This is a genomic window from Desulfoprunum sp. (assembly GCF_053613775.1).
This window is the reverse complement of the sequence record NZ_JBSHXH010000007.1, coordinates 25,001-81,353: the sequence shown is the minus strand read 5'-3', so window position 1 is coordinate 81,353 and position 56,353 is coordinate 25,001. Positions and strand designations below refer to the sequence as shown.

Annotated in this window: 55 protein-coding genes and 1 tRNA gene (2 of these 56 cut by a window edge); 31 read left to right on the top strand and 25 right to left on the bottom strand. The window is 61.9% G+C overall.

Going from position 1 to position 56,353, the window contains the following annotated elements; translation table 11 throughout:
- The 4 genes from ACWGKN_RS14520 to ACWGKN_RS14505 all read left to right on the top strand — a co-directional run.
- A protein-coding gene (locus ACWGKN_RS14520; protein WP_052160293.1) for a c-type heme family protein crosses the window boundary here: on the top strand, positions 1–1,089 show its 3' end. Its footprint begins 1,362 nt before the window's first position; only the last 1,089 of its 2,451 coding nucleotides appear in the window; its start codon lies off the left edge, out of view; the stop codon is at positions 1,087–1,089.
- Positions 1,089–2,552 carry a sigma-54-dependent transcriptional regulator gene (locus tag ACWGKN_RS14515; RefSeq protein ID WP_052160297.1) on the top strand — a complete coding sequence of 488 codons (1,464 nt, stop codon included), beginning with the start codon at positions 1,089–1,091 and terminating at the stop codon, positions 2,550–2,552. The genes ACWGKN_RS14520 and ACWGKN_RS14515 overlap by 1 nt, the downstream gene beginning before the upstream one ends.
- A gap of 119 nt (positions 2,553–2,671) precedes the next feature.
- Positions 2,672–4,444, top strand: coding sequence for a putative sulfate exporter family transporter (locus tag ACWGKN_RS14510; protein ID WP_035233154.1), 1,773 nt, complete (start codon positions 2,672–2,674; stop codon positions 4,442–4,444).
- Between the two features lie 15 nt (positions 4,445–4,459).
- The gene (locus ACWGKN_RS14505; protein ID WP_424256217.1) at positions 4,460–4,627 is read left to right on the top strand and encodes a hypothetical protein; all 168 of its coding nucleotides are present in this window, start codon (positions 4,460–4,462) and stop codon (positions 4,625–4,627) included.
- A 12-nt stretch (positions 4,628–4,639) separates the two neighbouring features.
- On the opposite strand, the gene ACWGKN_RS14500 is transcribed toward ACWGKN_RS14505, so the two are convergent.
- The 4 genes from ACWGKN_RS14500 to ACWGKN_RS14485 all read right to left on the bottom strand — a co-directional run bounded on the left by ACWGKN_RS14500 (position 4,640) and on the right by ACWGKN_RS14485 (position 9,620).
- Entirely contained in the window at positions 4,640–4,918 is a 279-nt protein-coding gene (locus ACWGKN_RS14500; RefSeq protein ID WP_035233155.1) for a hypothetical protein, read from the bottom strand.
- A gap of 175 nt (positions 4,919–5,093) precedes the next feature.
- The gene (lon, locus tag ACWGKN_RS14495; protein ID WP_035233157.1) at positions 5,094–7,418 is read right to left on the bottom strand and encodes an endopeptidase La; all 2,325 of its coding nucleotides are present in this window, start codon (positions 7,416–7,418) and stop codon (positions 5,094–5,096) included.
- Positions 7,419–7,617: 199 nt separating this feature from the next.
- Positions 7,618–8,166, bottom strand: a complete 549-nt coding sequence (locus tag ACWGKN_RS14490) for an HPF/RaiA family ribosome-associated protein (protein WP_452095518.1) — start codon at positions 8,164–8,166, stop codon at positions 7,618–7,620.
- 386 nt (positions 8,167–8,552) lie between these two features.
- A complete protein-coding gene (locus ACWGKN_RS14485; protein ID WP_035233159.1) occupies positions 8,553–9,620 on the bottom strand; it encodes a DUF362 domain-containing protein in 1,068 nt (355 codons plus the stop codon).
- A gap of 307 nt (positions 9,621–9,927) precedes the next feature.
- Between ACWGKN_RS14485 and ACWGKN_RS14480 the strand changes: the two genes are divergently transcribed.
- A complete protein-coding gene (locus tag ACWGKN_RS14480) occupies positions 9,928–10,533 on the top strand; it encodes a hypothetical protein (RefSeq protein ID WP_052160294.1) in 606 nt (201 codons plus the stop codon).
- A 70-nt stretch (positions 10,534–10,603) separates the two neighbouring features.
- Here ACWGKN_RS14480 and ACWGKN_RS14475 read toward each other — a convergent pair whose 3' ends face one another.
- From ACWGKN_RS14475 to ACWGKN_RS14455, 5 genes are all read right to left on the bottom strand, one after another.
- The gene (locus ACWGKN_RS14475; protein ID WP_424256215.1) at positions 10,604–10,990 is read right to left on the bottom strand and encodes a hypothetical protein; all 387 of its coding nucleotides are present in this window, start codon (positions 10,988–10,990) and stop codon (positions 10,604–10,606) included.
- A 272-nt stretch (positions 10,991–11,262) separates the two neighbouring features.
- On the bottom strand, positions 11,263–12,966 hold the full coding sequence (gene ade, locus ACWGKN_RS14470; RefSeq protein WP_452095517.1) for an adenine deaminase: 1,704 nt from the start codon (positions 12,964–12,966) through the stop codon (positions 11,263–11,265).
- 238 nt (positions 12,967–13,204) lie between these two features.
- Positions 13,205–14,926, bottom strand: a complete 1,722-nt coding sequence (locus ACWGKN_RS14465) for an acyl-CoA dehydrogenase family protein (RefSeq protein ID WP_452095516.1) — start codon at positions 14,924–14,926, stop codon at positions 13,205–13,207.
- 156 nt (positions 14,927–15,082) lie between these two features.
- A complete protein-coding gene (locus ACWGKN_RS14460; protein ID WP_452095515.1) occupies positions 15,083–16,333 on the bottom strand; it encodes a thiolase family protein in 1,251 nt (416 codons plus the stop codon).
- A 119-nt stretch (positions 16,334–16,452) separates the two neighbouring features.
- Positions 16,453–17,046, bottom strand: coding sequence for a TetR/AcrR family transcriptional regulator (locus ACWGKN_RS14455; protein WP_452095514.1), 594 nt, complete (start codon positions 17,044–17,046; stop codon positions 16,453–16,455).
- Between the two features lie 411 nt (positions 17,047–17,457).
- Here ACWGKN_RS14455 and ACWGKN_RS14450 point away from each other — a divergent pair, with 411 nt between their 5' ends.
- Positions 17,458–18,027: a C-GCAxxG-C-C family protein gene (locus tag ACWGKN_RS14450; RefSeq protein ID WP_052160216.1), complete on the top strand. Its 570-nt coding sequence runs from the start codon at positions 17,458–17,460 to the stop codon at positions 18,025–18,027.
- 204 nt (positions 18,028–18,231) lie between these two features.
- Here ACWGKN_RS14450 and ACWGKN_RS14445 read toward each other — a convergent pair whose 3' ends face one another.
- Complete coding sequence (locus ACWGKN_RS14445) at positions 18,232–18,627, bottom strand: hypothetical protein (RefSeq protein WP_035232015.1); 396 nt, start codon at positions 18,625–18,627, stop codon at positions 18,232–18,234.
- 61 nt (positions 18,628–18,688) lie between these two features.
- On the opposite strand from ACWGKN_RS14445, the gene ACWGKN_RS14440 reads away from it, so the two are divergent.
- Positions 18,689–19,264 (top strand): hypothetical protein, encoded by a 576-nt coding sequence (locus ACWGKN_RS14440; protein ID WP_452095513.1) that lies wholly within the window; start codon positions 18,689–18,691, stop codon positions 19,262–19,264.
- A gap of 245 nt (positions 19,265–19,509) precedes the next feature.
- A complete protein-coding gene (locus tag ACWGKN_RS14435; protein WP_424256209.1) occupies positions 19,510–20,205 on the top strand; it encodes a flagellar brake protein in 696 nt (231 codons plus the stop codon).
- Between the two features lie 58 nt (positions 20,206–20,263).
- On the opposite strand, the gene recD is transcribed toward ACWGKN_RS14435, so the two are convergent.
- The 4 genes from recD to ACWGKN_RS14415 all read right to left on the bottom strand — a co-directional run bounded on the left by recD (position 20,264) and on the right by ACWGKN_RS14415 (position 29,042).
- On the bottom strand, positions 20,264–21,925 hold the full coding sequence (gene recD / locus ACWGKN_RS14430; RefSeq protein WP_424256208.1) for an exodeoxyribonuclease V subunit alpha: 1,662 nt from the start codon (positions 21,923–21,925) through the stop codon (positions 20,264–20,266).
- Positions 21,922–25,479: a UvrD-helicase domain-containing protein gene (locus ACWGKN_RS14425; protein WP_452095512.1), complete on the bottom strand. Its 3,558-nt coding sequence runs from the start codon at positions 25,477–25,479 to the stop codon at positions 21,922–21,924. Before ACWGKN_RS14425 ends, recD begins: the two co-directional genes overlap by 4 nt.
- Positions 25,476–28,628, bottom strand: a complete 3,153-nt coding sequence (gene recC, locus ACWGKN_RS14420; RefSeq protein ID WP_452095511.1) for an exodeoxyribonuclease V subunit gamma — start codon at positions 28,626–28,628, stop codon at positions 25,476–25,478. Before recC ends, ACWGKN_RS14425 begins: the two co-directional genes overlap by 4 nt.
- A gap of 111 nt (positions 28,629–28,739) precedes the next feature.
- Positions 28,740–29,042, bottom strand: a complete 303-nt coding sequence (locus ACWGKN_RS14415) for a hypothetical protein (protein WP_035232024.1) — start codon at positions 29,040–29,042, stop codon at positions 28,740–28,742.
- Between ACWGKN_RS14415 and ACWGKN_RS14410 the strand changes: the two genes are divergently transcribed.
- Genes ACWGKN_RS14410 through ACWGKN_RS14400 form a run of 3 tightly spaced genes read left to right on the top strand, consistent with a single transcriptional unit; the run spans position 29,043 to position 31,621 of the window.
- A complete protein-coding gene (locus ACWGKN_RS14410; RefSeq protein WP_452095510.1) occupies positions 29,043–30,113 on the top strand; it encodes a hypothetical protein in 1,071 nt (356 codons plus the stop codon). It begins immediately after the preceding gene.
- A 52-nt stretch (positions 30,114–30,165) separates the two neighbouring features.
- Positions 30,166–30,825, top strand: coding sequence for an NUDIX hydrolase (locus tag ACWGKN_RS14405; protein ID WP_035232028.1), 660 nt, complete (start codon positions 30,166–30,168; stop codon positions 30,823–30,825).
- 10 nt (positions 30,826–30,835) lie between these two features.
- Positions 30,836–31,621: an NRDE family protein gene (locus tag ACWGKN_RS14400; protein ID WP_452095509.1), complete on the top strand. Its 786-nt coding sequence runs from the start codon at positions 30,836–30,838 to the stop codon at positions 31,619–31,621.
- A gap of 225 nt (positions 31,622–31,846) precedes the next feature.
- On the opposite strand, the gene ACWGKN_RS14395 is transcribed toward ACWGKN_RS14400, so the two are convergent.
- Positions 31,847–32,320 carry a universal stress protein gene (locus ACWGKN_RS14395; RefSeq protein WP_452095508.1) on the bottom strand — a complete coding sequence of 158 codons (474 nt, stop codon included), beginning with the start codon at positions 32,318–32,320 and terminating at the stop codon, positions 31,847–31,849.
- A 241-nt stretch (positions 32,321–32,561) separates the two neighbouring features.
- Here ACWGKN_RS14395 and ACWGKN_RS14390 point away from each other — a divergent pair, with 241 nt between their 5' ends.
- Positions 32,562–33,308: an MOSC domain-containing protein gene (locus tag ACWGKN_RS14390; RefSeq protein WP_424253140.1), complete on the top strand. Its 747-nt coding sequence runs from the start codon at positions 32,562–32,564 to the stop codon at positions 33,306–33,308.
- Between the two features lie 10 nt (positions 33,309–33,318).
- Here ACWGKN_RS14390 and ACWGKN_RS14385 read toward each other — a convergent pair whose 3' ends face one another.
- Both ACWGKN_RS14385 and ACWGKN_RS14380 read right to left on the bottom strand, forming a co-directional pair.
- The gene (locus ACWGKN_RS14385) at positions 33,319–34,392 is read right to left on the bottom strand and encodes an AMP-binding protein (protein WP_452095507.1); all 1,074 of its coding nucleotides are present in this window, start codon (positions 34,390–34,392) and stop codon (positions 33,319–33,321) included.
- Complete coding sequence (locus tag ACWGKN_RS14380) at positions 34,353–34,571, bottom strand: AMP-binding protein (protein ID WP_452095506.1); 219 nt, start codon at positions 34,569–34,571, stop codon at positions 34,353–34,355. Before ACWGKN_RS14380 ends, ACWGKN_RS14385 begins: the two co-directional genes overlap by 40 nt.
- Positions 34,572–34,614: 43 nt before the next feature.
- Between ACWGKN_RS14380 and ACWGKN_RS14375 the strand changes: the two genes are divergently transcribed.
- Positions 34,615–34,941, top strand: coding sequence for a hypothetical protein (locus ACWGKN_RS14375; protein ID WP_452095505.1), 327 nt, complete (start codon positions 34,615–34,617; stop codon positions 34,939–34,941).
- Here the strand turns inward: ACWGKN_RS14375 and ACWGKN_RS14370 are convergent.
- The 6 genes from ACWGKN_RS14370 to hisB all read right to left on the bottom strand — a co-directional run bounded on the left by ACWGKN_RS14370 (position 34,887) and on the right by hisB (position 40,018).
- Positions 34,887–35,573 (bottom strand): ubiquinone/menaquinone biosynthesis methyltransferase, encoded by a 687-nt coding sequence (locus tag ACWGKN_RS14370; protein WP_035232034.1) that lies wholly within the window; start codon positions 35,571–35,573, stop codon positions 34,887–34,889. The genes ACWGKN_RS14375 and ACWGKN_RS14370 overlap by 55 nt on opposite strands.
- Positions 35,574–35,616: 43 nt before the next feature.
- Positions 35,617–36,984 carry an asparagine--tRNA ligase gene (gene asnS, locus ACWGKN_RS14365; protein ID WP_052160222.1) on the bottom strand — a complete coding sequence of 456 codons (1,368 nt, stop codon included), beginning with the start codon at positions 36,982–36,984 and terminating at the stop codon, positions 35,617–35,619.
- Positions 36,985–36,990: 6 nt separating this feature from the next.
- Positions 36,991–37,893 (bottom strand): damage-control phosphatase ARMT1 family protein, encoded by a 903-nt coding sequence (locus ACWGKN_RS14360; RefSeq protein WP_452095504.1) that lies wholly within the window; start codon positions 37,891–37,893, stop codon positions 36,991–36,993.
- Positions 37,890–38,618 (bottom strand): tRNA lysidine(34) synthetase, encoded by a 729-nt coding sequence (locus ACWGKN_RS14355; RefSeq protein ID WP_035232036.1) that lies wholly within the window; start codon positions 38,616–38,618, stop codon positions 37,890–37,892. Before ACWGKN_RS14355 ends, ACWGKN_RS14360 begins: the two co-directional genes overlap by 4 nt.
- 98 nt (positions 38,619–38,716) lie before the next feature.
- Positions 38,717–39,364, bottom strand: a complete 648-nt coding sequence (locus tag ACWGKN_RS14350; RefSeq protein WP_052160224.1) for a hypothetical protein — start codon at positions 39,362–39,364, stop codon at positions 38,717–38,719.
- 54 nt (positions 39,365–39,418) lie between these two features.
- Entirely contained in the window at positions 39,419–40,018 is a 600-nt protein-coding gene (gene hisB, locus ACWGKN_RS14345; protein WP_035232038.1) for an imidazoleglycerol-phosphate dehydratase HisB, read from the bottom strand.
- A 263-nt stretch (positions 40,019–40,281) separates the two neighbouring features.
- On the opposite strand from hisB, the gene ACWGKN_RS14340 reads away from it, so the two are divergent.
- From ACWGKN_RS14340 to truA, 5 genes are all read left to right on the top strand, one after another.
- Positions 40,282–40,356: transfer RNA gene (locus tag ACWGKN_RS14340), tRNA-Gly, on the top strand.
- Between the two features lie 65 nt (positions 40,357–40,421).
- A complete protein-coding gene (rplM, locus tag ACWGKN_RS14335; protein ID WP_424253146.1) occupies positions 40,422–40,850 on the top strand; it encodes a 50S ribosomal protein L13 in 429 nt (142 codons plus the stop codon).
- A 16-nt stretch (positions 40,851–40,866) separates the two neighbouring features.
- Entirely contained in the window at positions 40,867–41,259 is a 393-nt protein-coding gene (gene rpsI / locus ACWGKN_RS14330) for a 30S ribosomal protein S9 (protein ID WP_035232044.1), read from the top strand.
- 217 nt (positions 41,260–41,476) lie between these two features.
- Complete coding sequence (gene argC, locus ACWGKN_RS14325) at positions 41,477–42,517, top strand: N-acetyl-gamma-glutamyl-phosphate reductase (protein WP_035232047.1); 1,041 nt, start codon at positions 41,477–41,479, stop codon at positions 42,515–42,517.
- Positions 42,518–42,555: 38 nt separating this feature from the next.
- Complete coding sequence (truA, locus tag ACWGKN_RS14320; protein ID WP_035232049.1) at positions 42,556–43,311, top strand: tRNA pseudouridine(38-40) synthase TruA; 756 nt, start codon at positions 42,556–42,558, stop codon at positions 43,309–43,311.
- 27 nt (positions 43,312–43,338) lie between these two features.
- Here the strand turns inward: truA and ACWGKN_RS14315 are convergent, their stop codons facing one another.
- A complete protein-coding gene (locus ACWGKN_RS14315; protein ID WP_035232051.1) occupies positions 43,339–44,325 on the bottom strand; it encodes a LysR substrate-binding domain-containing protein in 987 nt (328 codons plus the stop codon).
- Between the two features lie 323 nt (positions 44,326–44,648).
- Here ACWGKN_RS14315 and ACWGKN_RS14310 point away from each other — a divergent pair, with 323 nt between their 5' ends.
- The 13 genes from ACWGKN_RS14310 to ACWGKN_RS14250 are packed head-to-tail and all read left to right on the top strand — an operon-like array spanning position 44,649 to position 56,023.
- Positions 44,649–45,068 (top strand): NADH-quinone oxidoreductase subunit A, encoded by a 420-nt coding sequence (locus ACWGKN_RS14310; RefSeq protein ID WP_052160225.1) that lies wholly within the window; start codon positions 44,649–44,651, stop codon positions 45,066–45,068.
- The gene (locus ACWGKN_RS14305) at positions 45,038–45,535 is read left to right on the top strand and encodes an NADH-quinone oxidoreductase subunit B (protein WP_035232053.1); all 498 of its coding nucleotides are present in this window, start codon (positions 45,038–45,040) and stop codon (positions 45,533–45,535) included. Before ACWGKN_RS14310 ends, ACWGKN_RS14305 begins: the two co-directional genes overlap by 31 nt.
- A gap of 45 nt (positions 45,536–45,580) precedes the next feature.
- Positions 45,581–46,087 carry an NADH-quinone oxidoreductase subunit C gene (locus ACWGKN_RS14300; RefSeq protein ID WP_035232055.1) on the top strand — a complete coding sequence of 169 codons (507 nt, stop codon included), beginning with the start codon at positions 45,581–45,583 and terminating at the stop codon, positions 46,085–46,087.
- Positions 46,084–47,202 (top strand): NADH-quinone oxidoreductase subunit D, encoded by a 1,119-nt coding sequence (locus tag ACWGKN_RS14295; RefSeq protein ID WP_035232058.1) that lies wholly within the window; start codon positions 46,084–46,086, stop codon positions 47,200–47,202. Before ACWGKN_RS14300 ends, ACWGKN_RS14295 begins: the two co-directional genes overlap by 4 nt.
- A 10-nt stretch (positions 47,203–47,212) precedes the next feature.
- Positions 47,213–48,208 (top strand): NADH-quinone oxidoreductase subunit NuoH, encoded by a 996-nt coding sequence (gene nuoH, locus ACWGKN_RS14290; protein ID WP_035232060.1) that lies wholly within the window; start codon positions 47,213–47,215, stop codon positions 48,206–48,208.
- Between the two features lie 2 nt (positions 48,209–48,210).
- A complete protein-coding gene (locus ACWGKN_RS14285) occupies positions 48,211–48,651 on the top strand; it encodes a NuoI/complex I 23 kDa subunit family protein (RefSeq protein ID WP_424253154.1) in 441 nt (146 codons plus the stop codon).
- Complete coding sequence (locus tag ACWGKN_RS14280; RefSeq protein WP_052160226.1) at positions 48,648–49,172, top strand: NADH-quinone oxidoreductase subunit J family protein; 525 nt, start codon at positions 48,648–48,650, stop codon at positions 49,170–49,172. Before ACWGKN_RS14285 ends, ACWGKN_RS14280 begins: the two co-directional genes overlap by 4 nt.
- Complete coding sequence (gene nuoK, locus ACWGKN_RS14275; protein WP_035232064.1) at positions 49,172–49,498, top strand: NADH-quinone oxidoreductase subunit NuoK; 327 nt, start codon at positions 49,172–49,174, stop codon at positions 49,496–49,498. The genes ACWGKN_RS14280 and nuoK overlap by 1 nt, the downstream gene beginning before the upstream one ends.
- 17 nt (positions 49,499–49,515) lie before the next feature.
- The gene (locus ACWGKN_RS14270; protein WP_424253157.1) at positions 49,516–51,000 is read left to right on the top strand and encodes a monovalent cation/H+ antiporter subunit D family protein; all 1,485 of its coding nucleotides are present in this window, start codon (positions 49,516–49,518) and stop codon (positions 50,998–51,000) included.
- Positions 50,997–51,251: a hypothetical protein gene (locus ACWGKN_RS14265; RefSeq protein WP_035232066.1), complete on the top strand. Its 255-nt coding sequence runs from the start codon at positions 50,997–50,999 to the stop codon at positions 51,249–51,251. The genes ACWGKN_RS14270 and ACWGKN_RS14265 overlap by 4 nt, the downstream gene beginning before the upstream one ends.
- Positions 51,241–53,031 (top strand): Na(+)/H(+) antiporter subunit D, encoded by a 1,791-nt coding sequence (locus tag ACWGKN_RS14260; protein WP_452095503.1) that lies wholly within the window; start codon positions 51,241–51,243, stop codon positions 53,029–53,031. The genes ACWGKN_RS14265 and ACWGKN_RS14260 overlap by 11 nt, the downstream gene beginning before the upstream one ends.
- A 26-nt stretch (positions 53,032–53,057) precedes the next feature.
- On the top strand, positions 53,058–54,572 hold the full coding sequence (locus ACWGKN_RS14255; protein ID WP_035232070.1) for a complex I subunit 4 family protein: 1,515 nt from the start codon (positions 53,058–53,060) through the stop codon (positions 54,570–54,572).
- Between the two features lie 38 nt (positions 54,573–54,610).
- The gene (locus ACWGKN_RS14250) at positions 54,611–56,023 is read left to right on the top strand and encodes an NADH-quinone oxidoreductase subunit N (protein ID WP_035232072.1); all 1,413 of its coding nucleotides are present in this window, start codon (positions 54,611–54,613) and stop codon (positions 56,021–56,023) included.
- Between the two features lie 275 nt (positions 56,024–56,298).
- On the opposite strand, the gene ACWGKN_RS14245 is transcribed toward ACWGKN_RS14250, so the two are convergent.
- Positions 56,299–56,353, bottom strand: partial view of a hypothetical protein gene (locus tag ACWGKN_RS14245; RefSeq protein WP_452095502.1) — the final stretch only. Its footprint extends 125 nt past the window's final position; 55 of the gene's 180 nt are visible here — the last part of the coding sequence; its start codon lies beyond the right edge, outside the window — the gene reads right to left on this strand; it ends in the stop codon at positions 56,299–56,301.

Below are 56,353 nucleotides of genomic sequence, written 5' to 3'. Positions count from 1 at the left end.
CTGTTCCGCCAGATGAACATCCTCGCAACCATCGTCGAGGGCATCTCCGATCCCCTGGTGCTGATGGATTCCGGCTGCGCCGTGCTGACCGCCAACCAGGCGGCGAAACAGCTGACCATGGAACTGACCGGCGGCGAGCGGACCGACGGCAACGTCCTCTCCCTGTTCTTCGACATCAAGGATGCCCGGTGCCCGATCCGCGACACGATCGTCAACGGGACCGCCGATCTGCGTGAAATCAGCCTGCCGGGCGGCCGATCCTTCGCCCTGGCCCTCTATCCGGTCCACGGCCGGGACGGCGGTATCGACCAGGCGGTCGTCTACCTGCGGGAGACGACCATGGAGAAACGGATGCGGATGCAGGTCTGGCAATCCGAACGGATGGCGACGATCGGCAAGCTGACTGCCGGGCTGGCGCACGAGATCAACAATCCGCTTGGGGTTATTCTCTGTTACACCGGACTGTTGCGGCAGACAATGACCGATACGACCCAGGCCGCCGACCTCGAGATCATCGAACGGCATACGCGCCAGGCACAGCGGGTGCTGCAGGATCTGCTCAACTTCGCCCGCCCCAAGACCGCCGGCTCGGGCACCGCCGACGCCGGCGCCGTCGCCGCAGCGACGACCGAGGTTTTCTCGGTGCAGGCGGCGAAAAAAAAGGTGCGGCTGCAACTGGCTCGCCCGGATGGGCCATGCCCGGTGCACATGGGCGTCGGCGAACTGGAACAGGTGATCAGCAACCTGGTGCTCAATGCCCTCGATGCGGTCGAGGAGCAGACCGGCCTGATCCAGGTGCGGGTCTCCGCCGCCGACCAGACGATGGTCGCCATCGAGGTCGCCGACAACGGCCCGGGCGTGGCCGCTGCCGACATGCCGCATATCTTCGATCCGTTCTTCTCCACCAAGGAGATCGGGGCCGGAACCGGACTGGGACTGACCATTGTCTACGGCATGGTGACCGATGTCGGCGGCACGGTCGAGGTCGATCACTCACCCGAGCTGGGCGGGGCGCGCTTCACGGTGCGCCTGCCTGCCGCCGATCCAATCTCCGCAGAACCATCAACCGCCAAGGAGACGCCGCGATGATGACGTCCGTTCCAACACCGGCCGAAGCCGGCAGGCAGATCCCGCCGGGGATCCTCATCGTCGATGACGAGCAGGACTTCGGCCGCGGTCTGGCCCGGCTGGTGGCCGGCCATTTCGCCGACGTGCAGGTCGAGGCCGTCCCCGGCGGCAAGGCGGCACTGGGGATTCTGGCCGCACACAAGGTGCACCTGATGATCACCGACCTGAGGATGCCGGAGATGAACGGGATGCAGTTGCTGGCCGAGGCCCTCAAGCTCGACCCCGATCTCAGCATGGTGGTCCTCAGCGCCTACGGCACCATTGAAACCGCGGTGGAGGCACTGCACGCCGGGGCCTATGATTTTCTCACCAAACCGATCGAGCCGGAGCAGCTGTTCCGGGTGGTGGCCAAAGGACTCGAGCGGGCTCGCCTGCTGGAGGAGAACAACCGCCTCCGCCGGATCCTGTCCCGGCAGAATCCGCAGAGCGAGCTGATCGGCGAGGGGGCGGCGATGCGCAGGCTGCGGCAGACCATCGCCGCCGTCGCCCGGTCCGACTACACGGTGCTGATCCGGGGAGAATCCGGTACCGGCAAGGAGCTGGCGGCCCGCTTGATCCACCAGATCGGAACCAGGGCCGACAAGCCGTTTGTGGCCGTCAACTGCCCCTCGATTCCGGAAAATCTGCTGGAAAGCGAGCTTTTCGGCTACATCAGAGGCGCCTTCACCGGGGCCGACCGCGACCACCGGGGCCTGTTCTCCGCCGCCGACCGCGGCACCATCCATCTCGATGAGATCGGCGACATCAGCCCCACCGTCCAGACCAAACTGCTGCGCTGCCTGCAGAGCGGCGAGATCCGCCCGGTCGGCGCCAGCGACACGCAGACCGTCGATGTCCGGGTCATCGCCTCGACCAACCAGGACCTGGAGGCCTGCCTCAGCACCAAGCGCTTTCGCGAGGACCTGTACTATCGCCTCAATGTGCTGACCCTGACCATGCCGACGCTGCGGGAACGCCCCGAGGACGTCCCCCTGCTGGCGCGCTATTTTCTCCATCAGGCCTGCGACAGGATGGGCCTGGTCGACAAGAAAATGACGGCGGAGGTACTGCAGTGGCTGTCGGCCTGCCCCTGGCCGGGCAATGTTCGGGAATTGCAGAGTTTTGTCCGCCGGCTGACGGTGTTCTGTTCCGGCGAGCGGATCGACATGCAGCTGGTGCACACCGTGCTTGAGGGTGGACCCCGTACCGAAACCGTCCAGGGCCGCACAGGCCGCCCCAAATCAGCGCCGGTGGCCTACAAGGAGGCCAAGGCCGAGGTGGTCAACGCCTTCACCCAGGAATATATCCACGATCTGCTGACGCTGACCCGGGGCAATGTCACCGAGGCGGCGCGGATCTCGGGTCTGTCGCGGGTCGCCCTGCAGAAGATCCTGGCCCGGATGGGCGAAAACGCCGCCACGTTCCGCGCCGCCGGTCCGTCTTGACCAGGCATGCGGAGCAGGAGGGACAGGGCGATGGAGCAACGATCAGTCTACGGCGACAATCCGTGAAAACCATTGGGGATTTTCACGGCAATCCATAACAACCCTGAAAAGGAGAGCGTATGGCACAGGATATCACCCACAACACATCGGGAGAGGGAGGAGGCTGGATCAGCGAGGACTGGCTGGCGCTGATTCTCGGCCTCGTCATTTTCGGAATCAGTCTGTTCTCGTTCAAGGGGGTCGATCTGCTCGGCTGGGGGGCCAAGGCCGGCGTCTGGATCGAGCCGGGCAAGGCGATCACCGCGATCTCCAGCAAGTACCAGACCGTCGCCGGCGAGATCACCAGGATCGACGGCCAGAAGATCACGGTCAAGAAAAAGGACGGCAAGACGGCGACCGCCACGGTCGAGGGGGATGTCTCCCAGTACCAGGTCGGTCAGCAGTTCGAGAAGAAGGGCATGTCGTCGACCATGTCCCTGGTCCTCACCTACCTCTTCGCCCTGGCGATCATGACCATGGGTGCGGTCGCCCTCGGCGCCAACGTGCCGCGGTTCATGATCGGCTTCACCCTGGCCTTCTGGCTCAGCTACCTCTGCTGGTTCATGGGCCATTTCGCCTACATCGCCGCCACCAAGGAGCAGACGGTGAAATTCGGCATCCCCTGGGCGATGAGCATGAGCGGCGAGTTCGGCTTCATCCTCGCCCTGATCCTCGGCCTGATCATCGGCAACTTCTTCCCCGGACTGGCCAACCTGATGAAGGAGGCGGCCCGGCCGGAGCTGTACATCAAGACCGGTATCGTCATCATGGGCGCCGGCCTCGGCATCAAGGCCGCCGAGTCCTTCGGCCTGGCCTCGAACATCATGTTCCGGGGCTTCTGCGCCATCGTCGAGGCCTACCTGATCTACTGGGCGGTCGTCTACTACATCGCCCGCAAATATTTCAAGTTCAGCCGTGAGTGGTCGGCGCCGCTGGCCTCCGGCATCTCGATCTGCGGCGTTTCAGCCGCCATCGCCACCGGCGGCGCCATCCGCGCCCGGCCGATCGTGCCGATCATGGTCTCGTCGCTGGTCGTCATCTTCGTCGCCGTGGAGATGGTCATCCTGCCCTTCCTGGCCAAGTTCTTCCTGTGGACCGAACCGCTGGTCGCCGGCGCCTGGATGGGCCTGGCGGTCAAGTCCGACGGCGGCGCCATCGCCTCCGGCGCGATAACCGACGCCCTGATCCGGGCCCAGGCCCTGGATGCGGCCGGCATCAACTACGCCGAGGGCTGGATCACGATGACCGCCACCACGGTGAAGATGTTCATCGATATCTTCATCGGCGTCTGGGCCTTTCTGCTGGCCTACATCTGGTGCGCCAAGATCGACGTCAAGCCCGGCCAGAAAGTCGACGCCGCCGAGATCTGGCATCGCTTCCCGAAGTTCGTCATCGGCTACGTGCTGACCTTCGCCATCCTGGTGGCGATCTGCTGGCCGGCGGCCAAGATCATGGGTCCGGCCGAGAAGGAGCTGGCTGAACTGAAGGCCTCGCAGGTCTCCATCGAAACGAAGATGAAGGCGACCACCGACACCGCCGCCCTGGCCGGTCTGCAGCAGGATCTGGACGGGGTCATGGCCCAGCAGAAAACGGTGGGCGAAAAGACCAAGGAACCCAAGAGCTTCCTCGGCAAGGCCAAATCGGCCAGCAGCCAGGGCGATGTATTCAGGGGACTGTTCTTCCTCCTCTGCTTCTTTACCATCGGCCTGGTGTCCAATTTCAAGAAATTGATGGAGGAGGGACTCGGCAAGCTGGCGGCAGTCTACTGCATCAGCCTGTTCGGCTTCATCATCTGGGTCGGCCTCTTCATCTCGTGGCTCTTTTTCCATGGCGTCAAACCGCCAACCATCTAGCAAGGAGAAGTGGATATGGAACAGAAACAACAGCCCAAACTGGCTGAGGAAATGAAAAAAATGGAGTATGAACCGCTGCTGCCGGCGGAGTTGTCCCTGATAAAATGGAGTATCGGCATCGGCGTCGGTTCGCTGTTCATTCTCTACTTCCTGAGTAAATGGCTGTTCCCGGGCGGGCATTGATCGGGGTCGAGTTCACTCAAACCGCGAGGCCGAGATCCGCATGACCGCCAATGCCTGGCGGTATTCCGCGAGGCGCTGCTGCCAGATCGGCAGCGCCTCGACATCGTCCCGCCATCTCGCCATCTCCCGTTCATCGATGGCCAGATGCCCGCCGGCCGCCGCCGCTGCCTCCGGGTAGTCGCAGCCGAAATGCTGCCGCCGCTGCTTCAACTTCTTCTCGATCTTCTCCACCACCTGCTCGCAGTGCTTGACCTCGCGGGCTATGGATATCTCGTATTCATCGGTATGCATGATCGTGTATCCAACCTCTTGGGTACAATGATATACTGAAGCGACTCAGAACGGAGAGCTATCTCCGCGCCCGGACGTTACAATTCCCCTGTTGCCCCGCCGCCAAGCGCGCCCGGATCATGATTGAAGGCTCTCAACCGCGGTGTCGGCTGCGATCCGGCAGAGGGCGCCCCTCTCATTCTCCCGCCAGGCCGGGGATGACCGCGGCCAGGGCCTCCGTAATGCTGCTGACGAACACGAACTCCATGCCCGCCTTGACATACTCGGGCAGCCCCTGCAGGTCCTGCTGGTTGTCGGCGGGCAGGACGATGCGGTGGATCTCGGAGCGTCTGGCGGCCAGCACCTTTTCCTTGATGCCGCCCACCGGCAGGACCAGCCCGCTGAGGGTGATCTCACCCGTCATCGCGGTATCGCTGCGGGTCTCCAGGCCACTGTAGAGCGAGGCCAGCGCCGCCACCATCGTCACCCCGGCCGAGGGGCCGTCCTTGGGAATGGCGCCGGCCGGGACATGGATGTGCACGGCTCCCGGGGGGATCGCCAGCCGGTACTGTTCGCTGCGGGCATGGAGGAAACTGTTGGCCGCCATCGCCGATTCCTTCATCACCTCGCCGAGATGGCCGGTGAGGATGATGTTCTTCTCGTCGGGCAGGTTGATGGCCTCGACATAGAGCACGTCGCCCCCCGCCTCGGTCCAGGCCAGTCCGGTAGCCACGCCCGGCGGCAGCCGGCGGCGCAGTTTCTCGACGAAGAAGCGCTCGGGCCCCAGCATCTCCGGCAGATCCTCCCTGGCGATCGTCACCGGCTCGGTGATCGCCTCGGCAAACCGGATCGCCACCTTGCGGGCCAGCTTGCCGATCATCCGCTCCAGCTCGCGGACCCCGGCCTCCCGGGTATAGCGCTGGATCACGGTGGAGATGATCTCGTCGGGGACAGAGAACTGGTCCGCGGTCAGGCCGGCCTCCGACCGCCGCCTGGGGATGAGGTACTGCCTGGCAATCTCTTTTTTCTCCTCCTCCCCGTACCCCGAAATCTGCAGGATCTCCATCCGGTCGAGCAGGGGGCGGGGAATGGTGTCCACCGTATTGGCGGTGACGATGAAAAAGACCCGCGACAGGTCGAACGGCAGATCGACATAGTTGTCGCGGAAGGTGCTGTTCTGGGCCGGGTCGAGGATTTCCATCAGCGCCGCGGCCGGATCGCCGCGAAAATCCCGGCCGAGCTTGTCGACCTCGTCGAGCATGATCAGGGGGTTGCGCACCCCAGTGCGCCGCAGCGCCTGGATGATCCGTCCCGGCATGGCCCCGATATAGGTACGCCGATGGCCCCGCAGCTCCGCTTCATCCGACATCCCGCCGAGACTGAAGCGTTCGAATTTCCGCCCCAGCGACCGGGCGATCGACTGGCCCAGGGAGGTCTTCCCCACCCCGGGGGGCCCGACGAAGCAGATGATCGGCGATTTCGCTTCCGGGTTCAGCTTCATCACCGCCAGCTGCTCGATGATCCGCTCCTTGACATCCTTCAGGCTGTAGTGATCCTCATCCAGCACCGTGCGGGCGTTGCTCAGGTCGAGGTTGTCCTCGGACGCCGCATCCCAGGGGAGATCGAGCACGAGATCCATATGCGACCGGGCCACCTGATATTCAGGGGAGCTCATCGGGATCTGCTGCAGGCGGTGCAGTTCCTTCTCCACCTCGTCGTGAATGGCGGCGGGCATCCGGCAGTCCTCGAATTTCTGCTGCAACACGGCGAATTCGGTCTCCGCCGGACTGGATTCCCCCAGTTCCCTGCGAATGGCCTCCATCTGCTCGCGCAGGATGTACTCACGCTGGTTCTTCGAGATCTTTGACTGGGCCTTGTCGGATATATTCTTCCGCACCTCGAGGATCTGGATCTCGTGATGGAGGTGCTCTTCCAGCAGATGCATGGCCACGCTGAGACTCGAGGCCTCGAGCAGGGCCTGGTTGCGTTCCACGGGCAGGACCAGCATCTGCACCAGCGGATAGATGATATGGCTGAAATCGGCCCCGGGCCGCACGAGCTCCGGGATATTGAGATCGATGTTGGGGTGGGCGAGGCTGAAATACCGCTTGGCCAGATCCAGGGTCTCCCTGACCATCGCCTCGGTCACGATATCGCGGTCCTGGGACATCGGGATGGTGCGGACCCGGGCCACGAGGTGGGTCAACCGGGAAACGATATCGGTGATTTCGATGCGCTCGATCCCCTGCAGAAACACCTGGACCGTGTCGTCCGCACGAGCCAGAAGGCGGACGGTACTCGAGGTGCCGACGGCATAGAGGTTCTCCAGCCCGGGGTTATCATTCTGCGGGTCCCGCAACGCGAAGATCGCCAGGGTCTTGTCTTCCCGGCTGAGGGCATGATCGATCGCCGCCACGGAACGAGGATGGTCGGCGACATACGGGACGATGACATACGGGAAGACAATGGTATTTTTTACCGGCAGGACCGGCAGTTCATAGGTACGGCTCGAATCATCCATAATCCCTGCAAACCTCAATCAGTCGAATGTTTCGTATTGCTGCAGCTTCCGTGAGGGCAAGCCTCCTTCGATCATCCCACCACTACCCCCGGGACCCTGGCCAAACCCCCGCCAGCGACGTCGCCGCCGCCTCTCCATCCACGCCGCACCTGGCATCATCGGCCTCCCCCATCGCGAAGAGGGGGGAACTCGACTGCAATTACGCTATCCTCACGCTGCTTGCCTTGGGGCCTTTGTCGCCGTCTTCCTCGTGAAACTGGACCGCAGCGCCGACGCTCAGGGTGTCGAAATCGGCGTTGAGCACACTGTTGCGGTGAAAGTAGATCTCCCGGTCGTCGGGAGTGGTGATCAGGCCGTAATCTTCCATTGGATAGAGATGGGAGATCCTGCCGCAGGGCGTCTCCTCGTGGATCTTGACCTCGCCCTTGCGCCGGGATGTAAACTGGTCGATCTTGCGTTCAGCTGCGGCAAAGGCATCGCGCAGGGCCACATAGGGATCCTGGTGGGCCTGATTCCTGGCGTCCGGTTCCCGGTTGACCTCCAGCTTGCCCTCGGGCAAGGTGATATCGATGCGTAACTTGTACAGGCCACCCTTCTGGTGATGCAGCATCGGGGCCTCGACCACCACCCGGCAACTGATGATACCGGGATAATGCCGGTTCAGCTTGTCAACCCGTTTGCGGATTTCGGCATCAAGGGCCTCTGATTTGTCCGTGTTCCGAAATGTAATCTGTAACGGTACCTGCATGGATTACCTCATTAATTTTCCATGGTATTTATGTTCGATCACCGCCTCCGGCGCTTCCTCTTTTCTTCAGTTGTCGGCACCTCCGGCACCGCCCGCCGGTTCCGCCTCAAGGCAAATATAATAATCATTGGATTTTATGCCATTGCCGGAAAAACGGTCGGTCTCCGGCAACCATCTCCGACGGGAATGAAGCTCTATGACGGTGATATCACGGTTGATGGCCGATGATCAAATGGGGAGACCCCGGCAGGCGGCTGATCAGGAGGGAAGAGATGACATGAAGAGCGACTGGCAAACCGATGCGACGGCACGTGATGCAATGGGCTGGAGGCCGGGACGGCACCGGCCAGCCCCCGGGGAGCGCGGCTCGGCGCCGAGGGCGTTGCTCACATCCGGACCAGCGTATACTCCCGGCTGCCGAAACCAATCTCGCCGGCGTAATCGAGCTGGAACCGGTAGGGAATGTCGTACGCCAGCTGCGGCAGCGTTTTCCCGGCCCGTTCCTCCACCAGATCGAGCGATGCCGCATCCAGCGCCACCGCATCCCGGGACACCAGGATGCCGATATCCGGGACAATCTTCTTGAACGTGTGTCCCATGCAGTCACAGTCCTTGGAGATCCGGGTCAGGACGTTGACGAACAGGCTTTTCTCCGGGAACAGGGAGCAGATTCCCAGTGCATGCTCGACGATTTTCTTCTGCAGATCCTCGTAGGTCGCCCCCCAGTCGAATTTCACCGCATCGAAGCGGCACATCGCCAGGCATTCGCCGCAGCCGATGCACCTGCCGCTGTCGATCGCAGCTTTTTTGTCCTCAAGGACAATGGCCTCCTGCGGGCACCACCGGATGCAGGTGCCGCAACCGGTGCATTTCTTTTTGACGATCTTCGGCTTGGCCGTCGAATGCTGTGCCAGCTTGCCCTTGCGGCTGGCGCAGCCCATGCCGATGTTTTTCAGGGTGGCGCCGAAACCGGCGGCGAGATGGCCGGTGAAGTGGGAGACGACGACCAGGGCATTGCATTCGGCGAACAGGGCGGCGAGATGGACCGACGAATAGATCCTGCCCTCGATCGGGACGATGCATTCCTCGTCGCCGAACAGGCCGTCGGCCATGATGATCGGCAAGCCGGTCGCAGCCGGGGTGAAGCCCTGGCCGTGGGCATGGGCGATATGCCGGATGGCATCGCTCCGATTGCCTTTGTACAGGGTCGAGGTCTCGGTGAGAAACGGCATCCCGCCCCGGCTCCTGATAGCTTCTCCGAGCATCTTCAGGTAGAGCGGACGGACGTATCCCAGCTTTTTCGATTCGCCGAAATGGGTCTTGACGGCGGTGATATCCTGGTCGGCAATGCAGTCGAGCAGGTCTTCCGCCTCGATCAGAGCGTTGAGCCGGCTGCACAGCGATCGATCCGGTTCGTTTCTGGTTGCCTCGATCAAGCATACCTTTTCACTCATACAATCCCATTGGGGTTGGTGAACCGTCCATGCGCGGGACGGGAAAAATGGATTCCTGCCCCCCGTCGCCCGTCTTCAGAAAAAAACACTGGATCTCTGCTATTCGACAGACCTCAGGCCGAGATTTTTGGTATAAAGAGAAGGACCGCGTTGCGATGCCGACTCCAGTGTGTCAGCTGATCGGAATACCACTGCAGCCCGGTTGAAGTTCCACTGAAACAGCAACAGATCATCCCCTCTCCGGTATCCTCGGCATGTGAGATCCAGAGAGGCAGAAACCGTACCGAACCGGAGGCAACAACAGACCATGAATACCAGCATCCTGCAGCAGGCGCCAGACGAACCCGACCTCTCCAGCCGCTACCTCTTCTATCTCCATGGCCTGATCGTCGAAGAGGCAGGAATCCGCCCCAGGAGTGAAGAACACGGATACTATGAATACCAGCTGATCCTGGAGGAACTGGCCGGCAGGGGCTTCGTCGTCATCAGCGAGGCGCGGCCACAGGGAACCCGGATCAAGCCCTATGCCGAAAAGATCGCCGCCCAGATCAACGGGCTCCTCGCGCACGGGGTCGCACCAGCCAACATCACCGTCGCCGGGGCCTCCAAGGGCGGCATCATCACCGCCTACATCTCCACCATGCTCCAGAATAAGGAGATACATTTCGTCTTTCTGGCCGGCCTGTTCGAAAAATGCCTCCAGGATCCGGACCTGAAGCTGTATGGCCATGTCCTCTCGATCCATGACCGGGCCGAAAAACTGTCGATGACCCCGTCGCTGTATTTTCAGCGCTCACAGGGACTGGGGGAATTCAAGGAAATCGTCGTCGGTCTCGATCTCGGCCACGGCCTGATCTACCAGCCTTACCGGGAGTGGGTCGAGCCGCTGGTGGAGTGGACCGGGGTGAAGTAACCCGCAACCTCCCTGCCCGACCGTCATTGGCTCCCGACAGCCGGGCAACGGTGCGGTTGCGCCCCCTGTCTCAGCAGCCTTCGGGCTTCGGTTTTTTGGTCATTTCGGCGGCCTTCTCCTTCACTGCACCTGCGGCCTCCTCGGTGGCGGTCGCCGCCTCCTTGGCCTCCTCCGCCGCCTTCTCCTTGACCTCACCTGCCGCCTCCTGGGTAGCGGTCGCTGCGTCTTTTGCGGTTTCCGCGGCCTTCTCCTTTACCTCACCCGCGGCCTCCTGGGCAGCGGTCGCCGCCTCTTTTGCGGTTTCCGCGGCCTTGTCCTTCATCTCAACCGCTGCTTCCTTGATGGTTGTCGTCGCTTCCTGGGTTTTTTCAACGGTCTCTTTCTTCGCTTCCTCGCTGTTGCACCCATAGCTCGCCATCAGGAGCAGACATGCCGCAACAATTGCCAACTTTTTCATAACAATTCTCCTTTGTTTGAAGGTTTACATACATCCCGATTCTGCCGTGCGCAGAGATTGTCTTCGATCCTCACGGATCGATATCAATCATATAGATACCTGATTACCACCGGCAAAGTCAACTCAGCGCCATCCCCAGGCGGTGGAAGCGGCGGAGGCAAGGAATTATCGGGTCATCCTTCATCCCCGTCTTTTCACCAACACTGATGCCGCAGACGGGGACCACGGCGGATATCGGCTGTTGCCGGGGCGGAAACCCGGCAGCAGAGGTATCAGCCCTCCGTCCACAGGGGCACGATCTCGAACCGGTTCACATCGACCAATCCCCTGTCGGTCAGTTTCAACGCCGGGATCACCGGCAGGGCCAGGAAGGAAAGGGCGGCAAAGGGACTGCCGAGGGCATATCCCAGCCGACCGAGGGCATCGTTGATGGCCTGCAGACCAGTCTGCACCTCTTCCACCGGGGCATCGCTCATAAGCCCGGCGATGGGCAGGGACAGAGAGGCGAGGACCACGCCGTCACAGGTGACGGCCAACCCGCCGCCGATGCGCACCACCTCCCTCGCGGCGGCGATCATATCGGCATCGCTCATGCCGCCGACGATCAGGTTGTGCGAGTCATGGGCCACAGTGCCCGCCAGGGCGCCCCGCCGCAGGCCAAGCCCGGTTACGAACCCGAGCCCGACCCTGCCGCTGGCCTGATGCCGCTCGAACACCGCCAGTTTGGCGAGGTCGCGCTCCGGATCGGCCACCGCCATGCCGCGGACGATCTTCGGTTCCAGCAGCAGTTGGTCGGTAACGATCTGGCCGGCGACGACCCCGATGGTGCGCAGCCTGCCGGCCGCAGCGGGCACGCGCAGTGCCTCCTCCTGCAGGTTGGCGACCCGCATGGTGTTGGCGATGAAGGGCGCGGCGGCGGCAAAGCTGCTGTCCGCCACCCGCCGACCGGTGAGGTAGCAGTCGGCGATGGCAAAGTTCGGCAGATCGTCAAGCAGGACAAAGTCGGCGCGCCAGCCCGGGGCCAGCGCCCCGCGGCGATGGAGCCGGAAATAGCGGGCGGTGTTGATGGTCGCCATCTGCACCGCCCGGACCGGAGGCACCCCCGCCGCCATTGCCTTGCGCAGGATCTCGTCGAGGTGGCCGTGGCCGACAAGGTCGTCGACCAGCCGGTCATCGCAGACAAACGAAGTGTTGTGGCTGTTGCCGTCGTTCAGTACCTGCACCAGTTCATGCATGTTCTGTTCCTGTGTTCCCTCGCGGATGAACAGGTGCATGCCCTTGCGCAGTTTCTCCCTGGCCTCGGCAACGGTGGTGGTCTCGTGGTCGCTGCCCGGGCCGGCGAGAATATAGGCGTTGAGATCTGGCCCCTGCAACAGCGGTGCGTGGCCATCGATGACGAACCCCTGCGCCGCCGCCAGCTTGGCCAGGACCTCGGGATCGCCGACCAGCACCCCGGGATAGTTCATCATCTCGGCCAGACCGAGAATGCGGTCAGGATAGCGGGCCAGGAAGTCGCGGACATCGGCCGCGGTCAGGACCGCGCCGGAGGTCTCCATATGGGTGGCCGGCACGCACGACGGCATCATCACGAATACCGACAGCGGCAGCCCGGCGCTGGCCGCCAGCATATACTCGATCCCCGCGGCGCCCATGACGTTGGCGATCTCATGCGGGTCGCAGATCACGGCGGCGGTGCCATGGCGGGCCGCGACCGCGGCGAAACGCGGCGGCGATAGCAGGGTCGACTCGATATGGATATGGCCGTCGATCAGGCCGGGGACGCAGTGACGGCCGCCGCCATCGACCACGGTCTCGGCCTCATACTCCTCGAAGCCGATGACGATCCCGTCTTTCACCGCGATGTGGGCGGGATGGATCTCGGCGGACAGGACATTGACCAGCCGGACATCGCGCACCAGCAGGTCGACGGTCTGCTCACGACGGGCGGCGGCGATGAGATCGGTCAGGACAGGCATGGGTGGCCTCATGATTGTGTGTGATGGCGCAAACGTGGCGGCGACTGTTGATCAGCTCAGTATGCGACCTGCCGGCATTCAAAGTCAACCTATTCCCGCTCTCCTCCAGCGACGGGAATATCCTCGGTATTCGTCAGTCTCCAACCCAGGTGGCACCGGGCGGCTTCGTCCAAGCTGCAGGTGCGGGCCGTACTCCCATCGGAAACGATCCTGGCAGGGATAGCAGACAGAGTAATGCTTAGAAGATATACCTTTCCACCCGGCTAACGGCATCGGCGATCAGGCGCTGGGCCGCCAGCAGGCCGCTTGCTCTGTAGGCCGTTACCGCGCCCATTGCCTCAAGAGGCGAATCATCCCCAAGAAACGTCGCACATTTGTCGGCGGCGTTGGCAAACTGTTGTCTTGCCGCAAAGGCGCACAGCGTCACCACCGCCCGATACTCCTGCCGCCGCTGCTCCGTTGCCGTCTTCAACGCCTTTTCCGCCCGCAGCACGGCGCTCTCCAGGGCGAAAATCTGGATCGCGGCGTCGGCCAGGGCCAGGAGAATTTCCTGTTCACTGGCGACCTCGGCGCCGAACCGCGCCACGGTACGATCGCTGAGGGCGAGCCATATCCGTTTCATCGCCTGCAGCAGCTGCTTCTCCGGGGCGAAACGGCCGCCGGCGGCCGCAAACGCCGGCTCGAGCCCCGTCCCGCCGATACCCTTGCGCAGCAGCAGGCCGGGGATCAGTATCCGGTTGATCTCGTTGGTCCCCTCATAGATCCGCTGCACCCGCTCATCCCGGTACAACTGCTCGATCGGGTACTCGGCGATGTAGCCGTAGCCGCCGTGCACCTGCAGCATCGCATCGATGCCCCGGGCCGCCGCCTCGCTGCAGAAGACCTTGGTCAGGGCGCATTCCGCCGCGTACTCCTCGATCCCCTTCTGGTATTCGACGTAATAGTTTTCGGTCCCCCTGGCGATGGTCGCCAGCCGCTCGTCGATCAGCCCCGCCAGTCGGTAGACGACGGCCTCGGCGGCGAAGGTCATGGCCGCGACTTCGGCCAGCTTCTCGCGGATGGCCCCGAAACTGCTGATCGGGGCATTGAACTGCCGGCGCTCGTTGGCATAGCGCGCCCCTTCGGCCAGGGCATATTTCTGCTGGCCGACGCAGAACGCCCCGAGTTTGAAGCGGCCGACATTGAGGACGTTGAAGGCGATCTTGTGCCCCTTGCCGACCTCGCCCAGCACGTTCTCCACCGGCACCCGGACCTGATCGAGGATGACCTGGCGGGTCGACGAGCCGTGCATCCCCATCTTCTTTTCCTCCGGACCAAGCGTCAGCCCGGCGGCGCTGCGCTCGACCAGGAAGGCGGTGAAATGGACCTTGTCGACCTTGGCGAAGATCGTGAACAGGTCGGCGAAGCCGGCGTTGGAGATGAACTGCTTGGTACCGTTCAGGATGTAGTGCCTGCCGTCCCCGGAGAGCGTCGCCGTGGTCTTCGCCCCGAGGGCGTCCGACCCCGAGCCCGGCTCGGTCAGGCAATAGGCCCCGATCAGCTCCGCCTGGATCAGCCGGCCCAGATAGCGCTCCTTCTGGTCGGCGGTGCCGTAATAGATCAGCGGCAGCATGCCGATCCCGGTCTGGACCATATAGCTCAGGCCGAAATTGCGGGCAAAGGCCATCCGTTCCATGACCAGCATGCTGGTCGCCTTATCGAGTTCGAGGCCGCCGTACTGCTCCGGCGCATCGATCATCATCAGCCCCAGTTCGGCGCAGGCCTTCAGTTTCCGCACCACCAGGCCGAAATCCCCGGCCTCGATCCCGGCGTTGACCGGCTGGATTTGAGCCGCCACGAACTGCTCGGTGGTCGCGGCGATCTGGCGGTGCTCATCGGTGAAATCCTCCGGGGTGAACACCTCACGGCAGTCGATGTCCTGCACCAGGTATTCGCCGCCATTGAAAATTCTGTGACCCATCGTCAATTGTCTCCACATGTCCCGGCAGAGGCGGGACGGTTAGCTGAAAATCCCCCTGAACGCCTCCGCCCGACGCCGATGGTCGAGCCCGATCACGGTGATGGCGATGTCGCCCGATTCGGACCCGCCCCGAAGACGGCCTTCCGTGCTGCCGCCCTACAGCATCTCGAGGGCGCAGGCCATCGACACCCCGCCGCCGCCGCACAGTGTGGCCAACCCCAGGGACTTGCCGCGTTTTTTCAGCGCGTACATCAGCGTCACCATCAGCCGGGCGCCAGTCGAGCCGACCGGGTGGCCCAGGCCGATGCCCGAGCCGTTGACGTTGGTGATCTCCCGGTTTAGCCCCAGTTCCTTCTCGCAGCCCAGGTACTGGGCGGCGAAGGCCTCGTTGACCTCGACGAGGTCGAAATCGGCGATGGTCAGGCCGGAAGACTGGAGCAGGTTGCGGACGGCCGGGACCGGCGACAGGCCCATGACCGACGGATGGCAGGCCCCCCGGGCGACGGCCTTGATCCTGGCGATGGGCTGCAGGCCCAGTTCTTTGGCCTTGTCGGCCGACATCAGGATCATGCCCGTCGACCCGTCGTTGATGCCGCTGGAGTTGCCGGCGGTGACGGTGCCGATTTTGGGGACGAAGGCCGGCGGCAGTTTCTGCAGCATCTCCATGGTCATGCCGGGGCGGAAATGCTCGTCCTTGTCGAAGATCAGTGGGGCCTTCCTGCGCTGGGGGACCTCGACCGGCACGATCTCGTCGGCGAAGGAACCGTCATGGGTGGCCCGCTCCGCCTCATTGTGGCTGCGCAGCGCGACCTCGTCCATCTCCTGCCGGGTGATGCCGAGGTGCTGGGCGATGAATTCGGCGGTGTGCCCCATGATATAGGGCTTGCCGACGAACAGGCTGAGCGGCGCCTTGGTGGAGTCGACCGGCCCGTCCTCGGGGTGGGGGATGAGACGGGAGCCGCAGTGGAGGGCATGGATGAGGTCATCGACGAAGGTCTGGTCCTGGATCCGGCAGCCCCAGCGGGCCCCCGGCACCGAATAGGGCACACTCGACATATGCTCGGTGCCGCCGGCGAGGATGATGTCGGCCATGCCGGCCTGGATCATCGCCATCCCCGAAATCGCGGCCTCCATCCCCGAGATGCAGACCCGGTTGACGGTGGCGGCGGGCACGGTGTCCGGGATGCCGGCCAGCAGCGAGCCGACCCGGGTCACGTTGAGGGTGTCGGACGACTCCATGCAGCAGCCGTAGCGGATATCGTCGATCAGGACCGGATCGATGCCGGCCCGGCGGATGGCTTCCTTCATGGTGACTGCGGCCAGGGTGGCGCCGTTGAGGTCGCGGAGGGTGCCGCCGAAGGCGCCGATGGCGGTCCGACAGCCGGATACGATGACTACGTCTTTCATGATTCTGTTCCTCTCTTTTGTGTTCGATGCCTGCCCCCGGCTGACGTCAGCGGTGCGGCACCGGGTTGAGATATGTTGCTGTGGTGATCGCAGCAGCTTCCAGGCCGGGGGAGGCCCGGTCAGCGTTTGATCCCGTGAAAAAGCAGATCGGTAATGATCCTGGCCACCTCGTTGGTCGATACCGGTTCGTTGAAAATGGCCCGGTTCAGGCACGAATGCTCGATGGCGCCGAAGATGGCGTTGCGGATGTAGGCCGGGGGCAGGGAGTCGCGGATCTCGCCGTTGGCGATGCCCTCGTTGATGATATCGATCAGGATGCGGTTGTACTGCCGGACCAGGGCATAGGCCTCACTGCGGAAATACTCCTCCGAGTTGCGGACCTCGAGCAGGATGATCCGGGCGAACACCCGGTGGTTGGCGTAGCGTTCGATCGACGACCAGATGATCTTTTTGAGCTTGTTCAGGGCACCGTCGATCCCCTGCAGATCGCGGTCGAGTTGCACCAGAAAATGTTCGTAGTGTTCCTTGAGGACATGGTGCAGCAGATCGCGCTTATCCTTGAAATATTTGTAGATCAGCCCCTCGGTGACGCCGGCGGCGGCCGCGATCTCGGAAATGGTGAGGGATTCGAAGGTCCGATCATCGAGCAGGGTCCGCATGGCATTGATGATCTTCAGTTTGCCCGGCGGATTGCTTGCAGGTTGGGTCTCCATGGGGGTTAATAAATATTATTTACTTATCATGATTATTGTTAATATACTAATATTAAATATATTTTATTAATATATTTAATATGATTGTCGCCGTATGCATCAATTTGGTAAAAATTGTTTACTCGGGCGACAAGGGACTGTCAAGCGAGTTTTTCCATCTTCGCCAACACGCCCCCGGGTTTCATCCGCACCCCCTGCCGCGATCACCGCCGGGGGGGGCGATGCCCCGCTTACCGCCTCCAACCCCCCGATCATCGGCATAGCCAGCCGGACCCCGAGATGCCGAGATCCCGCTCCGGCCTCGCTTTCCAACCTTCCCCGGCAAGATTGTGGTTGCGATCATCCCGGAGTGCGGTACTGTGACAGGGAAAAATCCGTTTTGGACCTCGACCAGCCATCAAGGAGCAGAAAATGAACGAGACTGAAAAGATCACGGCGATACGGGACAGGGCACGCAAAAATTTTTCCCGGGGCTTCAACTGCGCCGAATGCGTGCTCGAGGCCGTCCTCGAGCACGTTGACACCGGCCTGCCGCGGGAGGTGCTGCGGCTGGCGACCGGGTTCGGGGGCGGCGTCGGCCTGTTCGGCGATACCTGCGGGGCGGTGAGCGGGGCGGTGCTGGCGGTCGGCGCGGTGCACGGCCGCAGCCAACTGCCGGACAACGAGGACCGGAAGGCGGCGATGGAGGAAGCCGCCCGCCAGCTCTACGGCAGGCCGGGATTGTACCGGATCTTCAACCAGATCCCGAACAGACTGAAGGAAAAATACGGCCACACCCTCTGCCGCGAGATCACCGCCCAGTGGCAGGACCAGTGGCTGTGCCGCGACCATGCCCTCCACTGCCGGGAGATCATCACCGATGCCGCCGAACTGGCCGCCACCCTGATCCTCGGCGATCGGGAACAGATCTCCGCCGCCCCCTTCGGCGCCAATGTCGAAAAACTGCAGGACTCCGGCATCCAATGCACCGGCAAGGGGTGAGGCACGGCCCTTGGTTAGGAGTTGCCTGACCACGATATCGCGCTGTCGCCGGTGGAAAAGTCCCCTCCTTTCCTCCGGCCGTTCCCATGGAATCGACACATCGCCTATGCCCTCTGACCCCGGCGTGGAAATGACCGCGTTCCATGGCGATGACGGCAAAGTACAGACCGATCGACGCCCCTCTGCCGGCGGCGGACCGCGGTCTCACAGCCGCCGGGATCTTCCGGTTCGGACCATGCCGGCGGGAGGACAAAGGTAAATCGGATGGACATCTTCCGGGCGAACATCCGGACACCAGCGACAGGGGGATAGATCATGCAGGGGACAATCGGCGCCATCCTGTTGTTTTCCGGTCTTGACCTTCCGGTGATCTTCCGGAAGCGGCGGCTCAACGATTTTTTTCTCCCGGGCGCGTTCGGCAGATGGCTGCTGGCCTCGGGCTACCTTCTCTATCCGTTCCCGCTCTACTTTATCGGCCTGTCCCTGGAAGCAGGGAAAGCTGCCGTCCGGGCAAGGCCTCCGCACCATCGTCGCGATCCTGACCGGCATCTGGCTGCTGACCGGCGCCCCCGCCGTCTTTTTCGGGGTCCTGAAATCCATCCGCTGCCGAAAGACCCGTCAAGCCTTCGCCCAGAAGCGCCACCTGCCTCTCACCCCGGAAATGGCCCACTCCGACCTCTTCCCCAACAAACTCTCCTGGTTCAATCCCAGGTTGAGGAATGTACTGGAGATCGCCCCCGACACCTTTATCGCCAGCGTCGTGCGCCGAACACGGACCCGGACGAAAGGCATGGATCTGCTGTTGTTCGAGAAAACGGCCAGATACGCGACGCTCATGGCCTTCAGAAGCAAGGTTCCGCCCGCCCGAACCGGGGAGGGACTGGTTCGTCGCCACCGGGCCGAAGACCCGCTCGCCGAATCCCGCCTGACCGTCAACAACCATGCCTTTCTGATCCTCGCCTCGGAACGGCTTGCCGACATCGGCAGCCCCCTGGAGGAGTCGGATCGAGCCATTCCCGCGTCGAAAGACGTCGTCGAGACAGTGCTGCATAGACTTGCCGATCATGGAGCCGACCTGTTCGGCCAGGTCGAAGGCGTCTGTCTCCATGACGGACACATGCTGATCCTCCTCACCGGCCTGATTGACAGCGAGGAACAACTCTCCCGCTGGATCTCGGTCTGCACCGCGATCAAGTCGCGGCCCCGGATCCGGGATGAAAAGCGGAAAATGGCGTAGGTGATGCACGCCGGGGCCCCCGGAAGAACTGCCGCGTCCGGGGGCGATGGTTACCCTACGGCCCTGTCAGGTCTTCGAAGGAGAACTCGACGGCCGCAGGCAGGGGATCAGACGCAGGCAACCGGGGCGGGACCGAACCGGACCTGTCGCAGAAAATGCCGTTTCTCGCCTTGAATTATTGACAAAACAATGGTTTGATGTTGACGTTCGGTGCACCCGACCAACCTCTTCTCGAACCGACGGCCATGACATCAGGAAGCGATACCCTCGAAACCCTTGTCGACAACAAGCCCGTCCACGTCTTTCTGCCCCTCCTCGCCTCGAAGGAGATGCTGCGGGCGCATTGCATCTACCGGGAAACCACCCCTCCCGGCTTCAATCTCCACTTCAACGATGGAACATTGCCTGTCGCGTCGCTCGATCTCAAGGGGACGGCGATCCTCAGCTTCGACGGGGGGAGGCCGAACCTCCCGCTTGAGGCCAGGATCAGGGCTGTGCAGACTGAACGGGTCCTGGAGATGGTGCGGATCAATGGGCTCGACCAGAGCCGGATGCGGGAATACTTTCGCGTCGATGCCAGCATCGCCGTGATCGCCAGGCCGTTGCCGCCGGAGGTTGCCGGTACGGAAGAGTCCCCATGGTCGCTCGCCGGCAGGACGCTCGATATCAGCGGCAACGGCATCCTCGCCGTCTTTCCCGAGAAACCGTCGCTGGACGAGCCGATCAGACTCGAAATCACCCTGCCGGCCGGCCATCCCGGTACCATGTCGGTACTGGCCCGTCCAGTGCGCTCGCGGGAAACCGGCGACGGCAATTACGAGGTGGCCTACCATTTTGAAGATATTCCGGACCAGGACCGGGATCGAATCATCGGCTGCTGTCTGGTGCTGCAGCGAAAGCTGCTGCGGCTGCCCATCCAGCTGAACGCCAGCACACTCTAGCCGGCGTTACGGCGCAGGATTTCACCGCCGCCTTCCACCTTGCTTCTCTTCCCCCTGTTCACAACGTCCCGGCGGCGGGCCTGGCGAGCATGCCGGCAAGACCGCTGGAGCGGTCGAGCGTCCGGCCGGCGGCCATCGCCAGGACCTCCCGCCGGGCGTCGATGCGTACCGATTTCCGGGCCCGGGTGATCGCGGTATAGACCAGTTCCCGGCTCAACACCTGGCTGTCGTGCTCCGGCAGGACGACCAGGACCTCATCGAATTCGGAGCCCTGGCTCTTGTGGATGGTCATCGCAAAGACCGTCTCGCACTGCGGCAGCCTCGAGGGGAGGATGCTGCGGAGACGGCCCTCCGGCCGCTCGAACCAGACCGTGCTGCGGCCACCCAGCGCTTGGTCCGGGAGGCAGATGCCGACATCGCCGTTGAACAGGTCGAGGCTGTAGTCGTTGCTGGTCACCAGGACCGGTCGTCCGGGGTACCAGATTTCGTCGAACGGGATGGCACAGCCGGCGTCGCGCAGCCCGCCCTCGATCGCCGCGTTCACCGCCGCTGTCCCCCGCTCGCCCCGATGGACGGCGCAGAGGACCCGGAAGCGGTTGAGGAGGGCGAAGAGGGCCTGAATCTGCGATTCCCCCTCGGCCTGCGCCGCCGCCGTCATATAGTCCCGATAGCGGGCGACGGCATGGGTCAGGAAGGAACCGCGCACCAGCGACACGCTGTCCGCCGCGGCGCTGTCGAGCAGCTCCCAGGCGCCGTCGCCGTCGCTGGAGTTGACAAGGGCGGCAAGCTCGCTGATACCGTGGTCGAAGCGATAGGTCCGGTCGAGTTCGACGGTGTTGTCGGGCAGGGAGCGGCTGCAGTCGGCCAGCACCGCCCCCGATTCGACCGACGCCAGCTGATCGCGATCGCCGAGCAGGATCAACCGGGTGGTCGGCCCCAGGGCGTCGACCAGTTTGCTCATCAGCGCCAGATCGATCATCGAGGCCTCGTCGACCACCACGACCCCCGCCGGCAGCGGATTGCCGGCATCATGGCGGAAGTGCGACGAGTCCGCCCGCACCCCGAGCAGGCGGTGCAGGGTCGAGGCCTGTTCCGGTACGGCCGCTGCCAGTTCCGGCGGCAGGTCGAGACCGGTGACGCCGGCGGCGATCGATTGCCGCAGCCGCATCGCCGCCTTGCCGGTCGGGGCGGTCAGGGCGAGGCGCAGGTCGGGGCCGTGGACAAGCAGCAGCAGCGCGAGGATCCGGGCCACGGCATAGGTCTTGCCGGTCCCGGGACCGCCGGTGATCAGGGTCAGCGACCGGGTCAGGGCCAGCCGGGCCGCCAGCCGCTGCCGGTCCGTCGTCGCCGTCGCGACCGGGAAACAGCCGTCAAGCAGCAGCTCCAGGTCCGGCACCGGATGCCGCACCGCCGCCAGCTGCAGCAGCCGGTCGGCCAGACGGCGCTCGTAACGGTAATACCGATGAAGATACAGCCGTCCGGCGTCGACAACAAGAGGGGCGGGAATGCGGCCGTCCGACACCAGCGGTGACCGGGACAGCAGCATGGCTTGGGCCCCGGTCACCGGCAGACAGACGTGGCCTCCGGCCATCGCCGCCGAGAGATCGGCGATGAGCGTCCGGAACACCGGTTTTTCCACTGCCGCCAGACCGCACCGGCCCTCGAGGAAGGCCGCGAGATGCCGGTCGAAAAGGTCGTGGGGCAAGTCCGGTCGGTTCATCGATTCCCTCCCAGCAAAGCGTCGAGGGCCTGCAGCCGGGAGGCATCGGGCCGGACGTGATACACCCCCGCCCCCGGCCGCTCCCGGCTCATCCCCCTGACAAACAGATACATGACCCCGCCGAAGTGCTTCTGATAGTCGTAGTCGGGCAGAAGGTTCCGCAGGTGACGGTGGAGGACCAGGCTGTAGATCCAGTACTGCAGACCGTAGTTGTGCTGCCGCATCGCCAGCACCAGCCGGTCGGGAAGGTAATCGCCCTGCCGCTCCCCGAGGTTGTTGGTCTTATAGTCGACGATGAAGAACCTGCCCCCATGCTCGCAAACCAGGTCGATGAAACCGGTCAGGTAGCCCTGCATCTCCCGCCGCGAGAGCGGCAGTACGGCCGGGTCATCCTTGAGGATGGCGTTGACCGCCGCCGTCGTCATCCGGTCGAGATGCATGTAGAACGGCATCTCCCGCATCATCCTGTCAGGCGCCAGTTCCGCCAGGGTGAAGGCGGTACCGTCGCGGGGATCGGCAGACAGCCGGGCGCCGACGGTGTTGGCGAGCAGCGCCGCCAGCCGGCCGGGTTCGCCGGCCGGCCGGTACCGACCGACAAGCGACGGCAGTCGGGTCGCCAGATCCCGCTCCCTCGCCAGCCCGGCGAACGGGAGCTGTTCGAGGAGATCGTGGACCACATTGCCGAACCGGGCCCCGGCCGGCAGCCCCGGCACCTCGATGGCCTGCGCGTCGATCACCGCCGTGGCAACCACCTCCCCCTGCCCTTCCACCGCCCGTCCCTCCTCGTGGACGCTCTGGCCGGCCAGTGCCGAATAGCTCGTCATCCGCCAGGCAGAGAGCAGCGAACGCGAAGACGGTTGGCGGCAGGCGAGGGCCGCAACGGCGGCATCGCCCCGGAGGCGTAGCGGCGGCGAGGCATCGGGGTCGATCCGTTGCCAGGCAACGCCAGCCTGCCCGGCCAACGACTGCAGACGGGCGATCTGCCCCGGTTCGTCGACTGCGCCGCCGGGAAACAACAGGTGGCCAAGGGCCGAGTCGAACGAATCGGCCACCGGCGAATACGGCCTGACATCGGCCCACACCACCCAGCATCGCAGCCGGGCCCGGGTGACGGCAACATAGAGCAGACGCAGGTCCTCGGACAGTTCCTCCCGCTCGGCCCACTCCCTTCTGGCGGCAAAATCCGCCGAACCGAGATCGGCTAGCAGACGATTGGCACCGTCGTGGAAGGTCACCACCTCCTTTTCCCGGGCCGTCCAATTGCTCCGGTACCAGAGGAAAGGGCAGAAGACCAGCGGGTATTCGAGGCCCTTGACCCCGTGCATCGTCATCACCTGCACCGCCGCATCGTCGCTCTCCAGGCGCAGTTCGTATTCTTCCCGCCCTTCACCGTTGCCGCCCCGCATCATCTGCAGCCACTGCAACAGCCGGGCGGGGCCAAAGCCGGCGGCGGCCTGCTCCTGGATCAGTTCCAGCAGATGAAAGATGTTGGCGATCCGGCGCTCTCCCCGTTCATCGCCGGCGAGATGGGAAAGGACCTGCTCCGCCTGCAGCAGCGTCCGCATCATCGCCAGCGGACCGTCCTCCTCCCAGCGCCGGCCGTAGTCCTGAAACCGCAAGCGCCAGCCATCGACCGCTGCCTCGTCGTGCCACATCGTTTCCAGTTGTTGACCGGACAGGCCGAACCAGCGGCTGGTCAGCGCCGCCTTCATCCGCCCCGAACTGCCGGGCTGGTGAATGGCATGGAGCAGCCGGAGAATATCGCCGCACTCTTCGGTAGCGAATACCGAGGTTCGGCTGGCCACCACCGCCGGCAGACCGGCGACGATCAGGGCCTGCTGAAACTCCTCGGCCTGCCGGTTGGTGCGGACCAGGATGGCGATGTCCCGGGCCGCCAACGGTCTGGCACCGTCCGGCGCCGACACCTGCGGGCCGCCGTCGTCCAGCAGGCGGCAGATTTCGCCGACCACGAAGGCTCTGATCCGCTCCGCCGCCGCCCCCGAACTCCAGCGGCCTGACGGTTCGCCGCCCGGGGGCGGGAGGTGGCAGTACAGCAGTGGCGGCAGTGGCCCCCCGTCGGCGACGACTGCCCCGTCGGCCGCCGTTCTCGCCGCCTGCACCGGCGGACACGGCAGTTCCGCTGCGGTGAACAGGAAGGGATTGTCGCCCTCGAACAGGCGGTTGACCGCCGCCACCAGCCGCGGGTGGGAACGGAAGTTGCGGTCCAGGGTCAGCACCCGGTCCGCCTGCCGGCGGGCGGCGAAATAGGCATGGATATCGGCGCCACGGAAGCGGTAGATGGCCTGTTTGGGGTCGCCGATCAGGTAGAGGAAATGATCGCCCTCGCCGAAGACGGCGGAAAAGATCCGCCACTGATGGGTGTCGGTATCCTGGAATTCGTCGATCAGGGCAGCGGCGAAACGCTCGGCGAGGACCACCCGCAGGCGCCGCCCGTCCTCCCCGTCAAGGGCCGCCGCCAGGCTGAGGACCAGATCGTCGTAGGACATCGCCCCCTGCCGCCGCAGCCGCCGGACCACCTCGTCGCGCAATTCCCCGGCCAGCGCCACCCGCACCGCCAGCCGGATCTCGTCGGTGAGATCGAGCCATTCCGCGATCAGCTGGTCGGCCAGGGGCCAGGCGGCAAGATACGCGGCCTTCTTCTCCCCGCCCCGCAACCTGGTGCCGTTGAGCATCCCGGTCAGGCCGGGCCGGCCCAGCCAGCCGACATGGTCCGGCACGCTGAGCCGGCGGCCGCCGAAGAAGCCATCCACTTGCTGCCACCACCCGTCGAATCCGGCCGCCACGTCCTTTTTCACCATCCCGGCGGCGATCGCCTCGACGAAATGCCCCCGGAGCCGATCACCGTCCATGTCCCACCACAGCCGGAGGCGGCGGTACAGTTCATCAAGGCGGGACGCCAACCCTGCCGGCGGTCCGGTCTCCGGTTCGAACCCGGCGATGCCGCCGCCAATCCCGGCGACCGTCCGCAACAGCTGGTCCGGACCGGGGAAAAGGCCGCCGACGACGGCCCCGAGCAACTCATGCCCCCGGTACATCAACCGTCGCCAGAAATCGTGCACCACCTGCCGCCGGACCTCTTCCGGGTCGGGGACCAGGTCGACGGTAAACAGCTGCCGGCTTTCCAGTGCCTGTTCCTGCAGCATCCGCTGACAGAATCCGTGGATGGTGAGGATCGCCGCCCGGTCGATCCCGCTCACCGCCGCCTGCACCCGCTGGAGAGCAGTCCGGCGGTCGGTCAATGTCTCGACCCAGGCCTGCAGCACCGGGTCCGGTTGGCCGGCGGGCCCGTCCAGCAGGATATCCCTGGCTTCGACCAGCCGCTTCCTGACCCGCTCCCGCAGTTCGGCGGTGGCCGCCTTGGTGAAGGTCACCACCAGGATCCGCTCGATCGGGATCGCCTGCTCGCCCACCAGCCGCAGCACCAGCATGGCGATGGCATAGGTCTTGCCGGTCCCGGCGCTGGCCTCCACCAGGTTGATCCCCCGGTGCAGTTCGACCCGGGTGACATCGAACACCTCCGGCGACCGGCTCATCGCAACGCCCTCCACACCGGATCGACCAGCGTCCGGGCCATGGCGGCGAACTCCGGGCCGATCAGTTCCTCCACCGTCCTGCCCCGCAGCAGCAGCGAGGATTCGACTTCATATTCCCGCTCCAGAACCTGGGCCATCGCCTTGCGCGCCCCGGCCAGGGCCGCCTCTTCCCCCCTCTCCAGCTGCTGGACGTAGGCCCATGCCGGTTCGACATGCAAGGGGCTCGGCCGGCGGCTGCCGGCGATGAAGACCGCGGCGAAGTCGGCCAGACCCGGCCGACTGCCGGGACCGACGGTGCCCCGGCAATCCCGGTCACGGAAGATCCCGGCGACGTTCACCTCCTCCCCCGACACCTGCGCCGCCAGCAGGCCGTGCAGCCAGAGGGCGAGCAGGTCCCGGCCCCGACAGCTGCCGTTGCGGTAGAGGAGGAAGCCCCGTTCATGGCGGTGGCCAAGCGCCCCCGCCAGCCGCAGACCGCCCGCCGCAACATCGACCGGCAGTTCCGGGAGCGGTTCGCCCATGCCGGCGGCCCGGATCCGGACGACCAGGCTGTCGACCTCCTCGATCCTCTTCTCGAACAGCACCTTGCCGGCCATCCCCAGCGGCCACCGGCCCTGTTCCTGGAGACGGGGCAGCAGGGCGGCCCCGCGGCCGGCCAGGTGGGCCTCGACCAGCTCGCGGTCGACCTCGTAGGCCAGGAGTCCCTCCGCGGCAAACGGCTCGTCGTCCTCCGGCTGATCGGCGGCCAGGTCGAGCTCGATACCGAGCCCCGACCGGACAAACCATCGCTGCGGGTGGCGGAAGAAACTGAGGAAGCCGGCCACCGTCACCGTCTCCCCGACCCCGGGCGTCTCCCCCTCCCACCACGGCTCGGCTGGCCGGGGGGTGGCAAACCGGCGGGCGGCGGCACAGGCCTCGGCGTCGTAGCTGAACAGGCGGGGGTCGCTGCCGTCAAAATAGCGGCGGCTGAACGGCTGCAGCGGATGCCGGCACAGCAGCCGATCCGGTGCCAGACCGTATTGGCGGTGCACGACTTCAAGCAGTTCGGCCACCACCACGGACGGCGGCAACTCCTCGTTGCTCTTCATCGACCGGCCGACATAGCTGAGATAGAAGGTATCACGGGCGGCCAGCAGGGCCTCGAGGAACTGGTAGCGGTCGTCCTCGCGCCGGCTGCGGTCGCCCAACCGGGTTGCCGCCCCCAGCAGATCGAAGGTGGCGTGGCGGTCGAGGCCGGGGAACTGGCCGTCATTGAGGCCGAGCAGACAGATGACGCGGAAGGGGATCGACCGCATCGGCAGCATCGAACAGAAGGTGAGCCGGCCGCGGAGGAAGCCGGAAGCGGAAAGGGATTCGGCACAGGCGTTTTCCAGCCAGGCGCGGACCACGGCCAGATCCACCTCGCCGGTATGGCCGCTTCCGGCATCGAGTTCCGCCAGCAGCCGCTGCGGCTCCGGCACTTCCTGGCCGTCATCTTCCGCCAGCAGCCGCGCGGCGTAACCGCCCAGCAGCTCCGCCCAGTGCTGCAGGCTGCGGCCGACGCTCAGCTCTCGCTCCGCCTCGCCGAGGATCGCCAGGAATTCGCAGAGGCCGCCCAGGGCCCGGGCCGGGGCACCCTCGATGTCGGCGTAGGGCAGGATGCCGTCGACCATCTCGTCGCCGCCGGTGACATAGCCCATCAGCAGCCGTTCGAGTCCCGCCTGCCAGCTTCCCTGGCCAAAGGCCGGCAACCCGAGCTCCCGGCGCTGCTCCGCCGACAGTCCCCAGCGGATGCCGGCGGCCACCGCCCAGTGCCGGATCCGCGCCAGATCGCTGCCGCTGAGGTCGAAGCGCGAGGCAATGACCTCCTGTTCCAGCAGATCGAGGACCGCGGCCCAGCCGAAGCGGCTGTCGCACAGGTCGAGAAAGTCCATGAAGGCCGCCACCGCCCGGTTGCGACGGCGCAGGCTGCGATCGGCGATCGAGTGCTGGATGTCGGCGAACACCGCCGGGATCAGGGCCGCATACTGCTGGATGTCCGGGGCCATCACCACGATATGGCGCAGTTCCAGCCCCGGATCGCGATGCAGCCAGTCGAGGAGGTGATCCCGCAGCACCTCCATCTCCCGCAACCGCGAGTGGCAGGAGACAACGATCAGCGACTCATCAACGGCGGACAGCGGCTCCCGCTCTGCGGCATCCACCCGGTTGCGGAGAATATCGGACTGCAGGCGGTGGAGGACGGAAGCGTCATCTGGTCCGAGCGGATCAGCAAAACTCTGGAACTTCATCGTGAAATCGACCTGGTCCAGCAACATCGCCTGAAAGTCGCTTCCCTGACGGCCGAGGGCGACGAGAAGGGGATGGCCGTCGGCCGTCCCGCTCCCTTCATCTCCCGCTGGCACCCGGACGATCCGTCGAGCCCACTCGCGCCGGCCGGGCAGGTCGCCCCAGTATTCGCCGCTGGGAGAGAGGAGATAGAGATGGACATCGGTGCGGCGGGCCAGGGCCCGCAGCACGGTCAGGAACAGCGGCGGCATGCTGTGCAGACCGAAGACCGACAGCCGACTCGGCAACGGCGGAATGGGTTGGTCGTCCTCCAGGCGGGCGATCAGCCGCTGCAGCATGCCCCCACGGTGACACCCGTCGCCGGCCTGGGCCGTCAGCCGACGCCACAGGGCCATCTGCCAGGGTTCGGTCGGATGGCGGGCGATGGCCCTGCCCTGCTCCCAGGCGGCGAGGAGATCGGGGCGCAGGATCTGGTACTGGTCGAAGACATACGCCAGCTGCCAGGCCAGTTGGAACCGTTTGAGCCCGCCATTTTCGCCGCCGCAGTACGGGAGCAGCGGCGCCAGGTCGGGATCGCCGGCATCCCGCAGCAGGGACTCGATCCGCCACACCAGCGGCCGCCGGGCGAAGGCCTGGGCTTCGATCGCCAGCCCGAGCCGCCCGGCAATCTCGTCGAACAGCCCGAGGGGGTGCAGGGTGCGGAAATGACACCACACCCCGAAGGCATCGGCCAGCCACTGGGCGATCATCCGCTCCATCCCCTGCCCCTGGACGAGAAAATACTCCGGCGCGAAGGCGTCACGACGGACGTCCTGACGGAGGACCTCGACCAGGTGACGCAGCAGGTTCTCGGTGCGGTTGGAGGTGTGGAGGTAGAACATACGAGGCCATCCTCGGCCGGATGGCGCTACCGGTCCGGCGTTTCCGCTCGTTCCGATACGGCCCGGTCGTTGAGTTTCCCGGTTTACAGCAACCGGCGGGACAGGTATTATCTATTTTCCGGGCACGGTGCCGACGCCGGCGTATTCATAGATGGCGTAAACCAGGCCGGCCAGGATCCCGAGGGCGAAGAACAGGCGCAGCCGACGATTCCAGGCCACCTTTTCCCCTCCCGACATGTACTGCAGCAGGGCGATGATGACATAGGTGACGCCGGCGACATAGGGCGCCGTCTGCAGGATCTGCCAGAGAGTCGCCTTCATGCTGGCAGCGGCATCCGCCCCCATCCGGAAATTGAAGACGAGATAGAGCAAGGCCGACAGGTAAAACGTGATTTTTTCTTTGACACTCTGCATATGAACCTACAAGACACCCTGTATTTTCCGGGCACCGCCATCGCTTCCGGCAGCCAGTACCCGCTGTATCTGCTCTGTCCCACGCTCCATGTCCTCCAGCCGGTCGAGCCGGAAGAGGGCGCCGACGCTGCGGCCGGATCGGCAGATCTTTTCATTAATCACGGTTTCTGTCAAGTGCATACTCCCTGCCCGCTCGGCCCCGACCGGAAGCGTTTTCTCCGTCTCATCGACGATATCGGGGAGCGGAAGGACGATTACGCCGCCCAGCTCAGCTCCCTGACGATGGCGGCGATGACCGCCCCCCGACAGCAGGACGAAGACACGCCCCAGGCGATCCTCTCCTCGCTGCTCGGCAGACCCAACAGGAAGTCCGACAAGGAAAAGGAAGACCCGGAGCAGGACCTGTGGCAGGCGCGGCTGGTCCTCAAGATCGGCGAGATCCTCGACCGGGAGGAGGAGGAAATCGCCCGCGATCTCCTGGCCCTCGACGAGGACGAACACTCCCTCTTCCTGCGGCTCCATGGCGAAGATGTCGGCGCGGCCGATGAGGACGACAACCCCCTGGCCGACCTGATCGACCTCAAGGCCCGGGTACGGCAGCCGGCGGCCGGGATCATCAAAAACCGCTTCCGCGCCTGGAAACAGCTCCTCGTAAACGGCAATCTCCCCGATTGGCCGATCTGGGCCACCCACTGGCCGGATGCCGCGGAGATCATTCTCGAGGCCTACGAACGGCGCCGGGGACAGGCCGCGCTACCGGCCGGCGCCCTGTCGCTGCCGGCAACGGCGGGACTGACCGGGGACGAGGCCTTTGCCGCCGTGGCCGCCTTCCGCGAGGAACATGGTCCCTTAGCCGGCGAACTGCTGGCGACCCTTCCCGCCCCCCTGCCGGCGGCACTGGTCGCTCGCTGGCAGACCGCCCTGGAACAGCACTTCCCGGCCGACCAGTTCGGCCGGACCGCCGTCGCCATCCATCACCTCGCCGGACTCAATATCTCGACCCTGCTGGGCAAGCCGGGACCGGACGAGGACCAGGGGACATTGCTGCTGGTGATCGCCGACCTGGCCTGACCGGCGGCAATAAACAGCCTGCCGCCGTAATCGGAACCATGACAGGATACTGATGAACAGAGCCGAGTTCGAACGATTCTCCCATAGTCTCCCCGAAACCCCGGGCATTTACGGACGCGACAATTTCTTCAACTCGGCGATCCTTGTCCCGGTGCTGTTCATCGACGACGACTGCCACCTGCTGTTCCAGAAACGGGCCTCGACCATTCGCCAGGGCAGCGAGATCTGTTTCCCCGGCGGCCACTTCGATCCCGAACTCGACCGCAGTTTCGCCGACACCGCCCTGCGGGAGACGGAAGAGGAACTGGGCCTGCCCCGCGACCGGGTCAGGCTGACCGGCCGGCTTGACACGGTCGTCACGCCGCGGGCCGTCATCGTCGAGTGCTTCGTCGGCATCCTCGATATCGCCGACCGCGAGGACCTGCGGCCCGACCCCCGCGAGGTCGAAGAGGTCTTCACCATCCCCCTTGCCTGGTTCGTCGCCACCAAACCCGAGATCTACCACAACCGGATCGAGATCCAGCCCTCCTATTTCGATGCCGAAGGAAACGAGCATATCCTGCTGCCGGTCGACAAGCTCGGCCTGCCTTCGCACTACAAGGAACGGCGGAGCGAGTGGACCCACGAGGTGGCGGTCTATCGCCACCGGCGCTGCACCATCTGGGGGCTGACGGCGGGAATCATCCTCGGCATGATCCGCAAGATGCGCTGATACCGCCGCCATGTGCCTGATCCTCTTCGCCTGGCGCTGCCACCCCGGCTACCGTCTGATCCTCGCCGCCAACCGCGACGAATACTTCGAGCGCCCGACCGCGCCGCTGGCCTTCTGGCCGGACCAGCCGGAGATCCTCGCCGGCCGCGATCTCCAGGCCGGCGGCACCTGGTTCGGTCTGACCCGCGACTGCCGCTTCGCCGCCGTCACCAACTATCGCGATCCGGCCACCTTCACCGCCACCGCCCTGTCCCGCGGCCGGCTGCCGGTCGATTATCTCCGGAGCGGCCTCGCCCCCCGGCAGTTCTGCACCGCCAGCGAGCAGCAATGGCCGAAATACAACGGCTTCAACCTGCTGGCCGGCGATGGCGACAGCCTGGTCTACGCCTCGAACCGCTCTCCGGAACAAGCTCTGGAGGTGGTGCCGGGGATCCATGGGCTGAGCAACCATCTCCTCGACACCCCCTGGCCCAAGGTCACGCGCGGGACGGCGGCCCTCGGCCGGCTGCTGGACCGCCGGGCGGCCATCGAACCCGACGACCTCTTTTCCCTGCTGGAGGATTCCCGGCAGCCGCCGGATGACGAGCTGCCGGAGACCGGCATCAACCTGGAATGGGAACGGCTGCTGGCGACGATCATGATCAGCGGCCGCGACTACGGCACCCGTTCGTCGCTGGCCTTGATCATGCATGATGACGGCTCGGTCAGCTGCACCGAGCGGACCTTCTCCCATTCGCCGGCGGGCCCCCGTGAGAGCGGACGTATGCGGTTTGACCTGGATTGCCGTCGCCGTTAAGATCAAATCCTCCGAAGAAGGGGTGATGAAATCGATATCAAGGCAGGCGATGTGATGGAGACCGAGACGGGGACCGTTCGGGTTGAAAGTAAGCGACAGGTGAGGTATCGGCCCCGATCAACCGGTCGCTGCCCAGAGCCGGTCTGGATGGCCATGCAGATGGAGGCCGATCGGGGTGACCGGGATCAGCCTCCGGACGATGGATGCTGCAGCTTTCCACCAGGCCTATTCCGTCTTGCAGCAGGTATAGGGATTGATGGTCAGCACCGGACAGGGGGCGGACCTGACCACCTTGTCGGCGACGCTGCCGAACATGATCTTCTCCAGGCCCTTGTAGCCATGGGTCCCCATGACGATCAGATCCCCCTTGTTGGCGGCGGCGAATTCGACGATCTGCTCGGCGACATCGCCCATCGACACCTGATGGGTCACCTCGCTGATCCCGGCCCTGGTGAGCGACTCCTCCAGTTCGGCGCAGAAGGAGGCCATCTTCTCCTCGGCCCCGGCGATCAGATCCTGCTCGAGGTTCGGCATGCTCATCTGCGGCACGAAAAAGCCGGAATAATCCTCAAAATTCTGGACGACGAAAATCAGATGCAGCGAGGCCCCGAACTTGCCGGCGAAATAGGCCGCCGACTCTGCGATCAGCTTGGAATTATCCGAAAAATCGATCGGCGTGATCACTTTTTTGACTTCCATTACCTTCCCCATTCCCACCTCCGCAGTTGAATTGACAACGGTTCTTAACATCCTGTTCATACTTATTTTTCTCACAACGCCGGCAGGGATTGCAAGGAAATAGTATCACCGCGGTGAGAATGTGCCGCCGGCGACCGTCAGGCCCCTGCCCGTCTATCCTCTTTCCGGCTTTGCAAAAAACGGCAATTTCGGCTATGCTCGAGACATGACACATTGTGGTATATCAGAGGAGAAGAATTCCATGCATGTCAAGGCTATCTCGATCAGCGACCGGAAAGGAATCCGCAAGAACAACATCGACACGGGGGAACTGCTGGTGGACTTCGGTCTCGCCGGCGACGCCCACGGCGGCGACTGGCACCGCCAGGTCAGCCTGCTGGCCCAGGAAAGCATCGACACGATGCGGGCCAAGGGACTCGACGTGGTCGCCGGCAACTTCGCCGAGAACATCACCACCGAGGGAATCGACCTGTCGACCCTCCCCGTCGGCGCCCATCTAATGGTCGGAGCAACCGAGCTGGTGGTCTCCCAGCTCGGCAAGATCTGCCACCATCGCTGCGCCATCTACCACCAGGCCGGCGACTGCGTCATGCCGCGGGAAGGCATCTTCGCCGTGGTCCGCCAGGGCGGGGTCATCCGGGTGGGAGACGAAATTCAGATCATGGAGGGGCGATCGACGACGGGCGCGGTCATCGGCACGGCGGAGTCACTCAAGGTCTGCGGCGGGGTGATCAGGGAAGCGGTGCTGGCGCGCTGGGCCCCGGCCTTCATCCGCATCGATCCCCTCAATGATGGTGGGGACAACCTCGGCCAGCTGCTCGACGACCTCAGCGGCCGCCAGGGCATCGACCGGGTCATCGTCTACGATCCCGAGGGCCGGCAGGCCCTTGGTATCGCCGGCTATCTGGGCAAGGCCATCCTCGCCGGCCGGCCGCACGGAACCATCATCAGCCACTGCCGGACCACGGCGGAGATTGCCCGCCTGTGACGGCGGGACGTCAGTGCAGCAGGTCGTTGATGACCTGCCGGTACTTCTGTTCGATGACGTGCCGCTTCTTTTTCAAGGTGTTGGTCAATTCCTCGCCGAGCTTGAACTCCTTGGCGAGGAAGGCGATGCCCTGCAGTTTTTCGTACGATTTGAATCCCTGCCTGGGGTGAAGCAGGCGGTTCATCTCGTGCCGGATGTGGTCGAGAACCCGGCTGTTGGTCAGCAGTTCCTCCCCCTCCTCCTTCAGGTCGGAAAACCGCTGCCGCGCGTATTCCCGTAACTCGTCGATATTGGGGATCAGCAATGCCCCCAGGCCCTTCTTGTCCTGGCCGACCAGCACCGCATCCTGGATGAAGGGAAACATCGAGATCGCGTTTTCGATCCGGGTCGGGTCGATATTCTCGCCGCTGGCGAGGACGATGATCTCCTTGGCCCGGCCGGTGATCACCAGTTCGCCGGAGAGCGTCATCCGGCCGAGATCGCCGGTCCGGAAGAATCCATCCTCGGTGAAGGATCTGGCCGTCTCCTCCTCGTCGCGATAGTAGCCGCGAGTCACCTGGGGTCCGCGCACCTCGATCAGCCCCTCCCGGCCGGGCGGCAGGATCTCGCCCTCCTCGGAGGCGATCCGGATCTCGGTCAGCGGCACCGGCGGCCCGACCGTGCCGTAGACCCGGCAGTTCAGGCCCCGGCCGGCGATCGACGGCGAACATTCGGTCATGCCGTAGGCGTTGACGATGCGGATGCCGACGGCGTCGATCCATTCCTCGAGATAGGTGGCCAGGGTCCCGCCGCCGCTGATCGCCAGGCGCAGCCGGCCGCCGAAACGCTGCTGGACCAGGGCCAGCTTCTTCATCGCCAGCTTGTACAGGGGGTAGAGGACGATCATCCCGGCCAGGGCCGGAACCCGCCGCTGCAGGGCGCGCCACCACGGCTCGGGGGCATAGACCGGAAAGCGTCCCAGATAACGGCGGCGATAGCGCCGATAGGCCGCCGACACCCGAACCATGGCGGCAAACAGCCCGCTGGCCAGCCTGCCCTTTTTCTTCACCCCGGCCTGCACCCGCGAGTACAGCGATTCCCACACCCGCGGCACGATGGCGACCAGCGTCGGCCGGTATTTCTCGAGATCCTGGGCATGATGTTGGCATGGCTCGGCATCACCCCCTTCGGCTGACCGGTGGTCCCCGAGGTGTAGATGACGGTCAGCAGGTCCTCGGCCGTGATCGCCTCCCCCCCGCTGGTGGAAGCGCTGGAAGTCGTCATCGGTGAAGCGCCGGTCGGCCAGCAGGTCGGTGTAGGAGTAGACGTGGCTGAACAGGGTGTGCAGTTCCGGGGCGCCGATGACGAACACCCCCTTGAACTGGCGGCAGCCCTTGATATAGTCGCCGTGCAGGGCCAGGAGCAGGACATCCTCGAACAGCTTGCCGTAGGTGACCCGGCACTCCTCCTCGCCGGCCAGGTAGATGAAGGCTGTCTTATGACGACGGCGGCTGGCGCTGGCAACCAGCACCTCAAACAGCGTCGCCGGCGCCTCATAATCGGGAAGGGCAAATGGCTCAAGCGGCGGTTGCGGCTCGGTCATGGTCGAATCCCCCAGTGGATGCCGATCGTCCCCATCATGAATTTGCGGTAGCCGACGTCGATGAAACCGGCTGCCCGGAAGATCCCGGCAAGGGTCTCGGCGTCATGAAAATCCATCGTCGATCCGGTGAGATAACTGTAGGCGGAGGCATCCCTGGCGATCAGCCGGCCGAGCAGTGGAATGCCATAGCGGAAGTAGAGGTTGAGCAGCGGCCACAGCAGGTTGGCGGCCGGCGGCGTGGTATCGAGGCAGACCACCCGGCCGCCGGGTCTGAGCACCCGGTGGACCTCCCGCATCACCCGCAGGCTGTCGTCGACGTTGCGCAGCAGGTAGCCGAAGGTCACCGCCTCGAAGACCCGGTCGGCGAAGGGCAGGCCGTTGGCGTCGCAGACCTGCCAGTGGATCGCCGGATCGCTGAAGCGCCGTCTGGCCTCGGCCAGCATGTTGCGCGAGAAGTCGGCCCCGATCACCCGGGCGTCGGGGTAGGAACGGCGCAGCAGCGCGGCGATATCGCCGGTCCCGGTGGCCAGGTCGAGGACCCAGCCGCGCCCCGGGTCGCCGGCCCGGGCGACGACGAAGCGGCGCCAGCGCTGGTCCTGGCCCAGCGTCATCGTCCGGTTCATCAGGTCGTAGCGGCCGGCGATGGCATCGAACATCCGTTGAACCCCGGGCCCCTTGCTCATGCCGAGGTCCCTTCCCGGTCAGGCATCGCTCCCCTCGTCACCCTCAGCATGGAGCGAACCCCGGGGTCCGCGGGAAGGGGATGACCTCGCGGATATTGGCCATGCCGGAGACGAACTGCACCAGCCGCTCGAAGCCGAGGCCGAACCCGGCGTGCGGCACCGTGCCGTAGCGGCGCAGGTCGAGGTACCAGCGGTAGTCGTCGAGGTCGATGCCGGCCTCCCGCATCCGCCGCTCCAGGACCTCGTAGCGCTCCTCGCGCTGGCTGCCGCCGACGATCTCGCCGATGCCCGGCACCAGGATATCCATCGCCGCCACGGTCCGGCCGTCGTCGCCCACCCGCATGTAGAACGGCTTGATCGCGGCCGGATAGTCGGTGACGATCAAGGGCCGGCGGTAGACCTCGTCGGTCAGGTAGCGTTCGTGCTCCGATTGCAGATCGATGCCCCAGCGCACCGGAAAATCGAAGGCTCTACCGCTGCGCAGGAGTTCGTCGACCGCCTCGGTGTAGGTGATATGGGCGAATTGCTGCCCGGCCACGCTCCGCAGCCGATCTATCAGTCCCTTGGCGATGAACCGGTCGAACAGCTCCATATCCTCGGCACAGTTGGCCAGGACATCGTCGAGCAGGTACCTGAGCATCTCCTCGGCGATCCGCATATTGCCGGCGAGATCGCAGAAGGCCATCTCCGGCTCGATCATCCAGAATTCGGCGAGATGCCGGCTGGTGTTGGAATTCTCGGCCCGGAAAGTCGGGCCGAAGGTATAGACATCGCCCAGGGCCAGGGCATAAACCTCGGCCTGGAGCTGGCCGCTGACGGTCAGCCCGGCCCGGCGGCCGAAAAACTCCTCGTCCGGTCCGCCACGGGGCTGGGTCGTCGTCAACTGAAACATCTCTCCCGCCCCTTCACAATCGCTGGTGGTGATGATCGGGGTATGGACCTGGATGAAGCCCCGCTGCTGGAAAAAGGTGTGGACGGCATAGGCCAGCCGCGACCGGACCCGGGCGACGGCGCCGAGGGCGTTGGTCCGCGGCCGGAGATGGGCCATCTCGCGCAGGAATTCGAACGAATGGCGCTTCTTCTGCAGCGGGTAGGTCTCGGGATCGGCCCAGCCGACCACCTTGAACCCGGTAGCGAGCAGTTCGACCGCCTGGCCCTTGGCCGGCGATTCCTGGACGGTCCCTTCGACCTCGACGCTGCAGCCGGTGGTCAGCCTTTTGATCTCGGTCTCGTAATTGCCCAGCCCCTTGTCGGCGATGACCTGGAGGTTGGCGAGACAGGAGCCGTCGCTGACCTCGACGAAGGAAAAGCCGCCGGTATCCCTTCTGGTCCGAATCCATCCGCCTACCCGGACCGTTTCTCCAATCGGCTGCCGCTCCAGCAGCGTCCTTATCTTGGTGTGCGTGCTCATATGATCTCAGGGTTGATGCTGCGGTGAATAATAGACGACCATTTCTCCCTCCCCGGGCAGCAGCCGCTGGTCGATCCCGGTCAGGCCGGCGAGGTGGCGGGCGGCGACCCGGCATTTGACCATCAACAGGAAAAAGATATCACGGTCGACCTCGGACAGGGTCTCGAAATTGCCCTGCCCCTTCGAGATCACCAGGTCCGCCCGGTGGAAATGGCCCAGCAGTTCGTCCGAGCAGTGGGCAAGCGATGTCCCGGGACAGGCGACGCCGCTGCCGATCACGCGGCCATAGCGGTCAAGGCCGCATTCCAGCGCATCCTCGAGCGAGGCGTCGTTGATGATCGGCCCGCCCCGGACCGCCACGGTCAGGTCGAGCCCCCGCTCCTGCAGACACTCGAGAACCAGCTGATCATACACGATCTCGCCGCAGTTATCCGCAAGGTAGAGCACCCGGCTGCCGTTTTGCAAGCGGCCGATCCGATCGAGGAGCAGATGAAGGTGATCGACCGCCAGCACCGCCGAACGGCAGCGGGAAATGGCCCCGTCGGCGTCGATTGCCGCAAAGGCGCCGTAATCGATGCTGTTGCCGGCGATGGCAAACCGGACCGCCGCGGCCAGGGGGACGGCAGAGCGCCGCACCTCCTCTCTGATCAGCGGCAGCAGACGCCGGGCCTCGACATTGTTCCGTTTCTTGATGTGCCGGTAGGGGTCGGGGCAGCCGGTCACCGCAGCGATGCGGTCGTATATCCGGATCGCATTGGCAGGAGGGGTCTGCTGCAGATCGATATCGGGGAGCAGAATGTCGATCGCCGCGACCACCGCCTGATGGTCGGCGGCCCGATCGGAACAGATCTTCGCCACCTGCAGGGCCTGCCGCCGATAACAGGGAAGGCAGTCGGGATGGGTTTTCACAGCAGGTACCCCTCACGGACATTGGCCATGGCGGCGAAAATCGAGTTCCGGGCCCCCGGTTCCATCGCATACAGCTCCGCCAGAAGTTCCCGCACCCGCTGGCGATGGGTATTCCCGGCCAGGGGGCAGAGATTTTCCACCGCCTCGATCCCCGCTCGGGCGGCGATCTCCAGCACCTCATCCTTCTCGAGATAGGCCATCGGCCGGATCAGCGCCAGATTGCCGCCGAACAGCACCTGCTTCGGCACCATGGTCGAGATGTTGCCGCTGTAGATCATGTTGAGAAAGAAGGTCTCGACCAGATCGTCCTTGTGATGGCCGAAGGCGATCTTCGCCCACCCCTCCTGCCGGGCAAGCTCAAAGAGTTGGCTGCGCCGGTTGCGGGCACAGTGGTAGCATGTCTCCTGATCTGCTTGCAATTTCCATCCTCGCACGACCTGATGAGCGATGCCGATGCGCTCGAGCTGGCGGCAGATCCTGGCGATAGAACCATCCGCCTGCGGTTGCCGGCGCCAGAACTCGTTTTCGACCACCACAGCCTTCAAGGTGTAGCGGATCGGCGCCTTGTGCTGCCAGAATCGGAGCAGCCAGGCGAGAACCAGGCTGTCCACCCCGCCGGAGACGGCGACAAGCACCCGGTCGCCGTCGGCCAGCATCGAGTAGTCGTGCATCGCCTGGCCGATCCGGCGATTGAAGCGCGATGGCAGGCAGGCGTCTATGGTCATCTGGGGAAGAGTCGATGGCTGATGGAAAGCAAACGCCCGTCGGCGTCATGCATCAGGCCGCGGGCGTTGTTTCCGTGTCGAATCGGGTTCCGGGCTGGTTATCGCTTCAGGAACGGGCATCCGGCCAGTCGTTCCTTGAGTCCCTGGGCAACAAGGTTCTCGACGGTCACCCACTTGAATCCACGGCTCTGAGCCTTGTTGAAGCTCAGGATATTGCTGAGCAGAGACTCCTGCGTCTCGTCAAAATCGGCCGACCACAGAACCGCGCGGGTCTTGACGTCGACCAACCGCATCTGGAAAGAGGCCGAGGCCGGGCTCTCGATGGCCAGTTCACTGCCCACCCGCTGCCGGTAGCGGTGAACGGTGGTCACCATTACCGCATCGCAGTGCAGGATCTTGCCGAGATGGCCGATCACGTCGGCTGAGTTGTCCCTGTTGTCTTCGTCCATCAGCGATTCGATCTGACTGGCCGACAGAACGCGGACGTTGCCGAAGTCTTTCATGATATCAACCATGGTCAGGTCGATGAAGCCGGCCCCCTTGCGCAAACTGTCGCTGTCATTCCCCTGCTCCCCCCCAGCACTGCCCCCGGCCGTGTCAGCGGGCAGGACAACAACGGCGTTCAGCGGCCGGATGTCTTTTCCCGGATCGGCGGTCGAGCTCACGCTCCTGCCGGAGCACGAAGTGAGGAACGACAGGAGACCGCACAGCATGACGACGGCAAGGATGTTGGATATGTTCTTCACGCAAGACCTCTCTGCAGAGTTTTCATTTAGTATTCCGGTGTGCCTTGACCGAACTCACAGCAATCCCTTGGAAGAAAGGACGCCGCTGACGTGTTCCGACAGGGCGGATGCCTCATGCATCGTCCTTCCCAACCCCTTGAACACTGCCTCAAGGATGTGATGCCCATTCTCCCCATGCAGCATGTCGATATGCAGGGTCACGCCGGCATGCTGACTGAAGGCCCGGAGAAACTCCTTGCCGAGCCCGGTATCGAACGTCCCGATCTTCTGATCGCTCAGCGAGACATTGTACTGCAGGAAAGGCCTGTTGGATATATCGGCGACAACCCTGACCAGGGTCTCGTCCATCGGCATATGGCAGCTTCCATAGCGGTTGATGCCCGACTTGCCGCCAAGCGCCCGGCTGAAGGCCTGTCCGAGACAGATGCCGACATCTTCGACGGTATGATGATCGTCGACCTCGATGTCGCCTTTGGCCGATATCGCCAGGTCGAAAAAGCCGTGAACGGTAAAGAGGGTGAGCATGTGATCGAGGAACGGAACACCGGTATCGATCGCCGCCTTTCCTTCTCCGTCCAGGTCGAGAATAAGATGTATATCCGTCTCCCCTGTCTTCCGTTCAATCGTCGATGTTCGCGCACCCTGCTGTTCCATATCCTGTATCCGTAGAATACCCTGTTTGCCGCGGATACCGGTCCGCTTCGTCGCCGAAGACCATGACGGTGCGTTTGGCGTTTGATTTCATTCCATGATCTGGTATACTTCAACTGCTTATATTACCCCATTGTCCTGAATCCATCTCTATTTTTCACCGCAAGGATCGATAAAAAAGTCATTCACCGCGAGACTGTCTTTTTTTTATTGACACCCCACCGGCGATTATGTAAATAGGGGACCTGTTTTGACAAAAACAAAAAGCGGGAATAACTCAGTGGTAGAGTGCAACCTTGCCAAGGTTGAAGTCGCGAGTTCGAATCTCGTTTCCCGCTCCAGCTAAACAAGAAAAGGTTCGACATGGTTCGAGCCTTTTTTTATTAATCGCATGTTGAGGATTACGATGAAAACCTACCTTGCTCCGGTCAACGAGATCGAAAAAAAATGGTACCTGGTCGATGCCGAGAATAAGGTGCTGGGTCGCCTGGCATCGGAAATCGCCAACCGGCTGCGTGGCAAACACAAGCCGACCTTTTCCGATTTCATCGACAACGGTGATTTCGTCATCGTCACGAACGCGGACAAGATCAAACTGACCGGCAACAAATGGGACGACAAGAAATACTATCGCCACACCGGCTACATGGGAGGGCTCAAGGAGGCCAGCGCCAAGGAACTGATGGCCAAGCATCCGACCGACCTGATCATCCATGCCGTTAAAGGCATGCTCCCGAAAAACAAACTGGGGGCGGCGCAGCTGAAGAAACTGAAGGTATACGCCGGGTCAGCCCATCCTCACGCCGCCCAGCAGCCGGCCGCACTAGATATTTAATCCTGGAGAATAAAACATGGCTATAGATCGTTTTTACGCCACCGGCAAGAGAAAGAGCGCTGTCGCCAGGGTGTGGCTTACCCCCGGTATCGGCAAGGTGATCGTCAATCAGCTCGATGCCGAGGCCTACTTCGGCGGGACCTTCAAGACCCCGAAGATCGAGAAACCGTTCAAGGTCACCGATACCTCTGAAAAATACGACGTCAAGGCCACCCTCAGGGGTGGTGGCAAGTCGGCCCAGGTCGAGGCGTTGGCCCATGGAATCTCCAAGGCCCTGCTCGATATCGATTCCGAGAACAGGATCCCGTTGAAGCGTTCCGGACTCCTCACCCGCGATCCGCGAGTCAAGGAACGTAAGAAGTACGGCCAGAAGGCTGCTCGCGCCAAGTTCCAGTTCTCCAAACGTTAATCGATTTCAGCACCAGACGTATTCGTCGGTCAGTGCAGCGGCCGGCAGTCGAAATACCACGACACACCGCAACCGAGGGAATAACAGCAAACCTGTTATTCCCTTTTGGTGTTTTTGCCTTTCGGGGTCTATTTCTCTTCAGACAGAGAATGCGGACTGTCCGATCCACATCCATGGATAGCCGCTATCTTCAACAACTCATCTCAGGGGACTTGCCATGTTGAAAATCGCGATCATCGGTGCATCCGGCTACACGGGCGTTGAACTCGCCCGCCTGCTCTGCAATCACCCGGAAGTGCGCCTGACACTGGTGACTTCGAGGCAATTTGAAGGCCAGCCCCTGTCCCAGGTGTTTCCCAGCCTCCGCACCAGGGTTGATCTTCTCTGCGAAAATCCCGACATGGATCGACTGTGCGACAGCGCCGATTTTTACTTCGCCGCCGTCCCGCACAAGACGGCAATGGACCTCGTGCCGCACCTGCGCCGGGCAGGCAAGAAGGTCGTCGATCTCTCCGCCGATTTCCGGCTCCGTGACCAGAGCGTCTATGAGCAATGGTACCAGCCGCACTCCTCGCCCCAATTTCTCAGCGAGGCGGTGTACGGGCTCCCGGAACTCTACCGTCAGGCCATCGCCGGCAGCAGCCTGGTCGCCAACCCGGGGTGCTACCCGACCTCGATCATCCTCGGTCTCGCCCCTCTGCTCAAGGCCGGAATCATCGAGCCGGCCACGATCATCGCCGACTCCAAATCCGGGACCTCGGGGGCAGGGCGCTCGGCCCAGATCGGCAGCCTGTTCTGCGAGGTGACCGATGGGTTCCGCGCCTACAAGGTCGGCGGCGTCCACCGGCATACCCCGGAGATCGAACAGGAACTGAGCCTGCTTGGCGGCTGCGATATCAGGATTTCCTTCACCCCCCATCTCCTGCCGCTCTCGCGGGGCATCCTGAGCACCATCTATGCCCGGCTGCAGGCCGACCAGACCGAGGCTTCGATCCACCAGCTCTATCAGGACATGTACGCCGACGAACCCTTCGTCAGGGTGCTGCCCCCCGGAAACCTGCCGGCGACCCAATACGTGCGGGGATCCAATTTCTGCGACATCGGGTTCACCATCGACCGGAGAACCGGCAGGATCATCGTCCTTTCCGCCATCGACAATATCGTCAAGGGCGCCGCCGGCCAGGCCGTCCAGAACATGAACATCATGTGCGGCTTCGACGAAGCGAAGGGCCTCGAGGTTGTCCCCCTCTTTCCCTGAGACACCAACCGCTCTCCCTTCCAGCATCCCTGAATCCCATGCGGAACATCAGACTGCTCATCGCCTTTGACGGCACCGGCTACAGTGGCTGGCAGCGGCAACGCCATGACGTCACGATCCAGGGCGAGATCGAAGACCGGTTGACCAGGATGACGGGGGAGTCGGTGTCTCTCCATGGCGCCGGCAGAACCGATGCCGGCGTTCACGCCGACGGGATGGTCGCAAATTTTCACACCGGCGGCAAAATCTCCTGCCCCGCTTTTTTTCAGGGCCTGAACTCCATGCTGCCGCCGGCGATCCGCATTCTGCAGGTCGAGGAAGTCCGGCCGGATTTTCATGCGCGCTTTGCCGCCTCAGGAAAGCAGTACATCTATCGGCTCCACACCGGCGCGGTGCTGATGCCGCAGCAGCGACACTTCTTCCTGCACTACCCCGCCGCAATCGATTCTCAGGCGGTACAGGCCTGCCTGACGCTGCTGACGGGAACCCATGATTTCGCCTCATTTGAAAACACCGGCTCCCGTGACAAGGGCCTGACGAACGGACGGGGATCCACCCGGACCCTTTTCGCCGCCGATCTGAAGCAACCGAACGACTATGAGTATTTCTTGTCGTTTACCGGAGATGGATTTCTCCGTCAGATGGTTCGCAATCTGGTGGGGACGCTGCTCGAGGTCGGCAGGGGGAAGCGGTCGGTGGACAGCTTTGGACAGGTCCTGCTGGCAAGGGACAGAACCGCAGCCGGTCCGACCGCCCCTGCTCACGGGCTTACGTTGAAGGAGGTTTTTTACTGAATTGAAATGAGAGGGGGGGGGGGCTGCCTACACCGATTCCTGTTTCTTCTGGGAGGAATGCCGGGCAAGCATTGACTGCAGCTTCCATGGCGACGACAGACAGACGCTTTCGTCATTGCACGTCGACATCACGTCACAGAAATTGAGGAATTCGGCATGGGCGTCACTGATCTCCTTGTCAATGCGGGAGATGATCTGCAACTGACGCTTCATATCGATCCCTTCCACCTGCAGACTCTTGAGCCAGCCATTCTCCACTTCGCGGCAGATACAGAGGGCCGACAGGCAGGCAATACCGGCGCCGGCCTCGACCGCCCGTTTGATTGCCTCAGGGTGCCCCATCTCCATCACCACGCTGATATCCTGGAAGTACTCCTTCATCTTTTCCCGGAAGATGGCATCCGTTCCCGACCCCTTTTCGCGCAGAATCCATTTCCGGTCCTTGATATCTCTCTTGACATCGAAGACATCGTTATGGGCGAGTGGATCGGTGGCCCCGACCAGAATCACCAACTCATCCTGAAACCATGGATGTACTCGTAATTCCTTGTTTTTCGACAGAGGACCCTCAACAAACCCAATATCCATCTGGCCATCAAGGATCAACTTTTCGGCATACCCCGTGTTGAAGACCAGGAGATTGATGTACACGCGGGGATGCACCCTGCGGAATGCCCCCACGAGATACGGCAGGATATAATTACCGAGTGTGGTGCTGGCGACAATATCGATATGTCCTTCGAGCGTATCGTTGCGCTCGGACATGATTGTCTCGATATTGCTGACCTGACAGGTGATATCCTTGGCAAGCGGCAGAAGATAGCGGCCGCGGGCGTTGAGGAGCAGGCTTCGGCCGTGCCGGTCGAAAAGGGAGCCGCCAAGCTGGTTCTCCAACTCGGCCAGGGCCATGCTGACAGCTGACTGGGTAACAAAGAGCTTCTTGCTCGCCTTGGTCACCTGGGCAGTCTCGGCAACCGCGATAAAAATCTCCAGTTGTCTCAGTGTGATAGGCATACGATACCCTGCTCTTCAGCTTTTTTGATAATGAACATCTCACCGCCTGTGCTACGCCCCAGCATCATAGCATGTATCCTGCATTTCACAAGTTTTTTTGATATATAGCCGGACCGGATGGACCTGGAGATACCATCTCACAATTTGCGGAACTCTGGATGTCAAGCAAAAGTTGATTGCAGCATGTTCGGCTCAGGTGGTATATACTTGCGCAGTTAAACAATTTTTTATGTTTTTTGTATCATCATTATTGAACATGTTTTATCTATCCAAATTCAATTTTGATTGGTATAAGAAAACACCTTTAAGCGAATGGAGTACACATGGAACCTCAGTTCACTGAATTTCTCTATCGCGACAGTGTCATTTGGATCGCGGCCTTTATCCTGGGCGGCTTCGTTTTCGCCCTAGGTCCGATTGCCATCGTTTATCTCTTCATGCCGCTCGGCACCAGGAATATCCGGAACAAAACCCTCCAACCGATCGAATGCGGAATGGACCCCATCGGTGACAGCTGGATCCGCTATGGTGTGGTCTTCTACCTCTATGCCCTGATCTTCCTCGCCTTCGATGTCGATGTCCTTTTCCTCTTTCCCGTGGCCCTTGCATACAATGACCCGATGTTCGTCTACCGAGACTTTGTCGAAATCCTTCTTTTCGTCGCAATTCTGTCATTGGCCGTCATTTATGCCTGGATCAAGGGAGTATTTAAGTGGGAACGGAAAACATACCTGCGTCGTTAATCCATTTCGCCTCTGCCGATAAACTCATCAACCTCGGTCGTGCCAACTCGCTCTGGCCGCTCACCTTCGGTATCGCCTGCTGCGCCATCGAGATGATGGCCACCGGGTGCGCCCGCTTCGACCTGGCCCGTTTCGGCGCCGAGGTCTTCCGTCCCTCGCCGCGACAAAGCGACGTGATGATCGTTGCCGGAACCGTCAACAAGAAGATGGCCCCGGGGATCAAAACGCTTTACGACCAGATGCCGGAACCGAAATGGGTCATCGCCCTGGGAAATTGCGCGATTTCCGGAGGGCCGTTCGTCTATGAAGGGCAGTACAACATCATCGAGGGTGCCGACAAGTTCCTGCCGGTTGATATCTACATCCCCGGCTGTCCTCCTCGTCCCGAGGCCCTGATCGAGGGAATCATCGAACTCGAGTATAAGATCACCGGCTGGCGGAGATGGCCGAAGGTCAAGGCCGAGTAACAACCGGAAGCATATGTCAAGCAGACATCCTGATCGGAAGGACCAATGATAATCGAGACCGTCAAAGACAAACTGAGAGACCTTTTTCCGGCTCCGGCGGAACCAGCTGTTGCTGAACTTGAAGCCGAGAAGCCCCAAACGGCTGAGGCGGAAATCGGGGTGTTCGACTGCAACTATGCCAAACAGGGGTATCATCTGGATGTAAGGCTGTCACCGGATCAGCTCCTGACTACTGTCGGCATTCTGTATGACCATGGCTTTTTCATCGAGTCCATCACCGGCGTCGACTGGATCAAGGATGGGCAACTGGAGGCCACATACGATTTCTGCCGCTACGATTTCGATCTCTGCCGCGTCGTTGTCCGCACCCGTACCCCTCGCGCCAATCCGATTCTCCCTACAATCACCGGGATATACAGCGGAGCGAGTTGGCACGAGAGGGAGACCCATGATTTTTTCGGTATCGTCTTTGAGGGACATCCCCACCTCATTCCTCTCCTTCTCCCCGAAGATGCCGACTTTCACCCACTCCTAAAGGATTTCAAAGCATGAGCGAGCCAATTGTCCTGCAGCCGGATGAGACCTTCATCCTCAACGTGGGACCGCAGCACCCGGCCACCCATGGCGTGCTCCGGGTCAAAATGACCATGGACGGCGAGTACATCTACGATGCGGAGACCGTCATCGGCTATATCCACCGGATGCATGAGAAGATGGCCGAAAACCGGACCTACGCCCAGTACCTTCCCAACCTCAGCCGTCTCGACTATCTCTCCGCCATGGCCTACTGCCATGGGTATGTCCTGGCCGTGGAAAAGGCCGCATCGATCGAGGTGCCTCAACGGGCCGAGTACATCAGGGCCATTACCGTCGAGATGAACCGGATATCTTCGCATCTCGTCTGGTTCGGGGCCTTTATCATGGATCTCGGCGGCTTTTCGCCACTCATGTACGCTTTTGACGATCGCGAGCAGATCCTCGACCTGCTCGAGGCAATCACCGGTTCGCGTCTGACCTATTGCTATTTCCGTTTCGGCGGCCTCTACAATGACATTGACGACGACTTCATCGAAGGCACCCGGCGTTTCATCAAGCGGATGCGCAAATCCCTGAAGATGTACCACAAGTTGGTGACCACCAATATCATCCTGATGAAGCGGCTGACGGGTATTGGTCCGGTCTCTGCCGAGTTGTGCCAGCGATATGGCGCCACCGGGCCGGTGGCGCGCGGCTCGGGGATCAATTATGACGTCCGCCGCAATGAACCGTATTCCGTCTACTCCGAATTCGATTTCGATATCCCGGTCTACAACGAAGGCGATTCCTACGCCCGGTATTTGGTCCGGATGGAGGAGATGGAGCAATCGCTTCGCATCATCGAGCAAGGGCTCGATAAACTGCCGGACGGTCCTGTCAATCCGGAGAAGAAACCCAAGACCATCAAACTGCCGCCGGGCGATTATTACACAGCCGTCGAGGCCGGCCGGGGCAGCTTCGGCATCCGCATCGTCAGCGATGGCGACAAGAGTCCGTACCGCCTCAAATTACGCTCACCAACCTACTCGAACATGCATCTTTTCGACGAGGCCTGCCGGGGTATGCTGATTGCGGACGCCCTCGCCTTCATGGGCAGTCTCGATCTGGTCATCCCGGAGATGGACAGATAAGGGGAACACTATGTCACTCACATTGCTCAACGTCCTGGCCGCCGTCATCATCGCCATCACCTTTGTCGCCACCAACGCCGCCTATCTGGTCTGGGCCGAGCGCAAGGGGGCAGGCTTCATTCAGCGCCGGCCCGGCCCAACCGAAAATGGCCCGTGGGGCCTGCTGCAGCCACCGGTCGACGGCATCAAGCTCATGACCAAGCAGCTTCTCATTCCCGGCGGGGTCGACAAGATCATTTTCGTCATCGCTCCGGTCCTGGCGATGTTCCCGAGCGTCGTCAGCTTTGTCACCATCCCGTTCAGCGACACCATTGTCGCCCACAACGTCAACATCGGTCTGCTGATGATCTTCGTCTTCGGCTCGATGAGCGCTATGGCGTTGCTGATGGGCGGCTGGAGTTCGCGCAACAAGTATTCGATGATCTCTTCGGTTCGTGCCGTTTCGCAGGCCGTCGCCTACGAGATACCGATGCTGATCACCGCCATCACGGTGGTGATGATCGCCGGGTCGCTCGATCTGATGGAGATCGTCCACAAGCAGAGCGGTGGATTCTGGCACTGGAATATCTGGCCATTCCAGAAGGGCCTGTTCAACATCCTCATGCCGGTCTCCTTTCTGATCTTCTTTGTCTGCTCGCTGGCCGAGACGAACCGCGCCCCCTTCGATCTCGGCGAGGCTGAAAGCGAACTGGTCGCCGGCTACCACACCGAGTATTCGAGTATGGGCTTCGGCCTTTTCTTCATGGGCGAATACGCCAATATCGTCATCGGCGCCTGCCTGACCACCATCCTCTTTCTCGGCGGATGGGACTGCCCCTTCGGTCTCGTGCCCGGGGTCTGGTGGTTTATCGTCAAGATATACATCCTTATCTTCACTTTCATCTGGATTCGCTGGACCTTTCCCCGGACGACCATCTACAGCCTGCTCAACCTGTCCTGGAAGGTTCTGATCCCGATCTCCCTCTTCAACCTGCTGCTGACCGCAGGTCTACTGAAGGTATTCTAGCCATGTTCAGATATTTCAATGATATCTTTTCCGGACTCTGGAGCCTGTTTGTCGGCATGGGCATCACCTTCCAGGAATTCTTCAAACCAAAGATCACTGTCCACTATCCCCACGAGAGCATCAAGATGACGGCCCGGTACCGCGGCCACATCGAACTGATCCCGGGCGAGGACGGCCAACCCCTGTGTGTCGTCTGCGGCATGTGCGAGAAGGCCTGCCCGTCCAACTGCATCTCCATCGCCGGTGAAAAACCTGAAGGCAGCAAGAAGAAGGTTCTCACTTCGTATAAACTCGACTTCACCACATGTTCGCTCTGCGGTTCCTGTGTCGACTCCTGTAATTTCGGGGCGGTACGGTTTTCCAAGGAATACAACCTGGCCAGCACCCGGAAAGAGGATTATCACTTCGATCTCCTCAAGCGACTGGAGGAAAGCAAACAATGATGAAGACCCTGTTCAGTCCGGACGGGCTTGTCGCCCTGCTCTTTCTCTTCAATCTCATGGTCACCGTGATCGGCGGCATCGTCGCGTGCAGCGCCGAACGACTTGTCCGGGCTGTCATCGGCCTTGTCATCTGCTTTGTGGGGGTAGCGGGAATCTATTATTTCCTCAACTCACCCTTCATTGCCATGATGCACATTCTCATCTACATCGGTGCCGTGGCAGTGGCGATCTCCTTCGCCATCATGCTGGCCGCCCCGGAAGAAAAAATGAGGCTTGGCCCAACCAATGCCCTCTCCGGTCCTTTCGGCCTGATCACTGTCCTGCTGCTGATCTCCGGTCTCGTGTCACTCGCCTTCAAGACCGAATGGACGAGTGTGAAAAAGATCAATGATGGTTCCGTCAAGACCATCGGGATCCAACTGCTGACCAACCATTCGATGGTATTCGAACTCATTTCCATCGTGTTGCTGATTGCTATCCTTGGAGCCCTCGTCATCGCCCGAGGCGGGAGGGAAGATTAATGCCGCTGCTGACACTGCACAATCAATTGACCACTTATCTCGTCATCGCCGCCCTGCTGTTCGGCATGGGCGTCTATGGCCTCATCACCCGCCGAACTTTGATCGGCATGCTTATCGCCGCCGAACTCCTTCTGGCCGGGGCTTCGATCAATTTCATGGCATTCAACCGGTTCACCGCCCCCGATCCGGCGCTCGGGCAGATATTCACCCTGTTCATCATGGCAATCGCCGCGGCCGAGGCCGCCATCGGCCTCAGTATCGTCGTCGCCTTCTATCGTCATCTCAAATCGATCGAGACGGCGGATGCCGCACACCTCAAAGGCTAGTTAAGGAACTATCGCATATGGACATGCATACAGTCGTCAGTTCCCCATCGCTCCTTGTCGCCCTGCTCATTCCACTGGCCGGTGCGCTCGCGGTGATGTTCAGAGGGAATGATGAAAACGTCAGGGAGGGGATTTCGTCAGTGGCCTCGATCCTGCTGCTCGGCGTCGTCTGTTCGCTGATTCCTCCGGTTCTGAAGGGCAAGATCCTCGTCCTGCACCTGTTCACCATCCTGCCGGGCCTGACCATCACCCTCCGGGCCGATGCGATGTCGATGATCTTCGCCCTCGTCGCCTCATCGCTGTGGACCATCGCCGTTTACTATTCGATGGGGTATATGCGGGGGCTCAAAGAACACGCCCAGACCCGCTTCAACGCCTGTTTCGCCCTTGCGATCTTCGGGGCCATCGGGGTGGCCTTTTCCGACAATCTTCTGACGATGTATCTGTTCTACGAGATCGTTTCGATCTGCACCTACCCACTGGTCGCCCATCATCAGGACGCGGAAGGTTACAAAGGGGCACGTAAATACATCGTTTACCTGACGGCGACCGCCAAGTTCTTCCTGCTGCCGGCGATGATCCTGATCTATGTATTGACCGGCACCCTCGACTTCGCCGCCAACATCTCGACCGGGATCTTCCCCGACGACGTGAACAAGGTGCTGGTGACGATGCTCTATATCTTCTGTCTCTTCGGTTTTGCCAAGAACGGCGTCATGCCTTTCCACCACTGGCTGCCGGGAGCGATGGTCGCCCCGACACCGGTCTCGGCCCTGCTCCATGCCGTGGCCGTCGTCAAGGTCGGGGTCTTCTGTACCACCCGGGTCATGTTGTATATCTTCGGCGTCGACACCATGGATGCCCTCAACCTCGGCATCCCCACCGCCTACTTTGTCGGCTTTACCGTTATCATGGCGTCGATTATCGCCCTCTCCAAGGATAATCTCAAGGCCCGGTTGGCCTATTCCACAGTCAGCCAGCTGTCCTATATCATCATGGGTGTCGCCCTGCTGACTCCTTCCGGGATCGAAGGCGGGCTGATCCATATCGTCAACCATGCCTTCTCCAAGATCACCCTGTTCTTCTGTGCCGGTGCCATCTATGTCGCCACGCACAAGAAGAACATCTCCGAAATGGAAGGCCTGGGCAAGACCATGCCGTTCACCTTCGGGGCCTTTGCCATCGCCTCGCTGTCGATGATCGGCGCTCCGCCGGTGGGAGGATTCATCACCAAGTGGAATCTGCTTGTGGGTTCGATGGAAGCCCATCAGATCGGTATTCTGCTGATCCTGATTGCCAGCACCCTCCTCAACGCCGCGTACTTTGCCCCGGTGACCTTCAAGGCCTTTTTCAACAAGCCCCCCGCCGGTGAAGGTTATATCGGCATCCGCGAGGCACCGTTGTCCATGCTCATACCGATACTGATCGCCTGCTTCATTTCGGTCCTCATCGGCATCTTTCCCCAATACATGATGAACTTCGTCAAGGCGGTGACAGGATGATAGTCAGTTTCATCGATTGGCTCAAACAGTGGCCCAGGACCGTGCGGGTGCTCTCTCTGCTCGCCGCCGCAGCCATCGTCATCTGGAGCCTGGCAGCGGTCGACACCCACCATGCCCATACCTGGGTGGAGCAGCATATCCCGGCATTCTGGGCCATTTTCGGGTTTGTTGCCGCTTCCGTTTTGATTTTTATTTCCGGTTGGCTCGGTAAATGCGGCATCCAGACCAGGGAGGATTATTATGACCGGTAGCTTCATCCACCCGGCATTGATCATGATTGCCGGAGCCCTCCTCCTCCCCTTCATCCGCGGACCGTTCCGCAAACCGTATCTGTGCCTCATCCCCATCCTGGCCTTTTGCGACGTCCTCTACCTCAATCAGTTCCCCGGGACATACGGCGTTGTCACCTTCATGGATCGATGGACGCTGACTTTCGGTAGAATCGACAATCTGTCGACCATCTTCGCCTTCATCATGGCCCTGATGGCCATCATCGGCACAATCTATGGCCTCCATGTCGAGGACGAGTGGCAGCATATTGCCGCCTGGTTCTATGTCGCCGGTTCCCTCGGGGTCATCTACAGCGGCGACTATCTGGTGCTTTTCCTGTTCTGGGAGATGATGGCCTTCGCCTCGACCTTCCTGATCTGGTTCAATTCCGACAAGGACGCCCTGGCCGCCGGCTACCGTTACCTCCTCGTCCACACCTTCGGCGGGGTAATGCTGCTCTTCGGCTTCGTCCTCCGTTACCAGGCAACCGGGGATCTCGGCTTCAGCCTGCTCGATGAACACAACACCCAACTCTACACCTGGCTGATCATGATCGGCCTGATGCTCAACGCCGCGGTCCCGCCACTGCACTCCTGGCTGCCGGATGCCTACAGCAAGGCCTCCATCACCGGCGCGGTCTTCATGTGCGCCTTTACCACGAAGACTGCCATCTATACCCTGGCCCGCGCCTTCGCCGGCTTCGACATCCTCATTGTCCTCGGCGTGGTAATGACCATTTACGGTATCATCTACGCCATCCTCGAAAACGACATTCGCCGGCTGCTCGGTTGGGAAATCGTCAGCCAAGTCGGCTACATGGTCGCCGGCGTCGGCATCGGCACCGCCCTGGCGATCAACGGCACCTGCGCCCATGCCTTTGCCCACATCCTGTACAAAGGACTGCTGTTCATGGGGGCCGGGGCGATTATCCATTGCACCGGACAATCCAAGCTGACTGAACTGGGAGGCCTCTACCGTAAAATGCCTCTGACCCTGCTGTTCATGGTGGTTGGGGGAGTCTCGGTCTCGGCCTTTCCGTTCTTCTCCGGCTTCGTCAGCAAATCGATGATCATCACCGCCAGTTTCGAATCCCATCTGTACTGGGCGGCCTTTTTGCTGACCGCCGTCTCGGCCGGGACCTTTCTCGTCGCCGGACTGCGGCTGCCTTATCTGATTTTTTTCGGTGAATCACGCTGTACCTCTGCAACTCTGGAAAAGGCCGCCGATCCTGTATGGAATATGCGATTGGCCATGTGGATCGCTTCCTTTTTCTGTCTGCTGATCGGATCCTATACCCCCTTTCTCTACTCGATGCTGCCGCATACGGACGTGGCCTTTCACCCGTACACGATCCCCCATATGGCTGAAACCCTGCAAATTCTCGCTTTTACCGCCTTGGCCTTTTATTTCCTCAAAGGCAGGCTGGCCGCCCGGGCAACTATCAGTCTCGATCTCGACTGGTTCTATCGCCTGGCCGGTCGCGGCTTTCTCTGGGTGGCGGAGAAACCGCTGCAATGGCTCGACACTGCCTGGGGTGCCGCGTATCGGGTCGTCGGCCTGGTGTCACTGATGACGATCGCCCGTTTCTCCGCCTGGTTCGACTGGAACGGCATCGATGGCGTCGTCGACGGGACGGCACGTTTCGTCCAGGGGCTGGGCGGCAGAATAAGCCTCTTCCTCCAGAAGGGGCAGATCCAGATGACCCTCTATTATGCAATCACCTTTGTCGCTCTTTTTCTGGCTGCCTATGTCTGGTTATAACTCTCTGACATCAAGGATCGTTGGCAATGGATCAATTACTGCTTAACCAGGGTTTTCCCCTACTCAGCACCCTGATTTTCCTCCCACTGGCGGGCTCGCTGCTGCTGTTCGTGGTCCGTGACCCACACTTCGCCCGCTACTGGACCCTTGCTGTCACCAGCCTTGTCGCCCTGCTTTCACTGTGGTTGTTGCCTGGATTCGACCGTGACACCGCCGCCTTCCAGTTCGCCGAATACCACCCATGGATCGAGTCGCTCAATATCGCCTACGTTATCGGCGTCGACGGCATCTCGATCCTGCTGATTCTGCTCACCACGCTGATCATGCCCTTCTGCGTTCTTGCCTCGTGGACCTATATCAAGGACCGTGTGCCGGCATTCATGATCTGTATGTTGATCATGGAAACGGCGATGATCGGGGTCTTTGTCGCCCTCGACTTTGTCCTGTTCTATATTTTATGGGAGGCCATGCTCATCCCGATGTATCTTCTTATCGGGATCTGGGGTGGGCCACGCAAGATCTATGCCTCGGTCAAATTTTTCCTCTATACCCTGGCAGGATCGATCCTCCTCCTTGTTGCAATAATCTGGCTTTACACTGCAAACAGTTACAGTTTCTTCATCCCGGATATGATGTGGAAAGGCTACCCGTTTACTGCCCAGATCCTGCTCTTCATCGCTTTTTTCCTCGCCTTTGCCATCAAGGTGCCGATGTTTCCCTTCCACACATGGTTGCCGGCCGCCCATGTTGAGGCACCAACTGCCGGCTCGGTCATCCTCGCCAGCATCCTGCTGAAAATGGGGACCTATGGCTTTCTCCGCTTCGCCCTGCCAATTACGCCGGATGCCACCACCACCCTCATGCCCTATGTCCTGTGGCTTTCCATTGCCGGTATCATCTACGGTGGATTGACGGCCCTGGCCCAGCAGGACATGAAGAAATTGATCGCCTATTCCTCGGTCGGCCATATGGGCTTCGTTACTCTGGGGATATTTGTCCTCAATATCGACGGGATTGAAGGGGCCATCCTGCAGATGATCAACCACGGCATCACCACCGGCGCCCTCTTCCTCTGTGTCGGCATGATCTATGAACGGACACACAGCCGTGAGCTCAGTTCCGCCACCGGCATAGGCCAGTATATGCCGGTCTTTGTCACCCTGATCGGTATTTTCTCCCTCTCGTCCCTGGCCTTTCCCGGGACAAACAGCTTTGTCGGGGAGTTCATGATCCTGGCCGGAGCATTCCGCCACGATATTCCCCTGGCCCTGGCGGCGATACCGGGTGCCGTGCTGGCCGCCGCCTACATGTTGCGGATGCTGCAGAAGATCATCTGGGGAGGGATGAACAACCCCGACCAATCCTGGCTGACCGATTTGAACAGCAGAGAAATAGTAACCCTGGCGCCATTCCTTTTCTTTGTCTTCTGGATAGGTCTGGGTCCACAGCCGTTTCTTGCCATGATGCACAGCAGTGTCGTCAACCTGCTCGATCAGTTCCATGTTTACCAGCAGGCGATCACCGCAGCTGGCATGTACTGATCATTGACTAACATATAACGACCATCCAAGGTACCACGATGCTCTTTCTTCCTGAATTGACGATTCTCGGCGCCGGTCTTCTCTTCTTCCTGCTGTCTCTCGGACAGCCCAGCGAGGCGACAATCAAGAACTGTGCAGTCACCGCCGCAGCCGTGATACTTTTTACAACCGTGCTCTGTCTCAATCAGGCAGGAAATCTGTTCTACGGTGCCTACCGGGTTGATTTATTCTCCCAGGTTTTCAAGGTATTGATAGCAGCGGCCACCCTCATCGTTTTTCTGTTCGGCAACGGACTTTCAGGGATTAAGCAGGATTCTCGCCCTGAATACTACCTTTTTCTCCTGGTCTCCAATCTTGGCCTGATGATGCTGGTTTCCAGCGTCGAACTGCTGGCCATCTTCATTGCCCTGGAACTGTCGTCCTTTGCCGTCTATATAATGGTGCCGATGCGAACCACCACCACAGGCATTTTTTTCCAGATGGAGGCAGGCATCAAATACCTGCTCTTCGGCGTTATGGCCACCGGTTTCATGCTCTTCGGCATGAGTTATATTTTTGGTCTGAGCGGCACGACCAGCCTTGATGGGCTCGCACAGCAGTTGCCGATCCTGGCAAATCGTCCAGCGGCAGTCGTCGCCATGCTCATGATTCTGGCCGGCTTTTTTTACAAACTCGCCATATTTCCATTCCACTTCTGGGTTCCTGATGTGTACGAGGGAGCTGCTAACGAGACCACCGCGTTTATCGCGGCCGTGCCGAAAATGGCGGCCGTGGCCTTGCTTATTCGTTTGACATCCCTCGCCAGTCACCAGGGAGAGATGGTCCTCAATCTTCTCATGGTCTGTTCCATAGCCTCGATGTTCTACGGTAATCTCTCGGCGCTGGTACAGAAAGACCTCAAGCGCATGCTCGGATTTTCCGGCATCGCCCATGCAGGCTTTATTCTCCTCGGCCTGTTGACATTCAAGCAGTCCGGTTACGCCAACTCCCTGTACTATATCATCGGATATGCCCTTATGAATCTGGCCTGTTTCCTCGTTATCTGCCAGGTTGCTGCCAAAGGGGAAAATCTCGGGATATCTGACCTGAGCGGACTCCACAAACGTGCACCGGTCCTCGCCCTGACCTTGACGGTGGCGCTCTTTTCTCTCGCCGGGATCCCCCCATTTGTCGGTTTTACCGGTAAATTCATGCTTCTGCTGGGAGCCCTGCGTGAAGACCATCTCCTGCTGGTAACACTTGCTGCCATCAATACGGCTATTGCCATCTACTACTATCTGTCGGTGGTCCGCATGACCTTCTGTTCCGACAGCAATGGCCTGGGAAATGTACAAACTGGTTTTCTGACAAACTCGCTCTCCCTGATTCTAGTCACAGTGATAATAGTCATGGGTGTGGCGCCGTCCTGGTTTGTTACTATGGCAGAATCCGCCGTAAAGACAATCCACTGATCAGAACGACGCTCAGGAGTCTCTCTATCCTGACGGCAGGGACAGAGTTGCTGGTCTGCCGCAGTCTGGTCGCTCGACAGCCCTTTTATTCGATCCTGCGCGAACATTTACCTCGTTCGTTCATTCGCCATGAATTCCCCATGGAATGAATGCAGGGTCACTCTTTCTTCTAGTTCGTATGCTTGGCAGTATCATCTTGGTATGCCTTGTTATTATCCCCGTCCCTTGCGCCCCGAGTGCCGGCTTACACAAGTATTTCAATGGCGTTTCCCCCCTCAGTTCCAGTTGGCCGGCACGAATGATAAGCGTCCTTGACAAGTAGCGGTCGAG

Coding starts and splice junctions, on each gene's coding strand:
- ACWGKN_RS14370 (WP_035232034.1), bottom strand. CDS start 35,573: ATGAGCAAGGGGCCCGGGGTTCAACGGATGTTCGATGCCATCGCCGGC.
- ACWGKN_RS14415 (WP_035232024.1), bottom strand. CDS start 29,042: ATGCAGAGTGTCAAAGAAAAAATCACGTTTTACCTGTCGGCCTTGCTC.
- ACWGKN_RS14285 (WP_424253154.1), top strand. CDS start 48,211: ATGTTCAGATATTTCAATGATATCTTTTCCGGACTCTGGAGCCTGTTT.
- nuoH (WP_035232060.1), top strand. CDS start 47,213: ATGTCACTCACATTGCTCAACGTCCTGGCCGCCGTCATCATCGCCATC.
- ACWGKN_RS14480 (WP_052160294.1), top strand. CDS start 9,928: ATGAATACCAGCATCCTGCAGCAGGCGCCAGACGAACCCGACCTCTCC.
- ACWGKN_RS14440 (WP_452095513.1), top strand. CDS start 18,689: ATGGCCCACTCCGACCTCTTCCCCAACAAACTCTCCTGGTTCAATCCC.
- asnS (WP_052160222.1), bottom strand. CDS start 36,984: ATGAGCACGCACACCAAGATAAGGACGCTGCTGGAGCGGCAGCCGATT.
- ACWGKN_RS14355 (WP_035232036.1), bottom strand. CDS start 38,618: ATGACCATAGACGCCTGCCTGCCATCGCGCTTCAATCGCCGGATCGGC.
- ACWGKN_RS14315 (WP_035232051.1), bottom strand. CDS start 44,325: ATGCCTATCACACTGAGACAACTGGAGATTTTTATCGCGGTTGCCGAG.
- ACWGKN_RS14390 (WP_424253140.1), top strand. CDS start 32,562: ATGCATGTCAAGGCTATCTCGATCAGCGACCGGAAAGGAATCCGCAAG.
- nuoK (WP_035232064.1), top strand. CDS start 49,172: ATGCCGCTGCTGACACTGCACAATCAATTGACCACTTATCTCGTCATC.
- ACWGKN_RS14485 (WP_035233159.1), bottom strand. CDS start 9,620: ATGAGTGAAAAGGTATGCTTGATCGAGGCAACCAGAAACGAACCGGAT.
- hisB (WP_035232038.1), bottom strand. CDS start 40,018: ATGGAACAGCAGGGTGCGCGAACATCGACGATTGAACGGAAGACAGGG.
- ACWGKN_RS14455 (WP_452095514.1), bottom strand. CDS start 17,046: ATGGAGACCCAACCTGCAAGCAATCCGCCGGGCAAACTGAAGATCATC.
- ACWGKN_RS14425 (WP_452095512.1), bottom strand. CDS start 25,479: ATGAGCCGGTCGCCGGAGGTGTTCGATGTCACCCGGGTCGAACTGCAC.
- ACWGKN_RS14280 (WP_052160226.1), top strand. CDS start 48,648: ATGATGAAGACCCTGTTCAGTCCGGACGGGCTTGTCGCCCTGCTCTTT.
- ACWGKN_RS14250 (WP_035232072.1), top strand. CDS start 54,611: ATGCTCTTTCTTCCTGAATTGACGATTCTCGGCGCCGGTCTTCTCTTC.
- recC (WP_452095511.1), bottom strand. CDS start 28,628: ATGTTCTACCTCCACACCTCCAACCGCACCGAGAACCTGCTGCGTCAC.
- ACWGKN_RS14410 (WP_452095510.1), top strand. CDS start 29,043: ATGAACCTACAAGACACCCTGTATTTTCCGGGCACCGCCATCGCTTCC.
- ACWGKN_RS14265 (WP_035232066.1), top strand. CDS start 50,997: ATGATAGTCAGTTTCATCGATTGGCTCAAACAGTGGCCCAGGACCGTG.
- ACWGKN_RS14395 (WP_452095508.1), bottom strand. CDS start 32,320: ATGGAAGTCAAAAAAGTGATCACGCCGATCGATTTTTCGGATAATTCC.
- ACWGKN_RS14475 (WP_424256215.1), bottom strand. CDS start 10,990: ATGAAAAAGTTGGCAATTGTTGCGGCATGTCTGCTCCTGATGGCGAGC.
- recD (WP_424256208.1), bottom strand. CDS start 21,925: ATGAACCGACCGGACTTGCCCCACGACCTTTTCGACCGGCATCTCGCG.
- ACWGKN_RS14490 (WP_452095518.1), bottom strand. CDS start 8,166: ATGCAGGTACCGTTACAGATTACATTTCGGAACACGGACAAATCAGAG.
- argC (WP_035232047.1), top strand. CDS start 41,477: ATGTTGAAAATCGCGATCATCGGTGCATCCGGCTACACGGGCGTTGAA.
- ACWGKN_RS14405 (WP_035232028.1), top strand. CDS start 30,166: ATGAACAGAGCCGAGTTCGAACGATTCTCCCATAGTCTCCCCGAAACC.
- ACWGKN_RS14515 (WP_052160297.1), top strand. CDS start 1,089: ATGACGTCCGTTCCAACACCGGCCGAAGCCGGCAGGCAGATCCCGCCG.
- ACWGKN_RS14255 (WP_035232070.1), top strand. CDS start 53,058: ATGGATCAATTACTGCTTAACCAGGGTTTTCCCCTACTCAGCACCCTG.
- rpsI (WP_035232044.1), top strand. CDS start 40,867: ATGGCTATAGATCGTTTTTACGCCACCGGCAAGAGAAAGAGCGCTGTC.
- ade (WP_452095517.1), bottom strand. CDS start 12,966: ATGCCTGTCCTGACCGATCTCATCGCCGCCGCCCGTCGTGAGCAGACC.
- truA (WP_035232049.1), top strand. CDS start 42,556: ATGCGGAACATCAGACTGCTCATCGCCTTTGACGGCACCGGCTACAGT.
- ACWGKN_RS14300 (WP_035232055.1), top strand. CDS start 45,581: ATGATAATCGAGACCGTCAAAGACAAACTGAGAGACCTTTTTCCGGCT.
- ACWGKN_RS14445 (WP_035232015.1), bottom strand. CDS start 18,627: ATGGATTTCAGGACCCCGAAAAAGACGGCGGGGGCGCCGGTCAGCAGC.
- ACWGKN_RS14295 (WP_035232058.1), top strand. CDS start 46,084: ATGAGCGAGCCAATTGTCCTGCAGCCGGATGAGACCTTCATCCTCAAC.
- ACWGKN_RS14500 (WP_035233155.1), bottom strand. CDS start 4,918: ATGCATACCGATGAATACGAGATATCCATAGCCCGCGAGGTCAAGCAC.
- ACWGKN_RS14310 (WP_052160225.1), top strand. CDS start 44,649: ATGGAACCTCAGTTCACTGAATTTCTCTATCGCGACAGTGTCATTTGG.
- ACWGKN_RS14270 (WP_424253157.1), top strand. CDS start 49,516: ATGGACATGCATACAGTCGTCAGTTCCCCATCGCTCCTTGTCGCCCTG.
- ACWGKN_RS14505 (WP_424256217.1), top strand. CDS start 4,460: ATGGAACAGAAACAACAGCCCAAACTGGCTGAGGAAATGAAAAAAATG.
- rplM (WP_424253146.1), top strand. CDS start 40,422: ATGAAAACCTACCTTGCTCCGGTCAACGAGATCGAAAAAAAATGGTAC.
- ACWGKN_RS14380 (WP_452095506.1), bottom strand. CDS start 34,571: ATGACGACTTCCAGCGCTTCCACCAGCGGGGGGGAGGCGATCACGGCC.
- ACWGKN_RS14450 (WP_052160216.1), top strand. CDS start 17,458: ATGAACGAGACTGAAAAGATCACGGCGATACGGGACAGGGCACGCAAA.
- ACWGKN_RS14465 (WP_452095516.1), bottom strand. CDS start 14,926: ATGGGTCACAGAATTTTCAATGGCGGCGAATACCTGGTGCAGGACATC.
- ACWGKN_RS14510 (WP_035233154.1), top strand. CDS start 2,672: ATGGCACAGGATATCACCCACAACACATCGGGAGAGGGAGGAGGCTGG.
- ACWGKN_RS14400 (WP_452095509.1), top strand. CDS start 30,836: ATGTGCCTGATCCTCTTCGCCTGGCGCTGCCACCCCGGCTACCGTCTG.
- ACWGKN_RS14460 (WP_452095515.1), bottom strand. CDS start 16,333: ATGAAAGACGTAGTCATCGTATCCGGCTGTCGGACCGCCATCGGCGCC.
- ACWGKN_RS14435 (WP_424256209.1), top strand. CDS start 19,510: ATGACATCAGGAAGCGATACCCTCGAAACCCTTGTCGACAACAAGCCC.
- lon (WP_035233157.1), bottom strand. CDS start 7,418: ATGGATGATTCGAGCCGTACCTATGAACTGCCGGTCCTGCCGGTAAAA.
- ACWGKN_RS14260 (WP_452095503.1), top strand. CDS start 51,241: ATGACCGGTAGCTTCATCCACCCGGCATTGATCATGATTGCCGGAGCC.